Annotated in this window: 52 protein-coding genes and 1 pseudogene (2 of these 53 running past the window's edge); 38 read left to right on the top strand and 15 right to left on the bottom strand. The window is 72.5% G+C overall.

Annotation, left to right across the window (positions count from 1 at the left end):
* The 7 genes from O5O46_RS01720 to moeZ form a co-directional block, all read left to right on the top strand.
* On the top strand, positions 1-245 hold the 3' end of the coding sequence (locus O5O46_RS01720; protein ID WP_269853374.1) for an ABC transporter ATP-binding protein. The gene continues 1,414 nt to the left of window position 1, outside the view; the window shows 245 of its 1,659 coding nt (coding positions 1,415-1,659); its start codon lies beyond the left edge, outside the window; the stop codon is at positions 243-245.
* Positions 246-479: 234 nt separating this feature from the next.
* Positions 480-2,180 (top strand): glycosyltransferase, encoded by a 1,701-nt coding sequence (locus O5O46_RS01715; protein WP_269853373.1) that lies wholly within the window; start codon positions 480-482, stop codon positions 2,178-2,180.
* Complete coding sequence (locus tag O5O46_RS01710; protein WP_269853372.1) at positions 2,177-3,319, top strand: hypothetical protein; 1,143 nt, start codon at positions 2,177-2,179, stop codon at positions 3,317-3,319. Before O5O46_RS01715 ends, O5O46_RS01710 begins: the two co-directional genes overlap by 4 nt.
* A gap of 42 nt (positions 3,320-3,361) precedes the next feature.
* Positions 3,362-3,496, top strand: coding sequence for a hypothetical protein (locus O5O46_RS01705; RefSeq protein ID WP_269853371.1), 135 nt, complete (start codon positions 3,362-3,364; stop codon positions 3,494-3,496).
* Complete coding sequence (locus tag O5O46_RS01700; RefSeq protein WP_269853370.1) at positions 3,493-4,410, top strand: NAD-dependent epimerase/dehydratase family protein; 918 nt, start codon at positions 3,493-3,495, stop codon at positions 4,408-4,410. Before O5O46_RS01705 ends, O5O46_RS01700 begins: the two co-directional genes overlap by 4 nt.
* Positions 4,398-5,129, top strand: a complete 732-nt coding sequence (locus O5O46_RS01695; RefSeq protein ID WP_443072344.1) for a spherulation-specific family 4 protein — start codon at positions 4,398-4,400, stop codon at positions 5,127-5,129. The genes O5O46_RS01700 and O5O46_RS01695 overlap by 13 nt, the downstream gene beginning before the upstream one ends.
* Positions 5,130-5,308: 179 nt before the next feature.
* Complete coding sequence (gene moeZ, locus O5O46_RS01690) at positions 5,309-6,487, top strand: adenylyltransferase/sulfurtransferase MoeZ (RefSeq protein ID WP_269853369.1); 1,179 nt, start codon at positions 5,309-5,311, stop codon at positions 6,485-6,487.
* 140 nt (positions 6,488-6,627) lie between these two features.
* On the opposite strand, the gene O5O46_RS01685 is transcribed toward moeZ, so the two are convergent.
* Both O5O46_RS01685 and O5O46_RS01680 read right to left on the bottom strand, forming a co-directional pair.
* Complete coding sequence (locus tag O5O46_RS01685) at positions 6,628-7,305, bottom strand: VC0807 family protein (RefSeq protein ID WP_269853368.1); 678 nt, start codon at positions 7,303-7,305, stop codon at positions 6,628-6,630.
* Positions 7,306-7,950: 645 nt separating this feature from the next.
* Complete coding sequence (locus O5O46_RS01680) at positions 7,951-8,166, bottom strand: MbtH family NRPS accessory protein (protein WP_269853885.1); 216 nt, start codon at positions 8,164-8,166, stop codon at positions 7,951-7,953.
* 199 nt (positions 8,167-8,365) lie between these two features.
* Between O5O46_RS01680 and O5O46_RS01675 the strand changes: the two genes are divergently transcribed.
* The 4 genes from O5O46_RS01675 (at position 8,366) to O5O46_RS01660 (ending at position 12,060) form a co-directional block, all read left to right on the top strand.
* Entirely contained in the window at positions 8,366-8,665 is a 300-nt protein-coding gene (locus O5O46_RS01675) for a DUF6059 family protein (RefSeq protein ID WP_269853367.1), read from the top strand.
* Positions 8,662-10,452 (top strand): acyl-CoA dehydrogenase, encoded by a 1,791-nt coding sequence (locus tag O5O46_RS01670; RefSeq protein ID WP_269853366.1) that lies wholly within the window; start codon positions 8,662-8,664, stop codon positions 10,450-10,452. The genes O5O46_RS01675 and O5O46_RS01670 overlap by 4 nt, the downstream gene beginning before the upstream one ends.
* On the top strand, positions 10,452-11,306 hold the full coding sequence (locus tag O5O46_RS01665; RefSeq protein WP_269853365.1) for a 4'-phosphopantetheinyl transferase family protein: 855 nt from the start codon (positions 10,452-10,454) through the stop codon (positions 11,304-11,306). Before O5O46_RS01670 ends, O5O46_RS01665 begins: the two co-directional genes overlap by 1 nt.
* Before the next feature lie 148 nt (positions 11,307-11,454).
* A complete protein-coding gene (locus O5O46_RS01660; RefSeq protein ID WP_269853364.1) occupies positions 11,455-12,060 on the top strand; it encodes a response regulator transcription factor in 606 nt (201 codons plus the stop codon).
* A 15-nt stretch (positions 12,061-12,075) separates the two neighbouring features.
* On the opposite strand, the gene O5O46_RS01655 is transcribed toward O5O46_RS01660, so the two are convergent.
* From O5O46_RS01655 to O5O46_RS01640, 4 genes are all read right to left on the bottom strand, one after another.
* A complete protein-coding gene (locus tag O5O46_RS01655; protein WP_269853363.1) occupies positions 12,076-13,257 on the bottom strand; it encodes a sensor histidine kinase in 1,182 nt (393 codons plus the stop codon).
* Between the two features lie 239 nt (positions 13,258-13,496).
* The gene (locus O5O46_RS01650; protein ID WP_269853362.1) at positions 13,497-15,053 is read right to left on the bottom strand and encodes a SagB family peptide dehydrogenase; all 1,557 of its coding nucleotides are present in this window, start codon (positions 15,051-15,053) and stop codon (positions 13,497-13,499) included.
* Positions 15,054-15,084: 31 nt separating this feature from the next.
* Complete coding sequence (locus O5O46_RS01645) at positions 15,085-17,376, bottom strand: TOMM precursor leader peptide-binding protein (RefSeq protein ID WP_269853361.1); 2,292 nt, start codon at positions 17,374-17,376, stop codon at positions 15,085-15,087.
* The gene (locus O5O46_RS01640; protein ID WP_269853360.1) at positions 17,376-17,540 is read right to left on the bottom strand and encodes a hypothetical protein; all 165 of its coding nucleotides are present in this window, start codon (positions 17,538-17,540) and stop codon (positions 17,376-17,378) included. Before O5O46_RS01640 ends, O5O46_RS01645 begins: the two co-directional genes overlap by 1 nt.
* 308 nt (positions 17,541-17,848) lie before the next feature.
* Between O5O46_RS01640 and O5O46_RS01635 the strand changes: the two genes are divergently transcribed.
* From O5O46_RS01635 to O5O46_RS01610, 6 genes are all read left to right on the top strand, one after another.
* Positions 17,849-18,667 (top strand): AfsR/SARP family transcriptional regulator, encoded by an 819-nt coding sequence (locus tag O5O46_RS01635; RefSeq protein ID WP_269853359.1) that lies wholly within the window; start codon positions 17,849-17,851, stop codon positions 18,665-18,667.
* Between the two features lie 184 nt (positions 18,668-18,851).
* Complete coding sequence (locus O5O46_RS01630) at positions 18,852-19,625, top strand: cyclase family protein (RefSeq protein WP_269853358.1); 774 nt, start codon at positions 18,852-18,854, stop codon at positions 19,623-19,625.
* Positions 19,622-20,380, top strand: coding sequence for a thioesterase II family protein (locus O5O46_RS01625; RefSeq protein WP_269853357.1), 759 nt, complete (start codon positions 19,622-19,624; stop codon positions 20,378-20,380). Before O5O46_RS01630 ends, O5O46_RS01625 begins: the two co-directional genes overlap by 4 nt.
* 164 nt (positions 20,381-20,544) lie before the next feature.
* Positions 20,545-21,819, top strand: a complete 1,275-nt coding sequence (locus tag O5O46_RS01620) for a beta-ketoacyl-[acyl-carrier-protein] synthase family protein (protein ID WP_269853356.1) — start codon at positions 20,545-20,547, stop codon at positions 21,817-21,819.
* Complete coding sequence (locus O5O46_RS01615) at positions 21,816-23,090, top strand: ketosynthase chain-length factor (RefSeq protein ID WP_269853355.1); 1,275 nt, start codon at positions 21,816-21,818, stop codon at positions 23,088-23,090. Before O5O46_RS01620 ends, O5O46_RS01615 begins: the two co-directional genes overlap by 4 nt.
* 95 nt (positions 23,091-23,185) lie before the next feature.
* On the top strand, positions 23,186-23,449 hold the full coding sequence (locus O5O46_RS01610; RefSeq protein WP_269853354.1) for an acyl carrier protein: 264 nt from the start codon (positions 23,186-23,188) through the stop codon (positions 23,447-23,449).
* Between the two features lie 182 nt (positions 23,450-23,631).
* Here the strand turns inward: O5O46_RS01610 and O5O46_RS01605 are convergent, their stop codons facing one another.
* Positions 23,632-24,069 (bottom strand): nuclear transport factor 2 family protein, encoded by a 438-nt coding sequence (locus O5O46_RS01605; RefSeq protein WP_269853353.1) that lies wholly within the window; start codon positions 24,067-24,069, stop codon positions 23,632-23,634.
* Between the two features lie 199 nt (positions 24,070-24,268).
* Here O5O46_RS01605 and fabG point away from each other — a divergent pair, with 199 nt between their 5' ends.
* The 10 genes from fabG (at position 24,269) to O5O46_RS01555 (ending at position 35,298) form a co-directional block, all read left to right on the top strand.
* Positions 24,269-25,054, top strand: coding sequence for a 3-oxoacyl-ACP reductase FabG (gene fabG, locus O5O46_RS01600; RefSeq protein ID WP_269853352.1), 786 nt, complete (start codon positions 24,269-24,271; stop codon positions 25,052-25,054).
* A gap of 72 nt (positions 25,055-25,126) precedes the next feature.
* On the top strand, positions 25,127-26,101 hold the full coding sequence (locus tag O5O46_RS01595) for an aromatase/cyclase (RefSeq protein WP_269853351.1): 975 nt from the start codon (positions 25,127-25,129) through the stop codon (positions 26,099-26,101).
* Entirely contained in the window at positions 26,094-27,701 is a 1,608-nt protein-coding gene (locus tag O5O46_RS01590; protein ID WP_269853350.1) for a class I adenylate-forming enzyme family protein, read from the top strand. Before O5O46_RS01595 ends, O5O46_RS01590 begins: the two co-directional genes overlap by 8 nt.
* Before the next feature lie 90 nt (positions 27,702-27,791).
* Complete coding sequence (locus O5O46_RS01585) at positions 27,792-28,424, top strand: antibiotic biosynthesis monooxygenase family protein (protein WP_269853349.1); 633 nt, start codon at positions 27,792-27,794, stop codon at positions 28,422-28,424.
* Positions 28,417-29,169, top strand: a complete 753-nt coding sequence (locus O5O46_RS01580; RefSeq protein ID WP_269853348.1) for an SDR family oxidoreductase — start codon at positions 28,417-28,419, stop codon at positions 29,167-29,169. The genes O5O46_RS01585 and O5O46_RS01580 overlap by 8 nt, the downstream gene beginning before the upstream one ends.
* A 14-nt stretch (positions 29,170-29,183) precedes the next feature.
* Entirely contained in the window at positions 29,184-30,524 is a 1,341-nt protein-coding gene (locus tag O5O46_RS01575) for an FAD-dependent monooxygenase (RefSeq protein WP_269853347.1), read from the top strand.
* Positions 30,521-31,588 (top strand): glucose-1-phosphate thymidylyltransferase, encoded by a 1,068-nt coding sequence (locus O5O46_RS01570; RefSeq protein WP_269853346.1) that lies wholly within the window; start codon positions 30,521-30,523, stop codon positions 31,586-31,588. Before O5O46_RS01575 ends, O5O46_RS01570 begins: the two co-directional genes overlap by 4 nt.
* A complete protein-coding gene (gene rfbB / locus O5O46_RS01565) occupies positions 31,585-32,568 on the top strand; it encodes a dTDP-glucose 4,6-dehydratase (protein WP_269853345.1) in 984 nt (327 codons plus the stop codon). Before O5O46_RS01570 ends, rfbB begins: the two co-directional genes overlap by 4 nt.
* Positions 32,565-34,295 (top strand): FAD-dependent oxidoreductase, encoded by a 1,731-nt coding sequence (locus O5O46_RS01560; protein WP_269853344.1) that lies wholly within the window; start codon positions 32,565-32,567, stop codon positions 34,293-34,295. Before rfbB ends, O5O46_RS01560 begins: the two co-directional genes overlap by 4 nt.
* Positions 34,273-35,298 carry an aldo/keto reductase gene (locus O5O46_RS01555; RefSeq protein ID WP_269853343.1) on the top strand — a complete coding sequence of 342 codons (1,026 nt, stop codon included), beginning with the start codon at positions 34,273-34,275 and terminating at the stop codon, positions 35,296-35,298. Before O5O46_RS01560 ends, O5O46_RS01555 begins: the two co-directional genes overlap by 23 nt.
* An 86-nt stretch (positions 35,299-35,384) precedes the next feature.
* Here O5O46_RS01555 and O5O46_RS01550 read toward each other — a convergent pair whose 3' ends face one another.
* The 3 genes from O5O46_RS01550 to O5O46_RS01540 all read right to left on the bottom strand — a co-directional run bounded on the left by O5O46_RS01550 (position 35,385) and on the right by O5O46_RS01540 (position 38,600).
* Complete coding sequence (locus O5O46_RS01550; protein WP_269853342.1) at positions 35,385-36,851, bottom strand: MFS transporter; 1,467 nt, start codon at positions 36,849-36,851, stop codon at positions 35,385-35,387.
* Between the two features lie 219 nt (positions 36,852-37,070).
* Positions 37,071-37,853 carry an SDR family NAD(P)-dependent oxidoreductase gene (locus O5O46_RS01545; protein ID WP_269853341.1) on the bottom strand — a complete coding sequence of 261 codons (783 nt, stop codon included), beginning with the start codon at positions 37,851-37,853 and terminating at the stop codon, positions 37,071-37,073.
* A 66-nt stretch (positions 37,854-37,919) separates the two neighbouring features.
* Positions 37,920-38,600: a PadR family transcriptional regulator gene (locus O5O46_RS01540; protein ID WP_269853340.1), complete on the bottom strand. Its 681-nt coding sequence runs from the start codon at positions 38,598-38,600 to the stop codon at positions 37,920-37,922.
* 245 nt (positions 38,601-38,845) lie between these two features.
* Between O5O46_RS01540 and O5O46_RS01535 the strand changes: the two genes are divergently transcribed.
* Positions 38,846-40,483 carry an FAD-dependent monooxygenase gene (locus O5O46_RS01535; RefSeq protein WP_269853339.1) on the top strand — a complete coding sequence of 546 codons (1,638 nt, stop codon included), beginning with the start codon at positions 38,846-38,848 and terminating at the stop codon, positions 40,481-40,483.
* Positions 40,484-40,582: 99 nt separating this feature from the next.
* Here the strand turns inward: O5O46_RS01535 and O5O46_RS01530 are convergent, their stop codons facing one another.
* The 3 genes from O5O46_RS01530 to O5O46_RS01520 all read right to left on the bottom strand — a co-directional run bounded on the left by O5O46_RS01530 (position 40,583) and on the right by O5O46_RS01520 (position 43,141).
* Positions 40,583-41,605, bottom strand: a complete 1,023-nt coding sequence (locus tag O5O46_RS01530) for an NAD-dependent epimerase/dehydratase family protein (RefSeq protein WP_269853338.1) — start codon at positions 41,603-41,605, stop codon at positions 40,583-40,585.
* Between the two features lie 54 nt (positions 41,606-41,659).
* Positions 41,660-42,388 carry a hemerythrin domain-containing protein gene (locus O5O46_RS01525; protein WP_269853337.1) on the bottom strand — a complete coding sequence of 243 codons (729 nt, stop codon included), beginning with the start codon at positions 42,386-42,388 and terminating at the stop codon, positions 41,660-41,662.
* A gap of 87 nt (positions 42,389-42,475) precedes the next feature.
* The gene (locus O5O46_RS01520) at positions 42,476-43,141 is read right to left on the bottom strand and encodes a TetR/AcrR family transcriptional regulator (protein ID WP_269853336.1); all 666 of its coding nucleotides are present in this window, start codon (positions 43,139-43,141) and stop codon (positions 42,476-42,478) included.
* A 120-nt stretch (positions 43,142-43,261) separates the two neighbouring features.
* Between O5O46_RS01520 and O5O46_RS01515 the strand changes: the two genes are divergently transcribed.
* The 7 genes from O5O46_RS01515 (at position 43,262) to O5O46_RS01485 (ending at position 51,841) form a co-directional block, all read left to right on the top strand.
* Positions 43,262-44,701, top strand: a complete 1,440-nt coding sequence (locus tag O5O46_RS01515) for an MDR family MFS transporter (RefSeq protein ID WP_269853335.1) — start codon at positions 43,262-43,264, stop codon at positions 44,699-44,701.
* 75 nt (positions 44,702-44,776) lie between these two features.
* Positions 44,777-45,661, top strand: coding sequence for a mycothiol conjugate amidase Mca (mca, locus tag O5O46_RS01510; RefSeq protein ID WP_269853334.1), 885 nt, complete (start codon positions 44,777-44,779; stop codon positions 45,659-45,661).
* Between the two features lie 208 nt (positions 45,662-45,869).
* Positions 45,870-46,847, top strand: a complete 978-nt coding sequence (locus O5O46_RS01505; RefSeq protein WP_269853333.1) for a quinone oxidoreductase family protein — start codon at positions 45,870-45,872, stop codon at positions 46,845-46,847.
* A 107-nt stretch (positions 46,848-46,954) separates the two neighbouring features.
* Complete coding sequence (locus tag O5O46_RS01500) at positions 46,955-48,367, top strand: DHA2 family efflux MFS transporter permease subunit (RefSeq protein ID WP_269853332.1); 1,413 nt, start codon at positions 46,955-46,957, stop codon at positions 48,365-48,367.
* Between the two features lie 76 nt (positions 48,368-48,443).
* Positions 48,444-49,619: a nucleotide disphospho-sugar-binding domain-containing protein gene (locus O5O46_RS01495; protein WP_269853331.1), complete on the top strand. Its 1,176-nt coding sequence runs from the start codon at positions 48,444-48,446 to the stop codon at positions 49,617-49,619.
* Between the two features lie 37 nt (positions 49,620-49,656).
* Complete coding sequence (locus tag O5O46_RS01490) at positions 49,657-50,583, top strand: SRPBCC family protein (protein ID WP_269853330.1); 927 nt, start codon at positions 49,657-49,659, stop codon at positions 50,581-50,583.
* A gap of 34 nt (positions 50,584-50,617) precedes the next feature.
* The gene (locus O5O46_RS01485; RefSeq protein ID WP_269853329.1) at positions 50,618-51,841 is read left to right on the top strand and encodes a nucleotide disphospho-sugar-binding domain-containing protein; all 1,224 of its coding nucleotides are present in this window, start codon (positions 50,618-50,620) and stop codon (positions 51,839-51,841) included.
* A gap of 105 nt (positions 51,842-51,946) precedes the next feature.
* Here the strand turns inward: O5O46_RS01485 and O5O46_RS01480 are convergent.
* A pseudogene (locus O5O46_RS01480) lies at positions 51,947-52,233 on the bottom strand (transposase); the annotation flags it as partial.
* A 99-nt stretch (positions 52,234-52,332) separates the two neighbouring features.
* Positions 52,333-52,947, bottom strand: a complete 615-nt coding sequence (locus tag O5O46_RS01475; RefSeq protein ID WP_269853328.1) for a dTDP-4-dehydrorhamnose 3,5-epimerase family protein — start codon at positions 52,945-52,947, stop codon at positions 52,333-52,335.
* Positions 52,948-53,175: 228 nt separating this feature from the next.
* Between O5O46_RS01475 and rfbH the strand changes: the two genes are divergently transcribed.
* From rfbH to O5O46_RS01460, 3 genes are all read left to right on the top strand, one after another.
* Positions 53,176-54,480 (top strand): lipopolysaccharide biosynthesis protein RfbH, encoded by a 1,305-nt coding sequence (gene rfbH / locus O5O46_RS01470; RefSeq protein WP_269853327.1) that lies wholly within the window; start codon positions 53,176-53,178, stop codon positions 54,478-54,480.
* A 50-nt stretch (positions 54,481-54,530) separates the two neighbouring features.
* Positions 54,531-55,292, top strand: coding sequence for an SDR family NAD(P)-dependent oxidoreductase (locus tag O5O46_RS01465; protein ID WP_269853326.1), 762 nt, complete (start codon positions 54,531-54,533; stop codon positions 55,290-55,292).
* Positions 55,293-55,557: 265 nt separating this feature from the next.
* A protein-coding gene (locus O5O46_RS01460) for an NDP-hexose 2,3-dehydratase family protein (RefSeq protein ID WP_269853325.1) crosses the window boundary here: on the top strand, positions 55,558-56,844 show its 5' portion. 114 nt of this gene lie beyond the right edge of the window; only the first 1,287 of its 1,401 coding nucleotides appear in the window; it begins with the start codon at positions 55,558-55,560; its stop codon lies off the right edge, out of view.

The raw sequence follows: 56,844 nt of genomic DNA, 5'->3' as shown, positions 1-56,844 counted from the left end.
AGTTGCAGCGCGATCTGGGCCTGTCCCTGGTCTTCATCGCCCACGACCTGGCCGTCGTACGGCAGGTGAGCGACCGGGTCGCGGTCATGCGGAGCGGTGCCGTGGTGGAGCACGGCACCGCCGACGAGGTGTACGACTCGCCGCAGCACCCCTACACCAAGGGCCTGCTGTCCGCCGTACCGGTCCTCGACCCCACGGAGGCGGCAGCCCGCAGGGACGCCCGCCGGGCGGTGGTTCCGGGGTAAGGCGGTTCGCCGGCGCGGTCCGGCGGTGTCGAACCCGTCGCGACTCCCGGATGGCCCCCCGAACGCGTGCGCGCACACATGGCGCGCGTTAGCGCGCGGAACGGTGGGGCGGGGGGAAAGTTACGGCCGTTCACCCCTTTCGGTGGCGCGGCGGACAACCGTCCGCCGCGCCACCGTCATGTCGGCATAGCGTCAATCCCGTCGTCTTGTCCCAGGTCACGAAGGGGTGCGCGAATGCGCATAGCGTTGCTGACGGAGGGTGCCAAGCGGCGCCCCAAGGGCGACCCTCTGGCATGGTGCGACCGCCTGGTCCGCGGCCTGACCGACCAGGACTTCGAACTGTACGCGCTGTGCCGCGACCCCCTGGACACCCCCGAAGGATGGGCGGAACGCCACCCGGGCGTACGGGCGGTACACACCCACCCGCTGTGGGGGCCGCCCCCCGGCAGCGACCGTACCCCCCCGCGCGGACGCGCGATGCGCCGGCGCTTCCTGGACTGCTACCAGGAGTTGGCCGCCGCCCTCACCGCACGTCCCGACCCGCCCGGCTCCGCCGATCTGGCGGACCGTTTCGCCAACGGCCTCTACGGCCTCGCGGACCTGGCCCGTGAGCACGCCGGCCTGCCCGCCGCCCTCCGCTCGGAAGCCGCGGTACGGGCCCTGGAAGCCGCCTGCCGGACGCCCGGCGCAGACCCGCTCCTCGGCTGCGCCACCGTCCACGACCTCCTGACCGCGACCGAGGCGCTGGAGCGCGTCCTGCGCCCGCTGTCCGCCCCCTGGTACGACGAGCACACCCTGGGCGCCGCCGACCTCTGCCACGCCACGTCGGGCGGACCGGCCACCCTGCCGGGACTGCTCGCCGCCCGCTACGGCGGTACGCCCCTGCTGGTCACCGAGTACGCCGTCCGGCTCCGCGAGCACTACCTTGACCGCGAGCACGACCAACTCCCCGTCCGGGCGAGGGCGTTGCTCGCGGCGCTGCACCGGCGGCTGGCCGCCGAGTCCTACCGTACGGCCGCCCTGCTCACCCCCGGCAACGGCCACATCCGCCGCTGGCAGGAGCGCTGCGGCGCGCCCCGTACGAAGATCAGGACCGTCCATCCGGGCATCGACGCCGGACGGCTCGCCGCGATCGGCGAGGCCGCCGAGGCCGGGGCGCCGGAGGAGGACGACCCGACGCTGGTGTGGGTGGGCCGCGTGGAGCCCGCGAAGGACCTGGTGGCGCTGCTGCACGCGTTCGCCCGGGTCCGCACGGCGGTGCCGGCCGCCCGGCTGCGGATCGTCTCGGGCGGCGGCCGGGCCGACTACCTGGCGCAGTGCCGTGCGCTCGCCACCCAACTCTTCCCCGACGAGGCCGTGGACAGCCGCACCCCCGGCGAGAACCCGGTCACCTTCGACGAGATCGGCTCGCCCTACGTGCCCACACCCGTCGACGCCTACACGGCCGGTGGCGTCGTGGTGCTCTCCAGCGTCGTGGAAGGCTTCCCCACCACCCTGGTCGAGGCGATGTTCTGCGCACGGGCCACCGTCTCCACCGATGTGGGCGCGGTCCGCGAAGTCATCGGCGGCACCGGACTGATCGTTCCCCCGCGCAATCCGAGCGCCCTCGCCGAGGCGTGCGCGGAACTGCTGCGCGACCCGCGCCGCCGCGCGCTCCTCGGTGCCGCAGCCCGCGCCCGCGCACTGGAACTGTTCACCGCCGAGCAGAACACCACCGCCTTCCGCGAGATCTACCTCGACCTCGTGGCCCACCGCCGTCCCGCCGCCCAGCACACCGCCTCCGCGCCCTTCGCACAGCCTCCCGAGGCGCATGTGCCCGGCAGTTGGCGCCCCGCGCCCGGCGTCCCGGGGCGCGCCAAGCGCGCCCCGGCCTGGGCGGTCCGTGAGCCGCGCCGCCGACCGGCCGCCGTGGGCGCGCTCGGGGAGGACGCATGACCGGCCCCCATACCGCGCCGGAACCGGTCGAGCCGTCGGCGCGCCGCCGCGGACCGGCAGATCCGGTGCTGCTCCTGATACGACGGCACTACGAGCTGTGTGCCACCGCGGTCGACCCGCTGGAGATCGCCGCCGGTCTTGAGGCGCACGGTGTCACCGACCGCACCGCCGCCCAGTTCCGGCACCGGGACGTCTTCTCCCTCGCGGAGGAGTTGTACGCACGCGTACCACGGGCGACCCCCGCCGACGCACCGCACCAGGAGCCCGACGCAACGCAGTTGACGCCAGGTCAGCTTGGCTGGCATCTGCTGCCCGGGGCCGTGTGCGCGGCCGGGATCGCCGCCGCCCACGCCCTCCCGGCCCGGGCCGCCGTCATCGCAGGCGGCACCCTGCTGCTCGTCCTCCTCGCCGCCCGTACCGCGCTGCGACGCGGGCCGCTGCGGGCCGCACCCGCTTCCGGCGCCGGGCGGTGCGCCTGCTGGCTGCTCGCCTTCGCGCTCTACGGACCGTGGTCACTGACCACCCACGCCGCCCCCCTTGATCCCGGTACCAGCGCGGGGCTCCTGGCCTGCGCCCTCGCGCTGCCGCCCGCTGCCTGGTGTGCCCGCCGGTTCGCGCGACGAGCCCGGTCGGTGCTCGCCCAAAGCCATGGGCTGGCCGAGTTCGCCGCCGGGACGCGGCCGCCCCTGCTGGCCGAGCTCGGCCTGTTCGCCCTGGTGCTCTCCGCGCTGTTCGCCACCGGCTACCTGGTGCTGACCCATGGCGTACGGCCCGATCCGGTGGCGCTGGGCGGTTGCGTGGCGCTCGGTCTGCTGCTGTTCACCGCCCGACTCCTGGCCGTACACGGCCTTCCCTCCGCCGCGGTGGCGGGTACCGGTGGCGCCTGCGCCATCGAGGCGGCCGCCCTCGGCGCACAACTGCTCGGCCGCGTACCGGCGTTACGGGCCTGCGGCACGCCTGTGCGCGCCCTGATCGCCACCGCGGGACCCGGATCCGTCCAGGCCGTGGCGTGCGCCATCGCCGCCGTCGCCGTGACCGGGTACGCGATCTCCGCCCTCGGCCGTGCCAGCGCGCACATCGGCGACCGCGCCATCACCCTCGTCCGCCCTGCCCTCGCCGACCGGGCAGTGGTCCGGTGAGCCATCCAGCGGATTACGCAAGTCCCTTGAGGAGCAAGAGAAATGATGTTGTATCAGCGGCCTGCCGGAACGAGCGGTCCCGGCGGCCGAACGGTCGGTGACCAGGCGCTCGCGGCCTCCCGGGCCGTCGGCGACCGCGCGGTGGTCTCCCTCGGCGAACAGGGCGGCGCCCGATGAGAGTGCTACTGCTTGGCGCCGACGGGTTTCTCGGCCGCCATGTGGCGGAGCGCCTGCTCGCCGACCCCGCCGTCCAACTCACCGCGCTCGGCCGCCGCGACGACTCCGACGTGCGCTTCGACCTGTCCACCGGCAGCCCCGGCGCGCTCGCCCGGTTCCTCGACGCGGTGCACCCCGGCGTCGTCGTCAACTGCGCGGGCGCCACCCGTGGCGGGGCCCGCGAGCTGACCCGGCAGAACACGGTGGCCGTCGCCACGGTCTGCGAGGCGCTGCGCCGCAGCTGCTGCGGCGCCCGTCTGGTGCACCTCGGCTGCGCCTCGGAGTACGGCCCCTCGCCCACCGGCTCCTCGACCGGTGAGGACGCGGTGCCGCGCCCCGGCGGACCGTACGGGGTGAGCAAGCTGGCCGCCACCGAGCTCGTCCTCGGCTCCGGACTGGACGCCATCGTGCTACGGGTCTTCTCGCCGGTCGGCCCCGGCACCCCGGCCGCCTCCCCGCTGGGGCGGCTGGCCGAGGCGCTGCGCCGGGCGATGCAGAGCGGCGACGGCGATCTGAAGCTGGGCGGCCTCGGCATGCAGCGGGACTTCGTGGACGTGCGGGACATCGCGCGCGCCGTGCACGCCGCCTCGCTGTCCGCCGCGCAGGGCGTGGTCAACATCGGCACCGGCCGGGCGGTCCGGCTGCGGGACGCCGTCGCCCATCTGGCGCGAGCCGCGGGGTTCGGTGGCGCGTTGCACGAACTCGACGAGGCCGCGGTGGCGCCGAGCGCGGGCTCCGCCCCCTACCCGGACGGTTGCGGGGCCTGGCAGCAGGCCGATGTGCGCACCGCGCGGGACCGGCTGGGCTGGCGGCCGCGGATCGGGCTCGACGAGTCGCTGGCGGACATCTGGATGGAGGCGGCATGCCGCATCTGACGTCGGGCGCCATGCTGGCGGGCTTCGGTGTTCCGATGCGGGCCACCGCGGCCACCGCGGAGTGGGTCGAGCTGGCCCAGACCGGGGCGCCGCTGCACTGGGTGGTGGTGGATCTGGTGGACGGCCCGGGGCGGCGGCGCGATCCCCGGTACGCGGAGGTGGTGACCCGGCTGCGGGACGCCGGGGTGCGGGTGCTGGGGCGGCTCAACACCGCGTACGGCGGGCGGACCTTCGCGCAACTGGTCGGTGACGCACACCACTTCATGGACTGGTACGGGATCACCGGCTTCTACCTCGACCGGGCGCCCACTGACCGCGACTGGCTGCCGGAGTGCCGCCGGGTGGCGGCCACGCTGCACGCCATGGCGGACGGCGCGGACAGCCATCTGGTGCTGGGACATGGCATACACCCCTATCCCGGTTATGCGGAGGCGGCCGACCAGCTGGTGACCTATCTCGGACCGTGGACGCGGTACCGCTGGTCGCAGGCGCCGCCATGGACGGCCGAGCACCCGCCGGAGCGGTTCTGCCATCTGGTGCACAGCGTGCCGCGACCGCATCTTGAGACGGCGATGCGGATCGCCCGCTGGCAGGGCGCGGCGACGGTGCACTTCACCGACCAGGACGGCGCGGGTGGTGTGGATCCCTGGCGCGAGCCGCCCAGCTATTGGGACGAAGCGGTGGAAATACTGCGCAACCAGTCGCCGCCCAGTCGGTGAGGCAGGGGATTTCGCCCGCGTATCCGGCTCTGCCCGGCATATGAGCGTGAATCGTCTCGCACATCGGAACGGGTGTCTCGGAATGTCGACGGACGTGGCAGTGTTACGAGGAAGGCGCCCTCCCTCGCACGCGCGGGGGTGAGCCCTACCGTATCGACAAACCGACCAACGGAGTCCCCGTGTCGCTGCCACCCCTGGTTGAGCCCGCTGCCGAGCTCACCGTTGACGAGGTCCGCAGGTACTCCCGTCACCTGATCATCCCCGACGTGGGGATGGACGGGCAGAAGCGGCTGAAGAACGCGAAGGTGCTGTGTGTCGGCGCCGGCGGCCTTGGCTCCCCGGCGCTGATGTACCTCGCCGCGGCGGGCGTCGGCACGCTCGGCATCGTCGAGTTCGACGAGGTCGATGAGTCGAACCTGCAACGTCAGATCATCCACAGCCAGTCCGACATCGGGCGCTCCAAGGCCGAGTCGGCGCGGGACTCGGTGCTGGGCATCAACCCGTATGTGAACGTCGTCCTCCACCAGGAACGGCTGGACTCCTCCAACGTGCTGGAGATCTTCGCCCAGTACGACCTGATCGTCGACGGTACGGACAACTTCGCCACCCGGTACCTGGTCAACGACGCATGCGTGCTGCTGAACAAGCCGTATGTGTGGGGCTCCATCTACCGCTTCGACGGCCAGGCGTCGGTCTTCTGGAGCGAGTACGGGCCGTGCTACCGCTGCCTGTACCCCGAGCCCCCGCCGCCCGGCATGGTTCCGAGCTGCGCCGAGGGCGGCGTGCTGGGCGTGCTGTGCGCGTCGATCGGCTCGATCCAGGTGACCGAGGCGATCAAGGTGCTCACCGGGATCGGTGACCCGCTTGTCGGGCGGCTGACGATCTACGACGCCCTGGAGATGCGGTACCGCCAGGTCAAGGTTCGCAAGGACCCCGAGTGCGCGGTCTGCGGCAAGAACCCGACGGTCACCGAGCTGATCGACTACGAGGCCTTCTGCGGTGTGGTCTCCGAGGAGGCCCAGGAGGCCGCCGCCGGTTCCACGATCACTCCTCGGCAGCTCAAGGAGTGGATCGACGCGGGCGAGAAGATCGACATCATCGATGTCCGCGAGCCCAACGAGTACGAGATCGTGTCGATCCCCGGCGCCCGGCTGATCCCGAAGAACGAGTTCCTGATGGGCAACGCCCTCCAGGACCTGCCCCAGGACAAGCGCATCGTCCTGCACTGCAAGACTGGCGTGCGCTCCGCGGAGGTCCTGGCGGTCCTGAAGAACGCGGGCTTCGCGGACGCGGTCCATGTGGGCGGCGGCGTGATCGGGTGGGTGAACCAGATCGAGCCCGAAAAGCCGGTGTACTGACATACGGTCCGTTATCACGGCGACGGCTCCGGGGGCCCAGCCCCCGGAGCCCCTCTCTTTCTGAGGGCTTCGTCCCCGGCCGCTGGCTGGGTGGGTTTCTCGGGGCTGCGTTCCCGGCGCCGCTTTGGGGACGGCGCGCATCAGGCGGGCTGGGGAGTGAGGGTGGGCGCCAGCTCGGCGTCGATCATCTTCTCCATGGGGTCGGCGGCGACGGCGCCGCCGACCACGCTGGCCAGGACGATGGCGGCAATCAGCAGCACGTTCGAGAGCCAGACCATGGTCGCCACCGGCAGGGTGAACGCCCCGATCACCCGCGCCACGCACTCCACGAGCAGCGTCGCGCCCCATATGAGGGTGAACTTCCGATCCATCCGCCGGAACCGTGCCGAGGTGGCGGTGAGCCGGTCCAAGGCGGTGGCCCGGTCGGCGTTGCCCTTGACCAGCCAGGGCCGCAGACCTGCCGACATCAACGGCTTGCCCGAGAACGCCGAGACGATGAGGACGATCGCGAAGACGCTGCTGGTACCGGAGTCCTTCGCCACCATGATCCGGGGGCTGCCGCTGGTGAAGGACAAGGCGATGCCCACGATGTTCATCACCAGCATCAGTGCGGCCAGGCCGTTGAGCGAGCGGTCCCGTAGCCACCCGTACAACGTGCGCACCGCCGGGGGAACGCTGCTCAGGGCGAGCGACAGCAACAGGTCGACACCGAAGGCGTCGTGCAGCAGGTAGTAGGAGCCCAGCGGCAAGCCGATGTCGAGGACAAGGGGCTTGAAGTTGTTGAGCATTTCCTTACGAGGGGAGTAGTTCTCGGTCATCTCCGCCGCCTTCGCGTCGCCGTACCAGCTCGATTTCGTGGCCTCAGCTTCGCGAAGACGCGGGTGCCACCGGCAGTGTCACCGCTCAACAATCCGACAGGACAAATGTCATGGTCGGCGGGCAGCGGAACGCACGCTTCCCGCCGACGACGTTCCGTCCGCCAGGTGATGCGGGTTATCGCTATTGCCCGTAAGGTCCGCCCGCCGGTCGGCTGGACACAATCCGAGGGACTGCGACGCCTCGCGTTCGCGCTCCGCCCGCTGAGCGACCAGGGCATGGGGGCACACGACATTGCTGTGCAATTTCGCGGGAGGAGATCATCGACCTGCGGTCCGCCGCGCTCGCGGACCCAGCTCTCGTGACCACTGCCATCGAAACGATGGGGGGATGCCATGTCCGCCGCCTCTACACCAGCGTGCTTGGGGACCATGCACTCCTCCAACGGCGAGCGGCCTGGTAGACGAAGACGGACGAGCAGGTTCCAAGGGGTCATGTCGGCAGCGTCGCAGCCGCCACTGACAATGTGATCCGAGGAGCACCACACGAAAGTGACCTACGGGACACGCATTTCGGTGGAACGGCTGCGTGGCGGCGCGCGATGAGGTCGCCGTGCCAGAGCAGCACCCTCTCCGGTCGTACCACCATCACCTCCAGGGGCAGGCGGTGCAGCAGCGCCGCCGGGAACACGCGATCACTTGGAAAGAACCGGGCTCCAGGCTGAGCGGGCGCAGGTCGGTCCAGTTCTGCTCCACGTACTCCAGGCACGCGGTCCCCGTGTCCTCGCCGCGCCCCGCCATCCAACTGGCCGGGATCTTCGCGAACGCCAGCCACAGCGAGTGCTGACCTTCGCGCTCGTGAATGACGACGCGTCATTCACGAACGCGTCCCTCACAAACGCGTACCGGAACTGCTATCCGGACGATCCAGGCGAGCCGCTCCACAGGTTTCCTACGGCGGTCTCCATGTAGTCGGCGCGTGGACCGAGGAACGAGTGGGCCGGGTCCCGTGGTCGAGCGGGGGTCTAGCGCGTGAAGGCAGGGTGACGGGGTCTGTAGGTGGATGGGGGTGAGCCGGTTGGTTTTCCGATGTGTCGGGCGATGGTTGGCGCTGTGGACCGTACTTGGGGCGAAGGGTGTGTGGCGGGTGCTGGTGGAGTTCGGCGAGGTGGTGCTGGGCGGATTTCCCCAAGGCGGTGCGCGGGAGTTTCCCCACGGTGGTGCGCGGGAGCCGCTCGCCGGGCCGCCGCCCGGGCATCCGGAGCGATTGCTGCCTGATGCCCCGCTGAGCGCAGTGGAGCGGGAACTCGCGAGGGAATTGGCGAAGCTGTGCGACTGGCTTCCGACGAGGAGTTTCCGATGAACAAGGCAGTGACGGAAGCCGAGGCCGGGGTGCGGCGCCGGATCGCGGAAGTGGAGAACGCCCTCGGGGACCCTGACGACGCCGAGAATCCGGTCGGGTTCGCGGCCCTGCTGGCGGCGGACGAGAGGTTCGAGCTGTCGGCGGAGGCCGAACGGCGACTGGACGCGGTCGGGTTCGGTGCCGAGTTCGTCCCCGTGGCGCTTGGCGGGCGGTTGGCGCGGGCAGATGTGCTCGCCCGCGTCCTGCGTCCGGTGTTCCGCCGCGATGTGGCGCTGGGATTCGGATACGGGATCACCTCGCTGTTCGCCGCGTCGGCGGTCTGGGCCGCCGGTTCGCCAGAGCAGCGGGCGCGGCTCGCCGCACTGATGTGCGGTGGCGGCAGGACGGGGATCGTGCACCACAGCCTCGCGCACGGCAACACCATGTGGCAGGGCGAACTGGTCGCCCGTCCCGGCGCGCACGGATTCTTGCTCAGTGGCCGCAAGGACGGCGTGGTCAACGCCGAACGGGCCGGGGCCTTGGTGGTGTACGCCCGGACCGGGCAGGGGCGGGGACCGACCAGTCATTCCGTGCTGCTGCTGGAGCCCAACGCGGTGACCGGGGGCGGACTACGCGTCCTGCCCAGGAAGCTGAGCACCGGGATGCGCGGCTGCCGGTTCGCCGGACTGGAGTTCGCCGACTGCCCCGTGTCGGCCGACGCCCTGGTGGGGGAGCCGGGCCAGGGGATGCAGCTGGCGCTGCGCACCTTCCAGCTCAACCGCTCGCTGGTCTCCTCCGTGCTGCTCGGCGCCGCCGACACCGTACTGAGGGCGGCTGTCCGCACCGTGCTGAGCGGCCGCGAGGGCGGTGCGGGCAGGCGCCAACGGGCCGTGCTGGCCGCGGTGTTCGCCGATGTGCTGCTGTGCGACGCGATGGCGACCGCGGTGCTGCGCTCCCTGCACGTGTTCCCGGACAGCGCTCACCTGGGAGCCGCCGCGGTCAAGTACCTGGTGCCCGATCTCGTCCGGGAGGACCTGGAGGAACTGGGCACCGTGCTAGGCGCCTCAGGCTACCGCCGGGACAGCGTGCACGGATTCCTGCAGAAGCTGCTGCGCGATCTGCCCGCCGCCGGGCTCGGGCACATGGGCACGGCGGCCTGCCAGGCGGTGCTCATCCCGCAGCTTCCGCTCCTCGCGCGCCGGTCGTGGGGGGTGACGCAGGACCCGCCGGACCTGCTGTTCGCCACCCGGCAGCCGTTGGCGCCGCTCGCGCTGGAGTCGCTGGCGGTGGCCGGGGGCGAGGACCGGCTCGTCGCGGCGCTGCTCGGCGCGGTGCGCCGGCTGGGGGACGGCGGCGGTCCGCACTCGGGCCACGGGGACGACGGGACCCGGGCGTTGCTGTGCACCATCGCCGAGGCGTTCGTGGCCGAACTGGCCGAGCTGCGCGACCGGTTCCGTGCGGTGGTCCTGGACAGCCGCACGCTCGCGGCCAGTGCGCAGTGGGCCGCGCTGACGGACCGCTATGTCATGGTGGCGGCCGCCGGGGCCGCGCTGGGCCACTGGGTGCGCCTGGAGGAGGGCACGGACCCCTTTCTCGCCGACCCGGCGTGGCTGGTCCTCGCCCTCGGCAGGCTCGCCGGACGCCTGGGCATCAGGCTCCCCGACGCACCGCCTGACTGTGTGGAGCGGGTGTACGGCGAGGCGGTGGCCCGTCTGCGCACCGGGCGTGGCTACGACCTGCACGGCGCGGCACTCGACGGGTCCGGCGGGGCGCCGGGCGGGCACGCACGGACAGGAAGGGCCGCCTGATGGCGGGGCGCGGCTCGGTCACCGCACCAATCCTGATGGAGGGTCCGCACGGCCCCTGGCTGCGCGTCCGCGAATCCGTGGCGTTCTTCGGCAACGCGGTGGTGTACGCGAACTGGCAGCAGTGGCGGTCCGTGGTGGCCGCCGGGCCCGAACTGCGCTCGCTGCTGGGCAACCGCGACTGGCAGCGCTTCAACACCCTGACCAAACCCGAGGTCAGATACCGCTTCGCCGTCTCCCGGATGCTCGTACGGCATGCCGCGAGCGCCGCGCTGGACGTGCTGCCGGACGCGGTGGAACTGGCGTACAAGCCCGGCGGGAGGCCGTACCTGCGCGGCTGTGACCAGATCGACGTCAGCCTCAGCCACACCCTCGACCTGGTCGTGGTGGGCCTCAACCGGCTCGGCCGGATCGGGGTGGACACCGAGCTGGCGGGGCGCAGGCTGCGGTACTCCGAGGTGTACCGGCAGATGTGCACGTCGGCCGAGCGCGCGCGGCTCACCGATCTGGCCGGACCCGAGCAGGAAGCGGAGCTGCTGCGGACGTGGACGTTGAAGGAGGCTTACACCAAGGCGCTGGGGCAGGGCATGCGGCTGGGATTCACCCAGTTCGGCTTCGGCCCCGGGGGGCGGGAGCTGCAGACGCCGGACGGGGGGGCGGCCTCGCACGGGGAGTGGTCCTTCGGCACCTTCAGGCTGGAGCTGAACGGCGGGCGCACCTCCAAAGACCGCTATCTGGTGAGCATCGCGTGCCAGGACGCGGGCCACGGAGGGGAGGAGGACACCTCGGTCGGGACAATGCTGGACGCGGGTTTCCTGGGGCAGGTGGTGGATCTGCTGGGCCGGCAAGGCGCCTGACTTGTACGGCCCGTTGAGCGGTATGCACCGGTGGAGGGGGCGCTGCACGGGTGAATACGGCGGCTCGCCTTTCCGTGGATGTTCGGGACTGCATAATGACGAACACACGTGCCCTGCACGTGCCATATGTGGTCCACGGGGGAGACGAATGATCAGGGTCCTGATTGCCGAAGATCTGCACATGCTCCGGAGAGCCCTGGTGGCTCTTATCGAACTGGAGTACGATATCGCTGTTGTTGCGGAACTCTCCAACGGCAGCGACATCGTTTCCCGGGCGAAGAGTGAACGGCCTGACGTCGCCGTGCTGGACATCGATCTGCCGGGTACGGACGGCATCACCGCGGCGGGCGAGCTGCACACCGCGGTCCCCGGCTGCCGCACCCTCATCCTCACCAGCCTGGGCCGCCCCGGCAACCTGCGCCGGGCGGTGGCCGCGCACGCCTCCGGCTTCCTGCTCAAGGACACCGAACCGGACCGGCTCATCGCTGCGATCCGCTCGGTGGCGGCCGGTGAGCGTGTGGTGGACCCGTCGCTGGCGCTGGCCGCCCTGGAGCCGGAGGCGACCACGCTGACCGGAAGGGAGCTGGAGGTGCTGCGGCTCGCGGCGCAGGGCGAGGAGGCGCGGCAGATAGCGGCCAGACTGTTCCTGTCGGCGGGCACGGTACGCAACTACCTGACGGCCGCGGTCAACAAGCTCAACGCCCGCAACCGCGTGGACGCCATCCGCATCGCCCGCGAGGCCGGCTGGCTGTGAGACCCGGGGCGCCGGTCAGCCCTCGCGCGCGTCGGCGCCCACCCTTTCCAGCCGCGGGTCACCGGCCTCGACACCCTCGGGGCCGGTCTCTTCCACGGTCGTCTCGGTGAGGTGGATGACGGCTTCCAGGACGAACCAGCCGTCGGATCGGCTTCCCGCGGTCAGCGTGCCGCCGATCGCCTCGATGCGCGTAGCGAGGTTGCGGATCCCGCTGTTGCCGTTGCCCTCCTCGCACGCCAGCGGATGAAGGTGCCCCCTGGACCCGTCGACGCCGTCGTTGGCCAGCCGGAACGTGACGGTGCGGCCCCGGCGCAGTGCGGTGATCCTGCAGCGCGCGGCCTTGCTGTGCCGGAGCATGTTGGTCAGGCCCTCGCGCAGGACCGTGGCCAAGGTGGTGTCCACCTCGCGGGGCAGTGTCCCGCACGTGACGTGCGTGGTGGTGGTGATGTCCAGCGCGTCGAGCATGGACTCGGCGCCGGCGACCTCGGTGGACAGCTTCATGTCCCGGTAGCCGCTGGCCACCGCGCGTACGTCGGACAACGCCTGGCGCGAGGTGCGCAGGATCTCGGTGAGCTCCTGCTGCACGCGGCCGGCCTGCCCTGGCAGCAGGCGGTAGGCCAGCTCGCACTTGAGGGTGATGGTCGACAGGCTGTAGCCGAGCAGATCGTGCAGATCCCGGGCGAAGCGCAGCCGCTCCTGGTCCACGGCCAGCCGGGCCAGATCCGCGCGGGACCGGTGGACCTCGGTGACCATGTCGGTCAGCCGGGACAGGCCGAAGACCACCAGGCCGGTCAGGAGGGTGGAGACGGTGGTGTACGACACGTCGCGCCAGCCGAGCCCGACGAAGAACTGGAGCACATCGGTGCTGGCCACAATCAGAGCGAAGGCCGGCCAGGCGAGGACGTCGGGCAGCACCAGCAGCGCGGACCCGGCCAGCAGCCCCGGCAGCGGCAGCCATGCCTGCCCGTAGGAAAGGAAGGGCACATACGTCAGCAGGGACTGCACGAGCAGCAGGATCAGCCGGTGCTGGCCGAGGACCGGCACGAACCGGGGGAAGGAGATCTGCAGCTGGACCACGAATATCACCAGCAGCAGCACCATGGCCTCGGTGAAGGCGTCCACGGAGGGCCGGGAGCTCAATTCGTAGGTGACCGCGACGAAACAGAAGGCGCACAGCACCACGGTCGTGATAGTCATGGCGAGTCTGGGCGCCATGCGCTTCGAGTCGCCGACCTGGGACGCGTTCGGTTTGGCCTGTGGCGGACAGCCGGAAACCATGTAGTGATCCTCCCCCGTGACATGTCCGGCGGGCGCGGTCGCGACGGCGGCCACCGGGTGTTCCTGACTCGTGAGGCAGCCTAACCACACACGGCTCCGGCTCGCCATGCCCTGACGACCGGTTGATGTGATGGTCCGGGTACGGCGGAGGGCAGCTGCTAGGCGGCGCTCGGATCGGCGCCGGCCCCGGCCGGCGCGGGTGCGCCGATCAGGAACTCGCCCACGCTCGACTCCGTGCGCCAGTCGAGTCGCAGCGCCCGCGCCGCGACGTCGGCATCCCCGAGGGCCAGGGGGCACGAGCCGAGGCCCAGGGCGGTGGCGACCAGGGAAAGAGCTTGCTGCAGCGCGCCGACGTCCTTGAGGACGTTGGCGTAGGCGATGCCGCTGAACTTGACGGACGCACGGCGGAAGCGCGCGGTGATGGTGATCAGCAGTTCGGGCGGGTCGGCCAGCTGTGCCTCGGCCTGGGCGATGACCGCGAGTTCGGCCAGCGCCTCGGGCACCTCGTCCATCTTCTCCAGGGCGTGGGCCGCCGGGTCGTAGTGGTAGGCACCGGGCGCGGGCCAGACGTTCTTCCGCTCCGAGGGGAACAGCAGATACAACTCCAGCGCGTAGGTGTCGCCCAGGCTGGAGTAGGGGCGCTCGCTGTGCAGGTAGCCGTCGGGGGCTCCGCGGCCGGAAGCGAACACCGAACGCACCCGTGCCGCCTGGTAAAGCAGCGACCCGATCTGATCCCGGGTCAGCTCTCCGGCGCCGACCGACAGTGACGGGCCGCGCTCCATGACGGCGCTGAACGCCGGTCCGGTGCGGGCCAGTTCGGCCAGCTCGGGGCGGGGGAGCGGGATGGCCGGCGCGCCGTGTGCCGCCTTGACGACGGGCTCGGCGGGCAGCCGGGCGGCGTGCTCGAAGGTGGCACCGACATCGCCGTCGTGCCGGCCGAGCCTGCTGCGCGAGTGCAGCAGCAGATCGTCGGGGGACCAGGCCAGCAGCGCCGGATCGTGATCCTCGCCGAACCGGGGCGGTGTGCCCGGACCGCCGCCGTGGCCGGTCTCGGAGAGGACGGCCAGGCCGGCCGCGATTAAGTAGGACAGGGCGCTGTCCACGACGGCGTCGGGCAGGGCGGGCGGGCCCCACTCCTTGGGCGGCGCGGCCCCCGCGGCGTCCGCGGGCGTGCCGCAGAGCCGGGCCAGCAGCACCGACGCCTCGGGGCGCAGCAGTTCGGCGCGATGGTGGGACAGCGGGGACTCCAGGCGCAGCGCGCCCTGGGCGTAGCGCAGCACGGTGAACCGGGACAGCCGCGTGGGCAGGTGCCGGGGCAGGGGCTGCGGGGCGAACTCGGCCTGCGGGGACAGCGGGACGACGGACAGCAGCGGAACCGAGCCCACGGCGAGGGTGCGCACCACCACGTGCTGGATCCGGTGCAGCACCGCCAGCAGTTCGGTCGTCTCGGGGCTGAGCGCCCGGCCCGGTTCGGCGACCCCGCTCTCGGGGAAGTCCGCGACGACATTGCGCAGCGACACGGGGCCGGTGCGCATCCGCCGCAGGGCTTCCCGCACGGCCGGGCCCGGCGCGTCGAGCCGTAGCTCTCCCCAGCGCGTGTCGAGCACGACGGGGCACGGCGGATCGGACGGGTCGCAGTCGAGGTGCAGGAAGGTGTCGTCGCGCAGGGACCACAGCTCGGTGAGCTGGAGTCCCGCAAGGTGGCCGATCAGCAAGGGGTCGATTCCAGGTCGGCGGCGGGCGGGTTCAGAGGAACAGCGGTACGGGGTTCAGGTTCTCGTACGGGGTCGGGGCGGCGGCCCTGCCGAGCCGCACGGGGACGTCGAAGAGCCGTCCGGGCGCGAAACGGGCCCAGTGCGGGCGCAGGCCGGGCACGATCACCCGGACCACGGGCAGCCCCACGTCGGGACGGGTCTGGTCGAGGACGAGCAGTTCCAGGCCCGCGCGGGCGACGACCGCCTCGGCGGCCGCGATGTCCTCCAGCAGGTCGGCGCGCGGCACATACGGGTGGTCTGTGGGGCGTACGGGGCGCGCGGCGGGATCGGGCAGCAGGTAAGGCTGGTTGTCCGCGCGGGCGGTGCGCATCCAGCCGAGGGTCTCGGGGTCGCTGAGGGCGTAGCCGGTGCCGTCCGGGCGGGCGCCGAGCACCGGCGGCAGCAGCTGGTTGGTCTCGGCCAGGGCGCGGCGCAGGGCGACACGGGGGTCGAAGTGGGCGCCGAAGCCCAGCACGATGTCCTCGGCGGGTTTGTCGGTGCGCCGGGACAGCGCGGCGAAGACCGGGATGCCGAGGTCCGAGGTGAGGTCCAGAGCCCAGACCTCGCGGTGCAACGAGGCGTGCACGCCGCGCAGTTCGGCGATCCAGGGGTCGGCGAAGGAGTCCAGTTCCAGGCCGGGCTGGCGGGTGCGGTTGTACCACCACAGGGCCACCGCGTCCCGCTCGACGAGTTCCAGGAATCCCTGGAGCACCGCGTCCTCCAGGCTTCCGCCGGCGGCGGTGCCGTTGGAGTGCGCGTGGCAGTAGCGGCTCGCGGCCAACTGCGCGGTGCCGTAGTACAGCAGGGAGGTGGGCAGCAGTCTGTGGCGCCGGGCGGTGAGCGACCAGACGGGCGTCCACTCGACCTCGGCGTTCTCGTCGAACGGGTCGGCGACGTGGTGGAAGTGGCTGTGCTCGGCGTTCCAGCGGCGCCGATCCCGGTACTGGCGCGGGTCGTACAGCTGCACGCTGTCCGGGTGTACGGCGTCCTCGCCCAGCTCCCGCAGGGCCGCCCGGCGGATCGGCTCGTCGCCCTGGAGATGGCCGCAGTGCCGCTCCATGGCCTCGCCGAGCGCACCCACCCGGGCCTGGAGGGGGGTCGTCCCCTTGCCGGAACTGGTGCTGCGCAGTCCGGAGCGCAGGGCGCTCAGGCCGTGCGTGCCGGCCGCGGGGTTGTGGCCCGCGTGGAAGGAGTTGAGGAAGGCGGGGCCCCGCGGGTCCCGCCGGATCTCCTTCACCAGGCCGGTGAGCGGGTTGACCAGGTGCCCGTACCGCTCCAGCATCTGCTCCGGGGTGAGCGCCCGGTGGCCTCCTCCACCGACGTCCTGCTTGGGGCGCGGGACGAGGACGACAGGGGAGTTCACCTGACGGCGCATCAAGTCGGGGTCGCCGCAGGCGAAGCACTGCGGGCGGCGCTGCACGGGGTGGCGCTCGCCGACGAGGTCCAGGCCGTCCAGGGTCCACAGCTGCTGCTGGCCCGCATGACGGTGGCCGCCCAGCCACTTGACGGCCTCCAGGACCGCCAGGTGCAGTCCGGCCAGCCGGCTGGCGGGCAGCGCGCACGAGGGCCGGGGCAGCGGCCCCGAGCGGTGCAGCATGCGCTGTACGTGTGCCTCGACCGGGCGGCCCCGCCACAGCCGGTCGGCCAAGCAGGACCAGCAGGGCCCGTCCGCGGCACCGAAGAACGGGCCGATCCAGGTCTGTGTGCCGCCGGTCTTCACCGGCAGCCAGCGCCGGCCCGCCGCCCGGTGCTCGGCGTCGAGGGCCTTCAGGGCCGGGTCCAGGTAGTCCTCGCAGTGCACGAGGGTGAGGTCCGCGTCGGTGGCGCGGGCGGCGGACAGGGTGTGCACCCCCGCGGCCTCGGCGGCCCGCAGCAACTCGCCGGCGTCGGCGCGGCCCACGGCGGTCACGTGCACCGCCGCGGCCCGCAGCCGGTCCGCAGCGGTGGGCCCGGCCAGGCCCGCAGCCTCCCAGTAGGCGTGCTCGGCGGCCGCCCCGGGGGCCGGACAGGCGGGGCGCTCGGCCAGCAGACCGGCTCCGGAGAGCCGGGCCACCAGCCGGTCGGCTTGTTCGGTGGGCATGATGTCCGCAGCCTTCCGCAGCACCGACTCCCGGCGACGGGTGCCGTCCAGCAGCTCGGCCAGTCGCGTAACCTGCTCGCCGCGCAAGGCGGTCACACGCTGGTCCGAGATCAGATACACCGCCTCACCCGGCACCGCCTCGACCCGCAGATGCGGCTTGAAGCCCAGGTAGGTGCCGGAGGCGAAAGGTACGGGCACCGTCATCAGGCGGCGTCGTGCGCGAGGGGCTGGCCGGCGAGGGCGGTGAACTGCGCCTCGGCCCAGCAGACGAAGACGTCGGTGGGCGGGGCCCAGTGGGAGCCGTGGATCAGGTCCTCGATCACCAGGTCGTCGAACTCGTCCATCGCGCACAGGGTCTGCATAGCCATTCGTCTCTTCCTCGAATGCGGTCGGTGAAGGGCCAACCGGGGCCGTAGCGGGCCGCTTTGGGCCGTGGAGCCGCGGTGACAGCCAGAATTCTGCTGGCGCCGGGAGGGCCGAGCCAGTGCCGGCGTCATGCGCCGGGGATGAAAAGTTCATGGGTGCCGGGTGCGCTATGCGCGGCGGGTTCAGGACAGGGGCACTGGGAATCGGCCAAGTCCCCGCGACATGCTCGAGTGGTCACGAAGTCCGGCTGGAACCGGCCATTTACGACGTCGGCGGATTCACCCCGCGGACCGCATCTCGGAGGATCCCTGTGCACATCGAACTTCTGGGCCCACTGAGCGCGGAGCTGAACTCAGTCTCCATCGCCCCCAACGCTGGCAAGCCCCGCCAGTTGCTGTGCCTGCTGGCGCTCAACGCCAACCAGGTGCTGCCCGTACCGACGCTGATGGAGGAGATCTGGGGCACCGAGATGCCCCGCAGCGCGCTCACCACGCTGCAGACCTACGTCCTCCAGCTGCGCCGGCTGATCACCGCGGCGCTGGGCCCCGACGCGCCGCAGGACGCCAAGGACGTCCTGGTGACCCGGCACGGGGGCTACCTGCTACAGGTCCCGAAGGGCTCGGTCGACGTGCACCGCTACGAGCGACTCGTCGCCGCGGGCCAGCAGGCGCTCGACAACGGTGAGGACGAGACCGCCTCGGCCGCCTACGACGAGGCCCTGTCGCTGTGGCGCGGTCCCGCCCTGGTCGACGTGCGCATCGGCCCGCTGCTGGAGATCGAGCTGGCGCGGCTGGAGGAGAGCCGGCTCGGCGTCCTGGAGCGGCGCATCGAGGCCGACCTGCGGCTGGGCCGGCACGGCCAGCTGCTGGCCGAGCTGACCACACTGATCGGCCGGCACCCGCTGCACGAGAACCTGCACGCGCACTGCATGACCGCCCTGTACCGCTCGGGCCGCCGCTGGCGGGCCCTGGAGGTCTACCAGGGGCTGCGCGGCCGTCTGGTGGAGGAACTGGGGCTGGAGCCCTCCCCGCACGTGCGGGGCCTGCACCAGGCGATCCTGGCCGCCGACCCGTCCCTGGACGCGCCGGGCAGCGAGCGCAGTTGCCAGGTCGGCCTGTACGCCGCCTGACCAGGTACGGCCCCGACGGGGCGGGTGCCGCACCAGGCCGGCGGACAGGCATGCCGTTCCCCGCTCGCCCGGGACGGGGCCGCAGCCGGGCCTCGATCAGTAATCCAGCCGTGGCCCCCACAGTGCACGCGACATGTTCCGCCGTATCCCGTGGCCGGAACCCGACGCACGATGTGGGGGCACCTTGCGCATCATCGACCTTTCGCAGCCGATCGACGCCTTCGGCTGGGAGCCGGACCCGATCACCCACGAGATCATGACACCCGCCGAAGGCGCCCGCCACATGAGCGAGGAGATGCGGGAGCACTTCGGCCTGGTGTTCGACCCGGCCGAGCTGCCCGGCGGTGAGCTGCTGTCCCTGGACACGCTGACGCTCACCAGCCACACCGGCACACACGTGGACGCGCCCTCGCACTACGGATCGGCCGGCGACTACGGCGTACCGCGCCACATCGACCAGATGCCGCTGGACTGGTTCCTGCGCCCCGCGGTCGTCCTGGACCTGAGCGACGCAGGCACCGGCGTGATCGGCGTGGACCGGATCAAGGCGGAGCTGGAGCGGATCGGATACCGGCCGCGCCCCCTGGACATCGTGCTGCTGCGCACTGGCGCCGACCGGCATGCCGGCACCCCCCGCTACTTCACTGACTTCGCCGGGCTGGACGGACCGGCCGTCGACCACCTCCTCGACCTTGGGGTGCGCGTCATCGGCACCGACGCCTGGAGCTTGGACGCGCCCTTCACCGACATGATCGAGCGGTACCAGAAGACCGGCGACGCGTCGGTACTGTGGCCCGCGCACTTCGCCGGGCGCCGCCGCGAGTACTGCCAGATCGAGCGGCTGACCCGACTGGGCGACCTCGAGCAGCCGTTCGGCTTCCAGGTCGCCTGTTTCCCCGTGAAGATCGCCGGTGCCGGGGCCGGCTGGACGCGGGCCGTGGCCCTGGTGGAGGAGTGAGCGGCCACCCGCGCCCGCGCCTGTTCTGCTTCCATCACGCGGGCGCCGGTGGCAGCTCCTTCGCGCGCTGGCAGCGGGTGTTCGGCGAGCGCCGCGAGGTGGTGCCCGTGCTGCTGCCCGGGCGCGACGCCCGCGCCGCCGAGCCGAGGATCACCGACCCCGGCCGGCTGACGGCCGAACTGCTGGGCACCCTGGGAACGTTGCTGGACCGGCCGTACGCGCTGTACGGGCACAGCCTGGGCGCCCTCGTCGCCCACACCCTCGCCCGCGCCGTGGCCGGGAGGGGCCTGCGCGAGCCCGACCTCGTGGTGCTGGGCGCCGCCCTGCCCCCGCACCTGCCCTCCCCGCTGCTGCCCGTCACCTTCCCACCCGACCACGAGCTGCTGCGCCGGCTGGTGGCCCAGGGCCAGCTACCCCGGGCGGCCATGGAGGAGGACGAGGACGGCGTCTGGCACCGTCGGGCACTGCCGGTGATCCGCGACGACCTGAAGCTCGCCGCCGCCCTGCGAGCGGCCGGGGGCGGGCTGCTGCACGTACCCGTGCTCGCCGTCGCGGGACGCGAGGACGCCGTCGCGCCCGCCCACCAGGTCGAGCAATGGCGCGCCTACACCACCGCCGGCTTCGCGCTGCGCACGGTCGCCGGCGGCCACTTCTTCGTACGCGACGGGCGGCTGCCCCGGCTGCTCGGCGAGGAGCTGGACGCGTGGCCGTATGCCTCCCCAGCGGCCGTCCGTCCCAAGTCGAGCAGCGTTTGAGGGCCGTGCCGCACCGTCGAAAGCACCTGCGGAACAGAACTCATCCGGGACACCCGCACACCGTCGGGAACCCCCGGGACACCAAGCAGAGAGGACGCGGTCGTGAAGACAGAGCGCACCCGTCACCACATCCGGGCCGAGCGGCCCCGGGAGGGTGGGCAGCGATGAACCGTCGAGTGGTCATCACCGGAATCGGTGTGGTCGCCCCCGGCGGGAGCGGGGGAAAGCAGCAGTTCTGGTCGCTGCTGACCGAGGGGCGCACGGCGACCCGCCCGATCTCCCTGTTCGACGCGTCCTCCTTCCGCTCCCGGATCGCTGCGGAGGCCGACTTCGATCCGGCCCGGTCGGGGCTCACCCCCCGCGAGATCCGCTGTATGGACAGGGCCGCGCAGTTCGCTGTGGTCAGCGCCCGCGAGGCGGTCACGGACAGCGGTCTCGACCTGGACGCACAGGACCCGTTCCGGATGGGCGTGACCATCGGCAGCGCGGTGGGCGCGACCACCGGCCTGGACACCGAGTACGCGGTGGTCAGCGACAGCGGCTCGAAGTGGCACGTCGACCACGAATACGCCGTGTCCCACCTGTTCAACCACTTCGTGCCCAGCTCCTTCGCCACCGAGGTGGCCTGGGCCGTGGGCGCGCAGGGCCCGGCCGGGGTGGTCTCCACCGGCTGCACCTCGGGACTGGACTCCGTCGGCCACGCCGTCGAGCTGATCCGGGAGGGCAGCGCCGACGTGATGATCGCCGGTGCCACCGACGCCCCGATCTCCCCGATCTCGGTGGCGTGCTTCGACGCGATCAAGGCCACCACGGCCCGAAACGACGACCCCGAGCACGCCTCGCGGCCCTTCGACCGCACCCGCAACGGCTTCGTGCTGGGCGAGGGCGCCGCCGTCTTCGTCCTGGAGGAACTCCAGGCGGCGCGCGCCCGCGGCGCGCACATCTACGCCGAGATCGCCGGCTTCGCCTCCCGCTCCAACGCGTACCACATGACGGGTCTGCGGGCGGACGGCAAGGAGATGGCCGAGGCCATCCGCGTCTCCCTGGACGAGGCCCGGCTCGATGCGACCGCGGTCGACTACGTCAACGCCCACGGCTCGGGCACCAAGCAGAACGACCGGCACGAGACCACCGCCTTCAAGCGGAGCCTCGGACAGCACGCCTACGACATCCCGGTCAGTTCCATCAAGTCGATGATCGGCCACTCGCTGGGCGCCATCGGCTCCCTGGAGATCGCCGCCTCGGCGCTGGCCATCGAGCACGGCGTCGTCCCGCCGACGGCCAACCTGCGCGAGCCGGACCCCGAGTGCGACCTGGACTACACCCCGATCACGGCCCGCGAGGCACGGATCGACACGGTGCTCAGCGTCGGCAGCGGCTTCGGCGGATTCCAGAGCGCCATGGTTCTCACCCGGCCGGAGAAGAGGGAGGCGGCATGAGCGTCGCACAGACAGAGCGGACCGCGGCCGGCATCGCGGCGCCCGGCGGACAGCACAGTACGGCTGCCCCGGTGTTCACCGGCATCGGCGTCACCGCGCCCAACGGCCTCGGCACCAGGGACTGGTGGAGCGCCACGCTCGCCGGCGAGAGCGGCATCCGCCCGGTCAGCCGCTTCGACGCCTCCCGGTACCCGGTCACGCTCGCCGGGGAGGTGCCCGGCTTCGATGTCAAGGAGCACATCCCCAGCCGGTTGATCCCGCAGACCGACCACATGACGCGGCTCGCCCTGACCGCGGCGGCCGAGGCCCTCGAGGACAGCGGGCTGGACCTGAAGGAGCTGCCGGAGTACGCGGCGGGCGTGGTAACCGCAGCCTCCGCGGGCGGCTTCGAGTTCGGCCAGCGCGAGCTGGAGGCACTGTGGAGCAAGGGCGGTCAGCACGTCAGCGCCTACCAGTCCTTCGCCTGGTTCTACGCCGTCAACACCGGGCAGATCTCCATCCGGCACGGGCTGCGCGGCCCCAGCGGCGTCCTGGTCACCGAGCAGGCCGGCGGCCTGGACGCGGTCGCCCAGGCCCGCCGCCAGCTGCGCAAGGGCAGCCGCATGATGGTCACCGGCGGCGTGGACGGCGCGATCTGCCCGTGGGGCTGGACCGCACAGCTCACCAGCGGGCGCCTGAGCACCCGGGACGACCCCCGGCAGGCGTATCTGCCCTTCGACGCTCGGGCGGCCGGCCATGTGCCCGGCGAGGGCGGCGCGATCCTGATCCTGGAGGACGCCGAGACAGCCCGCGCACGCGGCGCCCGCTGCTATGGCACCCTCGCGGGCTACGCGGCCACCTTCGACCCGGGGCCGGGCCGCGAGGGCGAGCCCGGACTGCGCCGTGCCGTCGAACTCGCCCTCGACGAGGCAAGGTTGTCGCCCGCCGACGTGGACGTGGTGTTCGCCGACGCCTCCGGAGTGCCCGAGCTGGACCGGCTGGAGGCCGAGGCCGTCACCCGCCTCTTCGGGCCCGGCAAGGTGCCCGTCACCGCACCCAAGACCATGACCGGCAGGCTCGCCGCGGGTGGCGCCTCGCTCGATCTCGCGGCGGCGCTGCTGTCCATCCGGGACTCGGTGATCCCGCCCACGGTCAATGTCACCGAGCCCGCCGAGGGGCTCCGCCTCGACCTGGTGACCGCCCTGCGCCGGGGCCCGGTGCGCACCGCGCTGGTGCTCGCCCGCGGCTTCAGCGGCTTCAACGCCGCCGCTGTGGTGACCGCCGCGGAGTGACCCGACGGCCAACTCCGCCTCAAGACAGCCCTCCGGGCTGGACGTTTGTACCACCGGTTCCACGAACCGGGATCCGTACCGAAAGGTGTTTCTTCATGGCTGAGATGTCGCTCAACGAACTCACCAAGCGGCTGCGCGAGTGCGCCGGCGAGGAGGAAGGCGTGGACCTGGACGGTGACGTCATGGACGTCCCGTTCGACGAGCTGGGCTACGACTCGCTCGCGGTGCTCCAGACCACGGGCCGCATCGAGCAGGACTACGGCGTCCGGATCTCCGACGACGCCGCCGCCGAGGCGCACACGCCGCGGATGCTGCTGGCCTTCATCAACGAGAGCCTGTCCCAGGCCGCCGCGGCCTGATCCCGCTGCCGCACTGGCAGCACACCTGCCGTCCGCCCTGGGCACCGCGCTCCGGGCGGACGGCGTTGCAGTGTTCCCCGGATCCCCCGAGCCGCACTCACCGGCCGCTTCCCGGTGCGCAGGCGAAGGCGCCGCGCCCCGGCCGTGGGACACGGTCCGGGGCGCGGCGCGCGAGGGGAGGGTCAGGACAGGTCGTCGCGGTACACCTGGCGGTGCCGGACCTGCCAGCGGCCCCCCGTGCGCACCAGCAAGTCGTCGCAGCGGGTGCTGACGTGCAGCTTGGCCTGGCCGCCGCGCGGGGTCTCGATGACGAGGGCGTAGCACTGGGCGAACACCCCGTCGGCACCGCGCTGTTCGACGTTGATCATGCCGAGCCAGTGGCGGCGCTGGATGCCCTTGGCCGCGTACTCGTCGGTGGCCTTGCGGGCCGCGGCGGCGATGACGGCGCGCCCCTCGGCCGGCTCCGGGTGCGCGTTCGCGGCGAACACGCCGTCCTCGGTGAAGGTCTCGGCCCAGTCCTCGGCCTTCCCGCTGTCCAGCAGCTGCATCTGGGCGGCGTAGAACTGCTGGATCTGCAGGTGCAGAACGGCCTCGGCGACGGCCGTGTCCGTGGTGGTCATGCTGGTCCCTTCCGGTGGACGCGCGGTGATGTCGCCCGCGAGTCTGCGCGGCCGGGCTCCAACCGCGCTGGAAGGCCGCTGGAGTACGGGCCGCCCGGCCCCGTCCAGCTCCGCTCGACCTCCCTTCGAGACCAGCCCGGCACGTTGGTCCCCAGCCGGAACGAACGTACGGCGAGAACGAGTGAAGGGAGCGTGCGCCATGGCGAACGAGGAGCGGCGGGTCGCACTGGTCACCGGAGGTACCAGCGGCATCGGCCTGGCGACGGCCAGGGACCTCGCGGCCAAGGGCTTCGCGGTCTTCATCTGCGCCCGCGGCGAGGAAGCGGTGCGGCTGACCGTAAAGGAACTGCGCGCCGAGGGGCTCGAGGCCGACGGCGCCACCGCGGACGTGCGCCGCCCCGAGTCGGTCCGGGCGCTGGTCGCCGCCGCGATCGAGCGGTACGGCCGGATCGACGTCCTGGTCAACAACGCGGGCCGCAACGGCGGCGGCGTCACCGCCGACCTGACCGACGAGCTCTGGTACGACGTCATCGACACCAACCTCAACAGCGTCTTCCTGACCACCCGTGAGGTCCTGAAGCAGGGCGGTCTGCAGGAGCGCGGCTGGGGCCGGATCATCAACATCGCCTCCACCGGTGGCAAGCAGGGCGTCGTCCTGGCCGCCCCCTACTCCGCGTCCAAGCACGGCGTGATCGGCTTCAGCAAGGCGCTCGGCAAGGAGCTGGCCCCCACCGGCATCACCGTCAACGCCGTCTGCCCCGGCTACGTCGAGACGCCGATGGCCCAGCGGGTCCGCGAGGGCTACGCGGCCGCGTTCGACACCACCGTCGACGACATCCAGAAGCAGTTCGAGGCGAAGATCCCGCTCGGCCGCTACTCCACCCCCGAAGAGGTCGCCGGCCTGGTCGGCTACCTGACCACCGACACCGCCGCCTCCATCACCGCGCAGGCGCTCAACGTCTGCGGCGGTCTCGGCAACTACTGAGATCCCCCGGGTTCCGCCCGAAGCCCGGTGGACCCGCTCCAGACACCACGCTCGAAGAGAGGTAGAAACCCCGTGTCCGTTGACGTGTCCGCCCCGGCTGCAGCGCCCCAGGAGCACCGGACCCTGCACAGCGCCGCCATCGAGGCGCCGGCCGAGGTCGTGTACGACATCATCGCCGACGTCACCCGCTGGCCGCAGTTCTTCGCCCCGAACGTCCATGTCGAGCACCTGGAGCGGGACGAGACGAGCGAGCGCATCCAGATCTGGGCCACCGCCAACGGCGAGGTCAAGCACTGGATCTCGCGCCGCGAGCTGGACCGTGCCAACCTGTCCGTGGTCTTCCGCCAGGAGGTCTCCCAGCCGCCGGTCGCCTCCATGGGCGGCAAGTGGGTGGTCACCCCGATCTCCCCGGCCTGCTGCCTGCTGGAGCTGTACCACGACTTCACCGCCGTGGACGGGTCGGCCGAAGGTGAGGGGTGGATCCGCGCCGCGCTCGACCGCAACAGCGCCGCTGAGCTCGACGGCATCAAGCGCATCGCGGAACTCGCCGACCAGCTGGACGAGTTGATGTTCACCTTCGACGACACGGTGCACATCGACGGCGCCAGCAAGGACGTCTTCGACTTCCTCAACCGCGCCGACCTGTGGCCCCAGCGCCTGCCGCACGTCGCCCGCCTGGAGCTGACCGAGGAGTCCCCCGGCCTGCAGGTCATGGCCATGGACACGCGGACCGCCGACGGCTCCACGCACACCACCGAGTCGGTCCGGGTGGTCTTCGGTGAGGACCGCATCGTCTACAAGCAGACGACCGTGCCCGCGCTGATGACGGCCCACACCGGCCGCTGGACGATCGTGCCAGCCGAGCGCGGCGGCGTGGACGTCACCTCGCGCCACACCGTCATCATCAAGGCGGCGGCGGTCGAAAAGGTGCTCGGCGAGGGGAAGACCGTCGCCGACGCCCGCGCCTACATCCACCGGGCCCTGAGCACCAACAGCACCAACACCCTCAAGCACGCCCGCGCCTACGCGGAGGCCCGCCGTGGCTAACCGCCCCGAGGGCTGCGCGCCCCAGGCCCACGCGCCCGAGGCCTACGCGCCCGAGGTGCCCCGGCGGCTGGACGGCCTGGTGGCCGAGGCCGCCGCCGGGGCCCCGGGCCGTACCGCCCTGGTGTGCGGCGCGGAGCGGATCACCTACGGCGAGCTGGACCGGCGGGTCACGGTGGCGGCCGTGGCACTGGGCACGCTGCTACCCGGGACCGGCGCCACCGTCGCGGTCGCCTCGGTGCTGCACCCGGACTTCGCCGTGGCGTACTACGCCGCCTCCCGCGCCGGTCACGTCGCCGCGGTGGTCAACCCGCTGCTGCGCGAAGAGGACCTGCTGCACGTCCTCACCCTCAGCCGGGCCCGGCTGGCGTTCGTGGACGCCGCGCTGTACGAGCGGCTGGCCGGGGTCCGGGACCGGCTGCCCGGCCTGGAGCAGGTGGTCCTCATCGGCGACCGCCTGCCCGAAGGGCTGCCCGCTCTGCGGGAACTGACGGACACGGCACCGGGCGGCCGCGTACCGGCCGAAGTGCCGACGGGCCCCGACGACGTGGCCTGCGTCCAGTTCACCAGCGGCACCACCGGGCGGCCCAAGGCGGTCCGGCTCACCCACCGCAACCTGACCGTCAACGCCGACCAGATCACCCTGGCGCACCGCCTCGACGGGACATCGGTGACCGTCAACCACCTGCCGACCTTTCACCCGATGCACCTCAACTCCGCGGTGCGGGCCGCGGCCACGCAGGTGCTGTGCACCGGTTCCCAGCCGGTCCACGCGGTCACCGCCGCCAACGAGCACGGTGCGACGCACCTGTACAGCCTGCCCGTACGGCTGGCCATGCTGGCCGCCGATCCGGCCCTGGACGAGTTGGGGCTGCGCACGGTCACCCGGATCGCCTCCGGCGGCTCGGGCCTGCCGGTCGCCGCGGCCGCCCGGCTCACCGAGCGCTTCGGCATCCCCGTCTTCCAGGGGTACGGGCTGGCCGAGACCTCGCCGTTGACCCACAGCGACGACCCCGACCACCCGGTGCACGGCTCGGTCGGCAGGCCGGTCCCGGGCACGGAGTGCCGGGTGGTGGACGTCGAGAGCCGCGCGGTGCTGCCCGCCAGCTCGGTGGGGGAGGTGCAGCTGCGCGGGCCGCAGGTGATGAAGGGCTACCTCGGCGGCCCCGAGGGAACCGGTCTTGAGCCGGACGGCTGGCTGACCACCGGGGACGTCGGACGGATCGACGACGAAGGGCGGCTGTTCCTCATCGACCGCCTGAAGGACGTCTTCAAGTGCGACAACTTCCTCGTCGCGCCCTCCGAGGTCGAGCTGGTCCTCGGCCGGCACCCCTTTGTGCGCGAGTCGGTGGTCGTCGACCTCCCGGACGCGTTCAGCGGCGCGGTGGCCGGCGCCCTGATCGTGCTCGACCCGTCGGCCACCGCGGACGGCACCGCCGAGCAGGCTGTCGCCGAGGCCGTGGCCTTCGTCAACGACCGGCTCCCGTACTACCAGCACATCCGGCAGGCCCGAGCCGTCGAGGCCATCCCCCGCTCGGGCAACGGCAAGATCCAGCGCCGGCTACTGCGGGAGCAGCTGATCGGCCTCCTGGCCGCCGCCTGATCCGTCCTTCCCGGCCTGGGCGGCCTTCCAGCCCGGGCGGCCCTCGCTCGCCCACCAGCCTTCCATCCACGCACCAGAGAGGCGGCACCTATGCCCGCTCCGCTGTTCACCGTGATCAACACCTTCACCCTCAAGGACCCCGCAGGCGCCGAGGAGTTCGAGCGCCGCTTCCTCGACCACGTCCAGTGGATGCGGGCACAGGAGGGGTTTCGGGCCCACCAGGCGGTCCGCGTCACCGAGCGGCCCGAGGTCTATGTGAACCTCGGCTGGTGGGCGGCGCCCGACCTGTTCAAGCAGGTCATGGCGAGCGAGACGTTCCAGCAGCACGCCAAGGAGTTCCACCGCATCGTCGACGTCGAGGCCGACCCGTCGTTGGGCGTGCTGCGCATCGACGCCGAGGGCGGGCAGCTGGCGGGCGGCGACCCGGTCGACCTGATCGAACGGTTCACCGTCACCGGCGACGCGGAGGCCTTCGAGGCGGCCTACCGCTCCTACGCCGAGGCGGCCGCCCGCCGGGACGGCTTCGGCCACACGGATCTCGCCAAGTCCGTCGTGCGGCCCGGTGGATACACCGCCGCCACCCGCTGGAGCGGACCGGCCGCCTACCGCGCCGCACAGGACACACCCGAGTACGCGGCCGTGCTGCGGCTCGCCGAGGTCGAGACGGTCGCCGCCACGCCGGTCGCGGGCAACCGCGCGCTCGAGGTGACACGCCATGGCTGATCTCGGCCTGGAGGCGAAGGTCGCCTTGGTCACCGGGGCGACCCGCGGCGTGGGCCTGGCCGTCGCCCGCAAGCTGTGCGGGGCGGGCGCCACCGTCATACTGAACTACGCGCGTTCCGAGGACGACGCGCGCCGCGCTGTCGAGGAGCTCGCCTCGCTCAAGGGCGAGGCGGTGGCCCTGCGGGCCGATGTGACCCGCCCCGCGGAACTGGACCGGCTGCTCGGGCAGGTGCGCGAGCGGTACGGGCGGCTCGACGTGTTGGTGCACAACGCGGCCTCCTGGAACCCGGCGCCCGCCGTCGGCGCGGACCCGGCCAAAGTGCGCGCCGACCTCTCGGCAGCCCTCGATCCGCTGCTGTATGGCGCACCCGCGATCGCCGACCTGATGGTCGGCGGCCCCGGCCGGATCGTCGCGGTCTCCAGCAGCGGCGCGCACTCGGTCATCCCGCGCTATGTGGGCCTCGGCGTGGCCAAGGCGGCGCTGGAAAGCCTGGTGCGCTATCTCGCGGTGGAGCTGGCAGGGCGAGACATCGCCGTCAACGCCGTCTCCACCTCGAAGATCGACAAGGGGCCCGGCACACCCCAGCCGGAGGTGGCCGCCGCCCTCGCAGCACGCACCCCGGCCGGACGCCTCACCACGCCCGAGGACATCGCGGACACGGTGGCCCTGCTGTGCACGGCGGAGGCCGGCTGGATCCACGGCCAGGTGATCAGGGCCGACGGCGGCCTCGGCCTGCGGGGCTAGGGAGGAACGCGACGATGGAGAGCCCACGGACCGAAGCAACCGAACAGACCGAACGGACCGAACAGGCCCCCCGATCCCGACCGGCCCTGGCCGACGAGGAGTTCACGGCCGACATCTGTGTCGTCGGCGCCGGACCCGCCGGCCTGGTGCTGGCGCTGCTGCTGCTGAAGTCCGGGCTGCGGGTCGCGGTCGTCGAACGCGCCCGTGCCCACCAGCGGGAGTTCCGCGGCGAGATCCTGCAGCCGGGCGCGCTCAGGCTGCTGGACCACCTCGGTGTGCTCGGCGGCGCCCGGGCCCGCGGCGCCCACGAGCACACCCGCTTCCGGCTGGTGGAGGGCGGCCGCGCGCTGCTCGACATCGACTACCGGGCGCTGCCCGCGCCCCACGACTACCTGCTGAGCATCCCGCAGGCGCACGTCCTGGACGAACTGCTGCTGCACTGCGAGAAGTACGAGGGCTTCACCTACCTCGACGGGCGGCGGGTCGGCGCACTACTGCGCACGGACGGCCGGATCACCGGCGTGGCCGCCGACGGGCCTGGCGGGGCCTGCACGGTGCAGGCGCACGTCGTGGTCGGCGCGGACGGCCGCTTCTCCAAGGTGCGCCGCCTGGCCGGCATCGAAGCGGGCCGCACCGAGGCGTTCGACCTGGACGTGCTGTGGTTCAAGCTGACCGACGATGGGCCCGGCAGCCGCGACCGCGAGGCCGTCAGGGACGTCCAGGTGTTCCGGGCGGGCCAGAGCCCCGTCCTGGTCTACGACTCCTGGCCCGACCGCGTCCAGATCGGCTGGACCTTGCCCCACAAGGGGTTCAGGGACGTGGCCGCCAAGGGGCTCGACCACGTCAAGGAACAGCTGGCGCTGGCGGTCCCGCCCTACGCGGGCCTGATACGCGAGCAGATACGCTCGATGCGCGACCTCAGCCTGCTGGACGTCTTCTCCGGGCGGGCCGAGCGCTGGGCGGACGACGGCCTGGTCCTGATCGGCGACGCCGCCCACACCCACAGCCCCATCGGCGCGCAGGGCATCAACCTGGCCATCCAGGACGCGGTGCTGCTGCACCCGCTGCTGGTCGCCTCGCACCGTGCGAGGGACGCGAGCGGGCGCTTCCTGTCGGCGTTCGAACGAACCCGTTCCGCAGACATAGAGCAGGTCATGCGGCTGCAGCGGCTGCAGAGCCGGGCGATGCTCTCGCACGGCACCTTCGCCACCCGCGTACGGCCGAAGCTGGCCGCGCTGCTCCGGCGCACACCGGCCTACCGCAAGGTGCTCGACCGCATCGCCTTCGGCAACCCCTCAATCCGCGTCGCCGAGGAGTGCTTCGTACCCGACGTTCCCGAGAGGAGGAATCGGTGAAGGCCCTGGTGCTGTCAGGCGGGTCGGGCACCCGACTGCGCCCGTTCACCTATTCCATGCCCAAGCAGCTCATGCCCGTGGCCAACCGGCCGGTGCTCGAGCACGTCCTGGAGAACATCCGGGAGCTGGGCGTCAGCGAGGTCGCCGTCGTCGTCGGCGACCGTGCCCCGGAGATCGCCGCCGTGCTGGGCGACGGTGCCCGCCTCGGTCTGCGCCTCACCTACATCCGGCAGGAGCAGCCGCTCGGGCTGGCCCACTGCGTCAAGATCGCCCGGGAGTTCCTGGGCGAGGAAGACTTCGTGATGTACCTCGGCGACAACATGCTGCCGCAGGGCGTCAAGGAGATGGCGCGGGAGTTCACCGAGCACCGCCCCACCGCGCAGGTCGTCGTGCAGCGCGTCGCCGACCCGCGGGCATTCGGCGTGGTCGAGGTCGCGCCGGACGGCCGGGTGACGCGGCTGGTGGAGAAGCCCGAGCAGCCGCGCAGCGATCTCGCGCTGACCGGCGTCTACTTCTTCACCCCCGTCATCCACCAGGCCATCGACAAGATCACTCCCAGTGCGCGCGGCGAACTGGAGATCACCGACGCCCTCCAGTGGCTGGTCTCGTACGGTGCCACCGTCCGGGCCCGGGAGTACACCGGGTACTGGAAGGACACCGGACGCGCCGAGGACGTGCTGGACTGCAACCGCGAGCTCCTGCGCGGTGTCGAGCGGTCGGTGGCCGGCCTAGTGGACGACGACAGCGAGCTCACCGGCCCAGTCGTGGTCGAGCCCGGCGCGCGCGTGGTGCGCTCGCGGATCGTCGGCCCGGCCATCGTGGGCGCCGGCAGTCAGGTGGTCGACTCCCGCGTCGGCCCGTACACCTCCATCGGACGGGACTGCCGACTGCGCGACACCGCCGTGGAGGACTCCATCGTGCTGGACGGCGCCTCCGTCTCCCGGGTGCCCGCGCTGCGCGGCTCCCTCATCGGCCGCTCCGCCGCTGTCTCCTCCGCGGGCGGCGGCACGGTGCACCACCGCCTCGTGGTCGGCGACCACACCCAGGTGGAGGTGGCCGCGTGAAGATCCTGGTCACCGGCGGGGCGGGGTTCATCGGCTCGCACTACGCACGCGGACTGCTCGACGGACGCCACCCCGGCTACGAGGACGCCGACGTCACCGTCCTGGACAAACTCACCTACGCCGGCAACCGCGACAACCTGCCCGAGCGGCACCCCCGGCTGACCTTCGTGTACGGCGACGTGTGCGATCTGCCGCTGCTGCTGGACCTGCTGCCCGGCCATGACGCGGTGGTGCACTTCGCCGCCGAGTCGCACGTCGACCGCTCGCTGCACGCGGCCGCGGAGTTCGTCCGAACCAACGCCGGCGGCACCCAGACCCTGCTGGAGGCCGTGCTGCGCACGGGCGTCGAGCGGGTGGTGCACGTCTCCACCGACGAGGTGTACGGCTCCCTCGACGAAGGCTCCTGGACCGAGCACAGCCCGCTGCTGCCCAACTCGCCCTACGCGGCGTCCAAGGCCGCGTCCGACCTGATCGCCCGCGCCTACTTCCAGACGCACGGCATCGACCTGTCGATCACCCGCTGCTCGAACAACTACGGCCCCTACCAGCACCCCGAGAAGCTCATCCCGCGCTTCGTCACCCACCTCCTGGAAGGCCGCCGGGTGCCGCTGTACGGGGACGGGCTGAACGTCCGTGAGTGGCTGCATGTGGACGACCACTGCCGTGCCCTCCAACTGGTGCTCACCGGCGGCCGGGCGGGCGAAATCTACAACATCGGCGGCGGCGACGACCGCACCAACGCCGCCCTGACCGAGGAACTGCTGAGGCTGTGCGGCGCGGGACCCGGGATGGTCGAGCGGGTCGCCGACCGCAAGGGCCACGACCGCCGCTACGCCATCGACGACACCAAGATCCGCGGGGAACTGGGTTACGCGCCGCGCATCCCCTTCGAGCGCGGCCTCGCGGACACCGCCGCCTGGTACCGCGACAACCCCGGCTGGTGGAAGCCCCTGAAAAAAACCGAGGAGGAGAACCGATGACCGCCGAAGGACGCCCGCAGCCGACCGGTGCGCCGGTGCTGGTGGTGGGCGCGGGTCCGGTCGGGCTGACCGCGGCCCACGAACTCGCCCGCCGCGGCGTGCGCGTGAGGCTGGTGGACGCGGCGCCGGGACCGGCCACCACCAGCCGCGCGCTGGCCACCCACGCCCGCACCCTGGAGACCTACGACCAGATGGGCGTGCTCGACGACGTGCTGCCGCGCGGCCAGCGGGTGGAGCACTTCACGCTGCACCAGAACGGCCGCCGGCTGATCCGCTTCGACACCGACTACCGCAAGCTGCCCACCCGCTATCCCTTCACGCTGATGGTCGACCAGGTCATCACCGAGGGGGCGCTGCGCGCCGCGGCCGCCCGCCAGGGCGTCGAGGTGGAGTGGGGGGTGCGCCTGACCGGCTTCACCGACCACGGCGCGGGCGTACGCGCCGAGTTGGAGCACGCGGACGGCCGCACCGAGACCTTCGAGGCGGGCTGGCTGGTGGGCTGCGACGGCGGGCACAGCACCGTACGCAAGCAGCTCGGCCTCAAGCTGGTCGGCGAGAGCAGCGAGACCTGGCTGATCGCGGACGCGGTCGTGCACTGCGACCTGCCCCGGGACAGCATCCACTGGATGCGCACCCCGACCGGCACCGTGATGATGGTGCCCTTCCCGGACCCGGGCAAGTGGCGGCTGCTGGACACCGCCGAGGTGTCCTACGGCGGCGACGACGCGGCCGTGGCACGCCGGTTCGAGCGCAAGATCCGCACCGGTACGGGCCGCGAGGTGCGGGTGGAGAACCCCACGTGGGTGTCCGTCTTCACCATTCAGCAGCGCATGATCCCGTGCATGCGCAAGGGCCGCTGCCTGCTGGCCGGCGACGCCGCCCATGTCCACAGCCCCGCCTCCGGGCAGGGCATGAACACCGGTGTCCAGGACGCCGTCAACCTCTCCTGGAAGCTGGCGTCCGTCATCCACGGCTCGGCCGACGAGAGCCTGCTGGACAGCTACAGCGCCGAGCGCGTCCCGGTGGGCGCCGCCCTGCTGAAGTCCACCAAGTTCGCCACGCTGCTGGTGCAGCTGCGCAGCCGTTACGCGGCCGCGGCACTGCGCGCGCTGTTCACCTTCGTCCGGTCGGTGCCGCCGCTGAAGTCTCGCATCGAGCAGAAGATCATGGGCGGGATGTCGGCGCTCGACCTCGGGTACGGCGACGGGCCGCTGGCCCTTGCGGCCGACGAGGGCGCCGGCACGAGCGACGCGCTGAGCGCGGGGGCCGCGCTCCCGGCCGGCGACCGGGCGAGCCGGGTCACCGCCTGCCGCGCCGCCGAGTCGGCCGGCTGGCGCGAACTGATCGAGGAACTGCGCCGCCCCGGCTGGACGCTGCTGACCCGGCCGGACACCGACCGGGCGGGCGGAGCCGGGGAGTTCACCCCGCTCGCCGGACTGACGCGTACCTACCAGGGAGTCGTCCACGTCCGCAGCTTCGTACCACGGCCGCGGAGCGCGGAGGGGTCGGTCACCCCGCTGGTCGACCCGGACGGGCGGCTCGCCGCCGACCTGGGGCTGGAGCCAGGCGGCTGGCTGCTGATCCGCCCGGACGGCTACGCGGCCGCGAGCGGTGGCCGGGCGGACGCCCCCGAGCGGGCGCTGGCCACGCTCGGCATCCATCCGGCGGGTCGACTGGACACACAGGCGGAGGAAGGGGAGAACCATGCAGTACCGGCGACTGGGTGACCACGGGCCTGTCGTGAGCCGGGTCGCCTTCGGCAACTCGCTGACCGCGGGCAACCAGCTCGATGACAGCGCGGCCGTGGCCTGCGTCCGCGCGGCGCTGGACGCGGGCATCACCACCTTCGACACCGCGGACGTCTACGCCGGAGGCCGGGCCGAGGAAGTCCTCGGCCGGGCCCTGGCGGCCGTCCCCCGCGACCAGGTGGTCCTCTGCACCAAGGTCGGCCGGGGCGCTGGCGGCGACTCCAACGGGCCCGGCGGCCTGAGCCGCGCCCGGATCCGCGCCTGCCTGGACGCCTCACTGCGGCGGCTGGGCACCGACCACATCGACGTGTACCAGGCGCACCTCTACGACGACGCCACCCCGCTGGAGGAGACCATGGCGGCCTTCGCCGACGCGGTCGAGGCGGGCAAGGTGCGCTACGTGGGCGTCTCGGAGTGGGCCGCCCCCGAACTGGCCGAGGCCGGCCGGCTGGCCCGGGAGGCAGGGGCCCCGCTGGTGTCCAACCAGCCGCAGTACAACCTGCTGTGGCGGGTCATCGAGGACGAGGTGATCCCCGCCTGCGTGCCGCTGGGCATCGGGCAGATGGTGTGGTCACCGCTGGCCGGCGGCGTCCTGACCGGAAAGTACCGGCCGGGCGCCGAACTCCCCGAGGGCTCGCGGGCAGTGGCCGCCCAGGGCGGCGACGTCTCGCTGCGTCGCTGGCGCTTCCTGGAGGACCGGGTCCTGGAACGGGTGCAGGCGCTCCAACCGCTCGCCGAGGAGGCGGGGTTGACGCTTCCTCAGCTCGCGCTGGCCTGGGTGCTGCACCAGCCGCAGGTCGTCTCGGCCGTCATCGGCGCCTCCGCGCCGGAGCAGATCGAGCGGAACCTGCGCGCCGTGGACGCCGTACTGGATCCGGGTCTGACGGCCCGCATCGACGAGGTGCTGGGCGATGCGGTGGTCCGGGATCCGCAGCTCACGCTGAGCCGGATGCTGCGGGCCAAGCGGACAGCCGCGGCCTGATCCGGTACGCGACGTGCGAGGGTCTCCCCTCCCGCCGGGAGAGGAGACCCTCGCACCTCAGAGGCGCGGCCGCCGCGGGACGCGGATCACTCGGCCGGCTCGGCGGCCACCGGCGCCGGGCGCTGCCCGGGCTCCTTCCCGCCCACCGCGGGCGGGGCGGCAGCGGCGGCGGGGCGCGGCATGAACAGCGCCAGCGCGCCCGCCACCAGCGCCAGCACGGTCGCCATGAGAAGGGCCTTGGCGTAGCCGTGGGTGAGTGCGGCCGCTCCCGCCGCGGTCCCGGCGACCGCGCTGAGCACGGCGAGACCGAGGCCGCCGCCCATCTGGCGCGCGGTGTTCATCAGGGCGGAGGCCAGCCCCGCGTCCTGGGCCGCGACCCCGGAGGTCGCGGCGGCCGTCATCGGCAGTACGACCGCACCGAGGCCCAGGCCCAGCAGAACGCCGGGGCCGAGGACATCGACGGTGAACGAGCCGTCGGGCGAGAAACGCGACTGCCACAGCAGCCCGCCCGCCGTCAGCAACCAGCCCAGCGCCAGCGGCACCCGCGGCCCCATGGCCTGCACCAAGCGCCGCACCAGTAGCGAGGCCACGGCGATCGCGAGGGTCAGCGGCAGCATGGCCAGGCCCGCCTGGAGCGGCGTGTAGCCGAGCACGCGCTGGAGGTAGAGCGTGACGAAGAACATCACCGAGGTGGTCACGGCACCGATTACCAGCGCGGCCACGTTTCCCAGCGTCAGGGCGCGGCTGCGGAAGATCCGCAGCGGCATCAGCGGCTGCGCGGTGCGCGCCTCCACGAGGACGAAGGCCACCAGCAGCACCACGGCGACCGCGAGGACCCCGCCGGTCAGCGGGGCGGCGAACGGGTGGGTCTCCAGCTCGGAGAGGCCGTACGACGCACAGGCCAGGGCCGCGGTGACCAGGACGGCACCCGTAACGTCCAGGGCCCGGCCGCGTGCGTGCCCGGGGAAGGCCGGCAGCGCGCGCAGCGCGACCACCACCAGCACCGCGCCTATGGGCACGTTGACGAACAGCACCCAACGCCAGCCCAGCGCGTCTGTCAGCACTCCGCCGAGCAGGATGCCGCAGCTGCCGGCCGCGGTCGCGGTGGCGCCCCAGGCCGCGATCGCCTTGGTGCGCGCCTGCAGGTCCTCGTAGGTGGCGTTGATCAGGGCCAGCGGGGCCGGGGCGAGGAACGCCGCACCCAGGCCCTGCAGGGTACGGGCGGCGATCAGCAGCCCGCCGCCGGGGGCCAGGCCGCCCAGCAGGCTGGCGGCGGTGAACAGGACGAGTCCGGCGGTGAACATCCGGCGCCGCCCGAAGAGATCGGCGGCGCGCCCGCCCAGCATCAGGAAGCCAGCGAAGGCCAGCAGGTAGGCGTTGACGACCCACTGCTGGCCCCCGGCGCCGAGCCCGAGGTCCTCGCGCATCGACGGCAGGGCGACGTTCACGATGGTGGTGTCCAGCACCACCATGAACTGGGCGGCACAGGCCACCACCGCCACGGCCCACCCGGGCGCCGGCCCGGAGCGGTCGGCGGACGGCACAGCATTCATTGGTGTTCCTTCGTTCAGGTCCCATGGGCCCATGGCCTGCCGGGCCACGGGTCTCATGGGCCAGGTGTTCTTGTCGTGGTCCGAGGGATGGTCTGACGGGCGCCGCGCGGCGCCCCGCAACGGGCGTGCCGTCAGGCGGTCCGCAGACGGGTGCGGGCGGCCTGACGGCACGGGAAGGCGATCGGCGGCCCGCCGGAAGGAGACGGGGACACCCTAAGGTCAGATGATGAGGTGGCCGCCGCTGACCGGCAGAAACGCGCCAGTCACATACGACAGTTCGTCGCCCGCGAGGACGGCGACGGCACGGGCCACGTCCTCCGGCTCGCCGATGCGGCGCAGCGGGGTCTGGTCGATGACGGAGGCGAGGGTGCGGCCCCACTCGTCCTTGGCGTTCCACTTCTTCATCAGGTTCTCGCTGCGGGTAGCGCCCGGGATGACCGTGTTGAAGCGGATGTTCTTCGGGCCCAGCTCGATCGCCAGGTGCTTCATCGCGGCCTCCATCGGGGCCTTGGCCACCGCGTGGCCGATGGCGCCGGCCGCGGCCTGGCGCGAGAAGCTGTCCGAGATCAGGATGACGGTGCCCTGCTCCCGCTCGATCATGCCGGGCAGCACCGCGTAGGCCGGGCCGAGGGTGGCGCGGGCCTGGGTGGCCATCTTGTCGACCAGCGCCTCGACCGGGTGGTTGAGGGCCGGGCCACGCAGCACGTCGCGGTATCCGCTGGAGTTGAGGACGAGGATGTCGATCGGGCCGAGCTGCTGCTCGACCCGCTCGACCATGGCTTTGGTGCTCTCGCCGTCGGAGATGTCGGCCTGTGCGGTGACGGCGCGGCCGCCCTGCTCCTCGATGCCCGCGACGACCTTCTGCGCGGCCTCCTCGGAGCTGAGGTAGTTCACCGCGACCGCGGCGCCCCGTCGGCCCAGCTCGGCGGCGATGGCCGCGCCGATGCCCCGGCTGGCGCCGGTCACCAGCGCGGTCCTGCCCTTGAGAGAGAGTTCAATCATGCCGCCGAGGCTAGAAATGCGCGCCTGAACGCCACTTGAGCGATTCAGGAGCGGGTGGCGGTGGGGTCAGCGGGCACCGGCGCCTTCCTCCGGCGCCCACTCCCAGCCGTTCTCCGTGACCCGGACCCGTGGCCAGGCCAGCGTTCCGGCGCCGATCTCGGCCAGCACCTCCTCGGTCCAGCCCAGTTCGGCCCGGCACATGCGCAGCGCGTACTCGTTCTCGATCACGAACAGCCGGGGAATGCTGCCGCTCGCGGCCAGCGCCTGCTCGATCCGCGCGGCCCGCTCGCGCAGCCGTCCCGAGCGCTCCCGCAGCGCCCCCGTCGCACGGTCCTCATCGAGCGCTCCCAGGTAGCCGACCGCCGTAAGGAAGGCGGGCGGCTGCCGGTCCGGAGTGGCCAGCTGGGCGACGACGTGCCGGGCGAACTCGCTCCTGCCGCGGTCGGTTAGTGCGTACGCCGGGCCGTCGGCGTGCGCCACGGTCTCGGTCAGGCCCGCCTCGCCGAGCGCACGCGCCACCGCCGCGAACTCCTGCGGCCCCGGCGTGGGCGGCCCCTCCACAGGGCTGTCCGCGGCCCGCTCGGCCACGGTCCGGGCGAACTCCCGCGGGGTCATCGGCCGCTCCAGCAGCAGGCCGAGGGACAGCAAGGCGAGGGGCGAGGCCGCGGCGGGCGCCGTCCCGGCTGTCCCCCCTGCCGGCGCGCTCGATGTGTCCACGTCTACCGTCTCCGTCTCCGACTTCTCCACGTACGTCTCCTCCACCTTCCGTATCGGGCCCGGCTCCGTATCGAGCCCGAGGCGCGAGCCTGACCCACCGCGCTGTAGTGCCGCCGGAGCACCGCCCGTTGCGGGCTCGGCGGTGCCCGTGCTCCGGCCGCCTTCGAGCGCCACCCGATACCCCGGCCGCATGCTGGCCGCCCCCCCCCGGGCACGCGGCCCGGGGCCGGAGAAGCCAGCACAACCGGCAGGCCCCGTACGAGGGAAGGAAGTTGATGAGCGAGGAGAACACCGCGGTGCTGATCGCGGGTGGCGGCATCGTCGGCCTGTCGGCGGCGGTGTTCCTGCGCCGCCACCACGTGCCCGTACTGCTGGTGGAGCGCCACCCCGGCACGTCGATGCTCGCCAAGGCGCGGGTGCTCAGCCCGCGCACGATGGAGCTGTACCGCGGGCACGGCCTGGAGGAGGCGGTGCGCGCCGCACCGCCCTCGGTCTTCCTGGCCGCCACCGACGTCGTGCGGGCCACCACCCTGGCCGGGCCCGAGGAGTACCGCGGCAGCAGGCCGCCGGGCGAGTCGGTCGGCTGGGCCAGCCCCTGCCCGCCGGCCCTGGTCGAGCAGAGCACCGTGGAGCCGCTGGTGCGGGCCCGCGCCGAGGAACTGGGCGCCGACGTCAGGTTCCACACCGAGCTCGGCGAGGTCGCCCAGGACGCCGACGGCGTCACCGCGGGCGTCACCGACCGCGCGAGCGGGCGCCGGTACACGGTACGGGCGCGCTATCTGATCGCCGCGGACGGCCATCGCTCCCCGCTGCGCGGCGCGCTGGGCATCCGCACCCGGGGCAGGCGGCTGGCTCACGTAGTCAACATCGCATTCGAGGCCGACCTCGGTGCCGCGCTGCGCGGCCGCCCCGTCGGCCTGGCCTACTTGGCCCGTCCGGTGCCCGGCACGCTGCTGGCCCGGCTGGACGGCGCCGACCGCTGGGTGCTGATGGTGCCGTACGACCCCGAACGCGGTGAGGGACCCGCGGACTTCACCCCCGAGCGCTGTGCGGCGGACGTACGGGCGGCGGTCGGTGCTCCCGACCTTCCGGTGCGGGTGCTGCCCGCAGTGCCGGGCACCGGGCGCGCCGTGCACACCTGGGAGCTGGCCTCCTGGGTCGCCGAGGAGTACCGCCGCGGCCGCATCCTGCTGGCCGGGGACGCGGTCCATGTGATGCCGCCATCCGGCGGGCTCGGCGCCAACACCGGCATCCAGGACGTGCACAACCTTGCCTGGAAGCTGGCCGCGGTCCTCCAGGGCCGCGCCGGCGCCGGACTCCTGGACACCTACGAGCCCGAACGCCGCCCCGTGGCCGAGCTGACCTGCGCCCTGTCCACCCGGCTCCAGGAGGAGCGGGCCGGGGCTGGCGGGGAGGACGCGGCCGCCCGGGCCGGCCGCATCGCCCTGGGACTGGGCTACCGGTACGACTCCGAGGCGGTGGTGGCGGCGGACGGCGAGGACGGGCTCGGCGAGTCGGGGCGACCGGGCACCCGGGCCCCGCATCTGGACCTGGTGCGGGACGGCCGCGCGTGTTCCAGCATCGATCTGTACGGGCCGGACTTCACCCTCGTCCTCGGCCCTGACACGGCAGATGACGCCCCCTCGGCGCCGGACGCCCTTCCGGCACCGGACGGGTGCGTGGCGGGGGACGGGCGCCTGGAAGTGCTGCGGATCGGCCGGGAGTTGGCCGACCCGTCCGGGCGCTGGGCCGCCGCGCACGGCGTTGGCAGCGGCGGGGCGGTGCTCGTACGGCCGGACGGCTTCGTCGCGTGGCGCGCGCCCGTCTGGGACGCGGGGGCCGCGCGGGAGCTGCCCGGGGTGCTGGCCCGAGTCCTCGCGCTGCCCCGGCTGTTCGTGGCCGCCGGCCGCTGAGCCAGCCGAACGCCGTGGGGCGCCGGGCAGGGGTCTCCCTGCCCGGCGCCCCACGGCATTATCCGGGCGTTCTCGCAACAGATGGGTCCCCGCCTGCGGTCAGCCCGACTCGCGCGCGTCCCAGGCCGCCAGGATCTGCGCCTCCCGCTCGCGGGTCAGCGTCTGGTCCGGGTAGCGGTACTCCGCGAACGCCTCCTCCATACCGCCCTGTTCCGTCATCCAGGTCCAGGTGTCGCGCACGGACTCGGCGAAGGGGCGGCAGCGCAGCCCGTCCTCCAGCGCCTTCTTCGAGGAGAAGTCCCAGACACTGGCGAGCTGTTCCGTGGGCGGCGCCCAGAACGGCACGGTCACGAACGGCGGGATCTGCTGGGCGGAGAGGAACGCGTCCTCCACCCACACCGGCTCAGTGCCTGCGTCCGTCAACGACACCACCTGCTCGATGAGTTCACCCCACGTGGCGTTGCCGGGCTCACCGGTGGTCAGATAGGTGCCGGAGCCGCACGCCGCGATGCGGTCCAGGCCGAAGGCCGCGATGTCCCGGGCGTCGATCAGCTGCATCGTGCGGCCGGGGGAGCCCGCGGCGAGCATCCGCCCGCCCTGCGCGGCCCGCCGCAGCCAGTAGGGGATGCGCCGCATGCGGTCGCCGGGGCCGATGACCACACCGGGGCGCAGCACCAGCACCCGGCCGTCGAAGTCCCGTTCGACGGCGCGCTCGCAGCCGGCCTTCAGCGCGGGGTACTGGCCGTCGTCTGGGCCGGCCTCGGGGGAGCACGCGAAGCGCGGCGAGGACTCGTCGACGGGGGCCGCGGGCCAGGGCTGCAGGGCGTTGATGGAGGAGACGTACAGGTAGGTGCCGGCCTGACGGCTCAGCTCGCGGGCCGAGGCGCCGACCACGCGGGGCACATAGCCGCACACGTCGACCACCGCGTCCCAGGGTCCCGCTGCGGCCAGCCGCGCGAGATCGGCCTCGTTCTCGCGGTCGCCCGTGATCGTCTCGACGCCGGGCAGGTCGGCGCCGGAGCGGCCGCGGTGGAAGGTGGTGACCTCCCAGCCGCGGGCGAGGGCGTCGGCCACGAAGGCCTTGCCCAGGAAGACCGTTCCACCGATGACCAGAAGTCTCATGCCAGATACACCGTTTCTGTCGGAGAGCTGTGAGGAAAGCTGTGCCGGGCGGGTTCAGCCGGAGGGCAAAGACGCCACCAGCGCCCGGTAGGCGGGCTCGAACTCGGCGTCATAACGGGCGCGGAGCGCGGGCGGCATGCCGCCGAGCATGAACTCCCTGGCCTCGGGGGCCGCCTTCTCCAGCAGCAGCGGCATCGTCGGCACGAAGTCCATGGGGTCGTGGCCCAGGGCGAGGGAGGCGAGCATCGCCCGGTACCCCTCGGCGGTCACCTTCTCCCGCAGGACCGGCACCATGGTGCGCTCCTCGAGCCTGAGGTGGTCGTGCATCAGGGCGTCGAACTCGGCGACGCGGGCCAGCAGACCGGTGAGCACCACCTCGCGCTCGCCCGTGCCGGCGGCGAGCCTGCGCAGGCCCTCGTCGATGCCGGCGAGGTGGTCGTCCAGCGACGCGTGCTGTTCCTCCAGCGTGCGCGCGACCCCGGCCAGGTCCGGCTCGGTATCCAGGACGACCGGCCAGACGTGCGAGTCCTCGCTGGTGTGGTGTCCCTCGAGGATGGTGGTGAACATCTGCCACCAGCTGGTCAGCCGCCGTACCGTGGCAGCGTCCAGACAGCCGGCCGCCGCGGCGCCGGCCAGCCGCCGATGCAGCTCCGGGATCACCCGGCGGATCAGGTCGTGCGTGATGGTGAACCCGGTGAGGTTGTTGCCCGGGCCGGGGGCGGGGGCCCCGGCCCGGGGAGCTGGCGTGCTGCTGGGCTGTGTCGTGTCGGTCGTCGCGGACAACGCCCACTCCTCTCGTGCCGGCCGCCGGTACGCCCGGCAGGCGCTCGTGTGGGGGAGCCTGCCGCGGAGCGGTGGAGGCCGACTCGACTACCGGTCCCGTACGCAGTAGTCGCCGAGGATGGGCTCCAGCATGCCGAAGGCCGTGCCGGCCAGCTCGGTGACCTCCTCGCGCAGCTGCGCCGCCGGGGTCGCGGCGCGGCACAGGGCCCGTACGCGGCGGCACAGCACACGGTGGACACCCGCGAGTTGAGCCGCGCTCAGGTGCGGCACGGGATCCTCTGGGCCGGTCTGTGTCGCGTCGGCCAGGGCCGCGGCGAGCGCCGCCTCGCGCTGCTCGTCCATCTCCCGCTCGCGGTCGCGCAGCCGCGGGCTGTCGTACACGAGCCAGGCGAAGCCGGGCGTGCAGCGCCCGTTGACCGGGTGCGGCCGGTCGAGGGAGGAGACGAAGACACGGTGCAGGGCGTTTAGCGCGGACTCTCCCACGGCGCGTTCGCGCACCACCTGAGCGAGGCTATCCACGACGCCCTCGTGGGCGTCGAAGACGAGGTCTTCCTTGAGCGGGAAGTAGTTGCTGACCGTCATCTTCGAGACGTCGGCGGCTTCGGCGATCTCGGTGATTGTCACGTTCTCGAAGCCGCGCTCGATGAACATCAGCGTCGCGACATGGGCCAGCCGTTCGCGGGTCTCGCGCTTTTTGCGCCCTCGCCGGCCCTCCTTCGGGGGGGCCGCCTGGGTCGTTCTCACCTCGGTCATGTGCCCCATCCTACCGGTTTAATTTGGCCATCATAGATATTGGATTGACAAAATATTTGGCGCTACCTAAGTTTGTGTTCGTCCGCAAGAACACCCCACCGGCACCGCACAGGAGGCCTCTTGGACCCCACGGTCGCACGCCGCGACACCGCATCCCGTCCGCAGCCGGAGCGCCTCGACCCGGCCCTGATCCGGCTCGGCTCGGTGCTGGTCCTGGGCGCCGTGCTCGCCCAGCTCGACGCGACGATCGTCAACGTCGGCCTCGGCCCGATCGCCGACGGCCTGGACACCTCCATGGCGACCGTGCAGTGGGTGAGCGCCGGATACCTGCTCACCGTCGCCTTCGTGGCCCCGCTCTCGGGCTGGCTGCAGAAGAGGTATGGCGGCAAGCGCGTCTGGCTCGCCTCGGTCGCCCTGTTCATCGCCGCCTCCGCGCTCAGCGGCCTGGCCTGGTCCGGCGGCTCGCTCGTCGCCTTCCGGCTGCTGCAGGGGGTCGGTGGCGGGCTGATGCAGCCGGTCGGCCAGTCCCTGGTCGCCCGGCACGCGGGCCCGAAGCGCATCGGACGCCTGGTCGGCATCATCACCGTGCCGGTCTCCGTCGCGCCGATCCTCGGCCCCGTCCTCGGCGGCGTCCTCGTCCAGTGGGCGGGCTGGCGCTGGCTGTTCCTCGTCAACGTCCCCGTCGGGCTGATCGCGCTAGCCCTCGCGGCGCGCATCGTCCCGTCCGACACCGGCGAACGCGACACCTCCGTACGCCCCGACGGCATCGGCCTGACCCTGCTGCCCACCGGACTCGCCGCCCTCGTCTACGGACTGGCCCAGTACGGGCAGGGCGATGGCTCCGGTCTCACCCAGGGCGTGGCCCTCGCCGTAGGCGCCGCCTTCCTTACCGGATACGTCGTGCACGCGCTGCGCACCAGCCGTACCCCGCTGCTCGACCTAAGGCTGTTCGCGGGCCGCGGCTTCACGCTGGCCGGCATCAACACCTTCCTGCTGGGCGCCGCCCTGTACTCGTCGATGATGCTGCTGCCGCTGTACTTCATGCAGGTCGAGGGCGTGAGCGCGCTCCAGGCCGGCCTGATGCTCGCCCCCCAGGCGCTCGGCAGCGCGCTGATCACCCCGCTCGCCGGCAGGCTTACCGACCGCCACGGGCCGCGCACCGTCGTCCTCGCGGGCATTGCGCTCACCGTCCTCGGCACCCTGCCCTTCGCCCTGGACGGCGGCGCACCCGGCGAACTCCTGCTGGCAGCGGCCCTGTTCGTGCGCGGCGTCGGACTCGGGGCCGTGGTTCCACCCAACGTGGCCGCGACCTACACCTCCGTCGACCGCAGCCAGGCGCCGGCCGCCACCAGTGCCCGTACCGTCCTCAACCGCGTCGGAGGATCGGTGGGCACCGCCCTGCTCGCCGTCATCCTGCAGAGCGCCCTCGCCGACGCCGCGGCACACGGCGCCGGTGCGGCGAGCGCCTACGCCCACACGTTCCGCTGGGTCCTGTTCTTCGGCGCGCTGACCCTCCTGCCCGCGGCCCTGTACCCCCGCCGAGCGCCCGGCAAGGAGTGACACTCGCCCCGCCACCCGACACCTACCACCACCCCTCAGTCCCCTGTTACCAACCAGCCGTCGAGGAGATGTCCCATGATCAAGTCCACCTCACTCCCGCGCACCGGGCTGCGCCTGATGGCCGTGCACGCCCACCCGGACGACGAGTCGAGCAAGGGGGCGGCCACCCTCGCCCGCTACCAGGCCGAGGGCGCGGACGTCCTGGTCGCCACTATGACCGGCGGTGAGCGCGGCGATGTCCTGAACCCGGCTATGGACCGCCCCGAGGTGTGGGCCGACCTGCCCCGGCTGCGTCGCCTTGAGATGGAGCGGGCCCGCGAGATCCTGGGCGTGGGGCAGGAGTTCCTCGGCTTCACCGACTCCGGACTGCCCAAGAACGGCGAGCCGCTGCCCGAGGACTGCTTCGCCGTGCAGCCGCTTCAGACCGCCGCCCGCCCGCTGGTCGCCGCGATGCGCGCCTTCCGACCGCACGTCGTCGTTACCTACGACGAGAACGGCGGCTACCCGCACCCCGACCACATCAAGGTCCACCAGGTCTCGGTTGATGCGTTCGACGCGGCCGGCGACCCCGACCGCTACCCCGGTACCGGTGAGCCCTGGCAGCCGCTGAAGCTCTACTACACGCGCGCTTTCAGCAAGGCCTACTTCAAGGCCATCTACGAGGCCATGACGGCCGCCGGGCTCGACTCGCCGCACGGTGAGGTGCTCAAGGAGCTCGAAGGGATGGAGGAGAAGTGGGAGATCACAACGCGGGTGCAGTGCGCCGAGTGGTTCCCGACCCGGCTGCGGGCGCTGCTCGCCCACGAGACCCAGGTCAACCCCAACGGTCCCGAGCGGTCCTGCCCGCTGGAGATCGAGCAGCAGGCATGGCCCACCGAGGACTACCACCTCGCGCGCAGCCTGGTGGACACCGACCTGCCGGAGGACGACCTGTTCGCGGGCATCACCCGCGAAGCCTGAGCCCGGCGGCGAGCCCCGAAGGGTCCACCGGCGCTCCGAGCCGACTCCAGCGGCGGGAGCGAGGCTGGGCACACCGACACCGCGACGAGCGGCGCGGTTTCCCTCACCGGCCGCGGGCCGACTCCACCGTGCCCGCGGCCGGGCCCGGGAACCCCACCCCCGCGGGAGCCGGCAGCCGCGGTCCCTGCAGCTACAGAAAGAGAGACCCATGCGCATCGTCCGCTACCACCAGCACGGAACGCCGGAGGTACTGCAGGTCGACGAGGTCGCCAAGCCCGAGCCGGGCCCAGGTCAGGTACGGATCCGCGCCGAGGCCATCGGCGTCAACTTCGCCGGGATCCAGGAGCGGGCCGGAGAGTTCTACTACGGTGAACGCCTGCAGCTGCCCGCCTGCCCCGGTGGCGACGCCGTCGGCTTCATCGACGCCCTCGGCCCCGGCGTCGAGGGCTGGCAGGTCGGCGAGCGGGTGGCCAGCGTCATCTTCAAGGACGCCTTCGCCGAGTACTCCCTGGCCCGCGTCAAGGACCTGGTCCGCGTCCCCGCGGAGATGGACGCAGCCCAGGCCACCATGCTCAGCTCGCCCGCCCAGGTCGGCCTCGAGGTCATCCAGGCCGCCCACCTGAAGAAGGGGGAGAGCGTCCTGGTGCACGCTGCGGCAGGGGCCATCGGCCACCTCGTGGTCCAGATGGTCAAGGCACTGGGCGCCGGCACCGTCATCGCCACCGCCAAGGACCCCGCCAAGCTGGCGTTCGCCAAGGAGCTGGGCGCGGACCACGCTGTCGACTACAGCCAGGAGGGTTGGGAGGAGCAGGTCCGCGCGCTCACCGGCGGCGCCGGGGTCGACGTCGTACTCGACAGCGTCGGTGCCGACATCACCCCCAAGAGCATCGTCCTGCTCAAGCCGTTCGGCCGGCTGGTCTTCTATGGCTCGGCCGGCGGCGGTCTCGAGCTGCCCAGGATCCCGCTGGAGGACCTGGCGGGCAAGTACGTCACCCACTTCTCCATGGGCGTCATGGACAGCCAGGTCGACAACTTCGACAAGATCGTCGAGGAGGTGTGCGAGATGGTGCTCAGCGGCAAGGTGCGCCCCGTCGTCCACACCGAACTGCCGCTGGAGGAGGCCGCCAAGGCCCACCAGCTGATGGAGGACCGCGTGCAGCTGGGCCGGGTCGTCCTCGTCCCCTGACCCCTGCGCCCCCCGGCGGCCCCGCCTCGGCCGCCCCCCGAGCCGCTGCGGCCCGTTCCCCCGCGGGCCGCAGCTCCCTTTTCCCACCTACCCAAGGGAACACAGTCATGTCCACGACCGTGCGGGCCACGGCGGCACAACCGAGCGACCGGATCGAACCCGCAGTACTCAAACTCGGCATCGTCCTCGTGCTCGGCACGATCCTCGCCGTGCTCGACTCCACCATCGTCAACGTCGGCATCGAGGCCATCCGCAGCGACTTCGGCAGCTCCCTGGCCACGGTGCAGTGGATCAGCACCGGCTACCTGCTCGCCTTCGCGCTGGTCGCCCCGATCAGCGGCTGGGCCACCAACCGCTTCGGCGCCCGGCGCGTCTGGATGGCCTCGGTGGCCTGCTTCGTCCTCGGCTCCGCGCTGTGCGGCCTGGCCTGGTCGGCCGCCTCACTGATCGTCTTCCGGGTGCTCCAGGGCCTCGGCGGCGGACTCATCCAGCCCATCGGCCAGTCGATGATCGCCCAGGCCGCCGGTCCGCAGCGCATCGGCCGGGTGATGAGCCTGCTGATCATCCCGCTGACCTTCGCGCCCGCGCTCGGCCCGGTCGTCGGCGGCGTCCTCATCGGACTGCTCAGCTGGCAGTGGATCTTCTACATCAACGTGCCGCTCGGCGCGCTCACCCTGCTACTGGCCGCCCGCGTACTGCCCCGGAGCACACCCGAGGGCGGCCAGCGGCTCGACGTTCTCGGGCTGCTGCTGATCTCACCCGGACTCGCCGCGCTCATCTACGGCTTCTCCGAGACAGGCAACGGCCACGGCTTCGCCGACACCATCGTGCACGCCCCCATCGCCGTCGGCGCGCTCCTGCTGATCGCCTACGCGGTGCACGCCCTGCGCCCCGGCGCCAGGCCCGTACTGGATCTGCGGCTGTTCGGCCGCCGCGCCTTCTCCAACGCGATTCTCACCTCGTTCCTGGTCGGCGCCGCCCTGTTCAGCGCGATGTTCATGCTGCCGCTGTACTACCAGCAGGCCCGCGGCCAGGACGCCCTGCACGCGGGTTTGCTGCTGATCCCGCAGGACCTCGGCATCGCGGTCGCCATGTTCTTCGCGGGCAAGCTCACCGGCCGCCTCGGTCTGCGCACCGTCATCCTGGTGGGCATCGCGCTGTCCATGGCCGGCACCCTCGCCTACACCCAGGTCGGCGAGGCACCCGGTGAACTCCTGCTCAGCGCTGCCCTGTTCGTGCGCGGCATGGGCCTGGGCGGGGCCATGTCCCCGATGATCACCGCCGTCTTCCAGAGCGTCGAACCGCACCAGATGCCGCAGGCCGCAGGCATCAACAACGTCGTACACCGCATCGGCGGCTCGCTGGGCACCGCCACCCTCGTCATCGTCCTGCAGCACCAGATCGCCCAGCACGGCGGCAGCCTGGCCGACTCCTTCGGTACGGCCTTCTGGTGGGCCCTGGCCATCAGTGCGCTGACCCTCGTCCCGGCGCTCGCGCTGCCCGGACGTCCCCGCGACTGACCGGCGATCGCCGGCGCCCTCTTCCCGGGACGGCAGCACGTCCTACGTCACTCAACCTCAGGCAGGTGAAGACAGCATGCGTGTCCTCTTTGTCGCCCACGGGGCCAGCCATGTCCCCTGGGCCGTACCCCTGGCCTGGGCCACCCAACTGGCGGGCCACGAGGTGCGGGTCGCGGCCCGGCCGCAGTCCGTCGACCACGTCAAGGCCGCCGGCCTGATCGCCGTGCCCATCGGCGACCGCGCGGCCGGTGACGCCTTCGCCGCATGGCGCATCCCCGACAGCGCCGAGCGCCCCGAACGGGTCCCCGCGGACTGGCCGATGGGGCCGCTGCCCTGGCCCGAGAAGCGCCGCCTGAGCTGGGCGTCGCAGCTCATCGGACTCGCCGACTCGCTCGCCGACGACCTCGTCGCCTTCGCCCGCGCCTGGCGCCCCGACCTCGTCGTGTACGACATCGGCGCGGTCGTCGGCCTGGTCACCGCCGCGGCGGTCGGCGTCCCGGCCGTGGGCTACAACTGGTGCCAGCCCATTGGCATCTACTTCCTCGACGAGAAGGAAGTGCCGCCCGCCTACGTCCGAATGTTCGAGCGCTTCGGCGTCGAGCCCCGGATCGGCACCGACACCTGGATCGACACCTGCCCTCCCGCGCTGCGCCGCCCCTCCCGCGTCCCGCGCGTCCCCGTGCGCTACATCCCCTACAACGGCCCGGGCACGGTCCCCGACTGGCTGCTCGACCGCCCCGGCCGGCCGCGGGTGTGCCTGTCCGGCGGCATCACCACCAGCAACTTCGCCGACCGCCGCCGCCAGCTCCTCGATGAGGTGGCCGGCGTGGACGCCGAGGTCGTGCTGGCCGTGGCTGGCGCCGAGGACGCCGCCGGCCCGCTGCCCGCCAACGTACGCACCACCGGCTGGCTGCCGCTGGGCGCCCTGCTGCCCACCTGCGACCTTCTCGTGCACCACGGTGGCGCGGGCACCGGCATGACGGGCTTCGCCCACGGCGTCCCGCAGGTCACGGTGCCCGACAACACCGAGTCCACGCAGTGGCTGTGGGGCGAACTCGTCGAGCAGGCGCAGGCCGGGACCATCGTCGAGCCCGACCGCCAGTCCACACCCGGCGCGCTGCGCACCGCTATCGAGGACGTCCTGGGCGAGCCCCGCTACGCCGAGCGCGCCCGGCAGGTCCGCCAGGAGATCGAGGCCATGCCGCTACCCGGTGAACTGGTCGGCTACCTGGAAGCCCGCGCCACCTCCTGAACCCGCTGCCCGATCCCCTGCGAGGAGCACCCTGACCATGACCCAGACCACCACCGAGGCCGCGCGGCGGACGGGCCCCGCGACGGAGGAGATCCACCGCACCAAGGCCGAGATCACCGTCGACGCGCCCGCCGAGCTTGTCTACCGCACGCTCACGGACGTGGGCGGCTGGCCGCTGCTCTACCCGTGGATCGTGCACACCGAGATCGTCGAGCAGCGCGGCAGCGAGGACCTGTCGAAGTTCTGGGCGGTGCGCCCGGGACCCGAGGGCGGGCTGCGGATCTGGCAGTCCCGGCGCCGCCTCCACGACGACACGCTGCGCATGGTCTTCGAGCAGCAGGGCACCGTGGGCGCGATCCGCAGGCTCGGCGGCGAGTGGCTGTTCATCGCCCTGGAGGGCGGCGGCTGCCGCGTCGAGTCGCACCACTGGTTCACCACCGACCAGGACCCGGCGACCACCGCCGGGGAGCTGGACCGGCACGGCGCCCTGCAGATGCGTACCCTCAAGGCCGCCGTCGAGGGCCGTGAGCAGGACGGGCCGCTACTGCTGCGCGCCGAGCGCCGGGCGCTGCTGCCCGGCACGGTCGGGGACGTCCACGCGCGCCTGTCCGCCGCCCTCGGCCAGGATGGAACCGCCGAGGAGACCGCTGTGTTCGGCACCGCGGACACACCGCACCTCGACGGATCCACCGGCAGCGGCCGCACCGTGCACATCGGCCGCGCCCCGCACACCATCGTCGTCAAGCACCTCGATCCGCCCCGCGAGTTCGCCCTGTACCGGCGCTCGTGGCGGCTGGCCCAGGAGGCGGACGGCGTCCGCGTCACCGCCGAGCGGCTCGCCGTCGCCCGTCCCGAGACCCTTGCCGAGGGCGTCGGGGACGAGCGCCGCGCCGAGCTGCTGGCCTGGCTCGGCGAGGGCGCGGAGCAGGACTTGCCCGAGGGCGCCGGCCACCTCGTGGGCTGATACGCGCACCACTTCGACCCTCTGGAGGAGCACCGTGCGCATTCTCTTCACCACCTGGTCCGCGTCCGCGCATCTCTTCCCGATGGTGCCGCTCGCCTGGGCCTGCCGGGCAGCGGGGCACGAGGTGCTCGTCGCCGTACCGTCCGACTGCGCTCCCGCGGTGGGCGCCGCCGGGCTGACCGCGGTGGCCGTCGGCGTCACCGCGCCGCCTGCCGCGCCCCCCGCGATGGGCGGTCCGCGGGCCGCCGCCGTCCTGCGGGACTGGCCCGCGGACTGGCCGCTGCGGCTCGCGGAACTGGGCGCGGAACGGCGACGGATGCTCGGCTCCCTGGTGGACCGGCAGTTGCGGATCGCGGGCGACATGGTGCCCGGCCTACTGGAATTCGCCCGCACCTGGCGTCCCGATCTGATCGTCGCCGACGGCTCCACCTACGCGGGCACGGTCGTGTCGCAGCTGCTGGATGTGCCGCTGGCCGCCCACCTGTGGGGCGGCGCGGCCGTGCTCAGACTGGAGCACAGCGGTCCGGGAGGCAGCCCGCTGCCCGGCTACCGCCACCTGTTCGAGCACTACGGCGCGGACCCCGTGCACACCCCCCTCGGCTGGCTGGACCCCTGCCCGCCGATGCTCCAACTTCCTACTGAAGAGCGCCGGTTGTCGGTGCGGCACGTTCCGTACAGCGGCCCCGCCGAGTTGCCGGCCGGGCTGCTCGGGAAGCCGGCGCGACCCCGGGTGTGCGTCACCTGGGAGGCTGGCGCCCGCCCGGCCGGCCCGCCCGGAGACGGCCCCGACCCGCTGCTGGCCGCGGCCGGGCTGCTGGCCGCCGACGGTCTGGAGGTGTTCCTGGCCCTCGGCCCCGCCCAGCGCGCCGCGCTCACCCGGCTGCCCGACGGAGTGCGGGCGATGGACACCTCCGCGCTGCATCTGCTCCTCGCCACCTGCGAGGCCGTCGCCCACCAGGGCAGCGGCGGTACGGCCATGACCGCGGCGGCCGTCGGAACGCCGCAGCTCGTGGTGTCCCCCCGCCCCGAGCAGATGCTCACCGGGGAGCGGCTGCGCGCCGTCGGCGCGGGCCGGCACCTGTCCGGCGGTGACCTGACGGGCGACGAGAAGGCCGCGGCCCGGGTGCGGGACGCGGTCCTGGACCTGCTGGCCGGGCCCGCGCGGGACGCGGCGCTGGCGCTGCGGGACGAGGTCCGCTCCCTGCCCGCCCCGTCCCGCGTGGCCAGCGACCTCACCGAACTCGCTGCCCGCGGCTAGCCTTTGTCTTTCATGTTCGTCCGTCCCGGCTGGCCAAAGGACCACGGCCAGGCCTGGGCCAGCCTGTCACACACGATTTTCCGGACACGCTCTACTTCAGATGGCTTCCTCGATCAGGTCCGCAGCAAGGCGCCACTCCTCCCGGTGCCCGATCTTGTCGGTCACGCCGGTCTTCGCCCGGCGCTCGATGTCGCCATCCCGCTCCTGAGGCACGAACAGCCGCCCGGAGGTCGGTACCGACTGGTTCACGAACTGCTGCAAGGACTGCATGTCGCCGTCCGGCAGCCGATCGCCATCGGCTGGATCGACTTCCTGCGGCCGTCCAGCATCAACCCGCGCAGGTAGCACTCGCCCCACCCGCGAGTGTCCTTGCGTCGCACCGAAGCGAACAGTCTTCGACGCGGACGCCTGCGAGCAGTGCAGCACCGTCCGCCGGATCACGCCGGCGTCGCCCCATCCGTCGTCAACGGGCGCGCACGCGGCGGACATCCCTACCGTGCCGCTCGCCGCCGGGCCGCGTAGTGGGCCAGACATGCGTCGTACGGAGCGAGCAGACCCAGGTCGGCGGCGCGGGCCAGCGAGGGGGCCGCCGCGTCCTTCTCCGACAGCAGCGGCTCCCCGGCGACCCCCAGATGCCAGGGCACGCCGAGTTCCGGGTCGAAGGGGAAGATGTCGACCTGGGTGCCGGGCACGTACTCGGTGGAGCACAGGTAACTCACACACGCGTCGTCGGTCAGCGCCACGAACCCATGGGCGAGCCCCTCGGCCACGTACATGCCGGTGCCCTCGCGGGGGTCGAGCACCGCCGTGGTGTACGCGCCGAAGGCGGGCGAGCCCAGGCGTACGTCGACGACGAAGTCCCGTACCGCGCCGCGCACACAGGTGACGTACTTCGCCTGGCCGGGTGGCAGCAGCACCGAGTGCAGACCGCGCACCGTGCCGCGCCGGGACGAGGAGTAGTTGACCTGCCGCGGAAGCAGCCAGTGTCCGGTGGCGCGCGCCAGCTCCTCGTGGCGGAACGACTCGTGGAAGCTGCCGCGGGCGTCGGTGAGCACACGCGGCACGATCCGGTAGGCATCGGGCACGGCCGTGTCATGGATGTCCATCACCGCGGACGCTAGACGGCCCCGCTCGAATGCCGCTCGCGCAGTCGGCCCACGCGGTCCGCTCCGGCTGGGCGCCGTGCCGGGCGCCTTGGGAGCGTGGCCGGTCCATTCGGTGTCCATCCCCTGTCGAGCCGGGTTCGAGGTCGGCGGATCAGCCTCGAAGCGTACTGACCGGTGTCCACCACAGGTGCGGGGATGCGCCGAGGCCCAAGAACGAAGGAGGCAGGGATGCGCGGCGACAAGGCGCTCATTCTCGACCAGGTCCGCAGGTACCACGAGGACGTCACGGACAACCGGCCGTTCGAGCCGGGGGTGACCGAGATCTGGCCGTCCGGGGCGACCCTGAACGCCGATGACCGGGTCGCGCTGGTGGAAGCCGCCCTCGACCTGCGCATCGCGGCCGGGGCCAGCTCCCGCAGCTTCGAATCACGCTTCGCCAAGGCCCTCAGGCGCCGCAAGGCCCATCTGACCAACTCCGGGTCATCCGCCAACCTCCTCGCCCTTACCGCCCTGACCTCCCACACCCTGGGGGACCGGCGCCTCAAGCCGGGCGACGAGGTCATCACCGTGGCGGCAGGCTTCCCCACCACCGTCAACCCCATCGTCCAGAACGGCCTCGTGCCCGTCTTCGTCGACGTGGAACTGGGGACGTACAACACCACCGCGGACCGCGTCGCCCAGGCCATCGGCCCCAAGACCCGGGCCATCATGATCGCCCACGCCCTCGGCAACCCCTTCGAGGCCGCAGAGATCGCCGAGCTGGCCCGCGCCCACGACCTCTACTTCGTCGAGGACAACTGCGACGCGGTCGGCACCACCTACCAGGGCCAGGTCACCGGCACGTTCGGCGACGTGACCACCGTCAGTTTCTACCCCGCCCACCACCTCACCATGGGCGAGGGCGGCTGCGTGCTGACGTCCAACCTCCAGCTGGCCCGGATCGTGGAGTCCCTGCGCGACTGGGGCCGGGACTGCTGGTGCGAACCTGGCAAGAACAACACCTGCTTCAAGCGGTTCGACCACCAGATGGGCGCCCTGCCCCATGGCTACGACCACAAGTACATTTTCTCCCACATCGGTTACAACCTGAAGGCGACCGACCTCCAGGCCGCCCTCGGCCTGAGCCAGCTCAACCGCCTGGAGGAGTTCACCGCCGCCCGCAAGCACAACTGGCGCCGGCTGCGCGAGGGACTGGACGGCCTGCCCCACCTGTTGCTCCCGGTGCCGACTGCGGGCAGCGACCCGAGCTGGTTCGGCTTCGTCCTCACGGTCCTCCCCGACGCTCCTTTCAGCCGCGCCGAACTCGTCGCGCACCTGGAGGAGCGCAAGATCGGCACCCGCCGCCTCTTCGCTGGCAACCTCACCCGCCAGCCCGCCTACGTCAACCAGCCCCACCGCGTCGTCGGCGACCTCACCAACAGTGACGTCATCACCGAGCACACCTTCTGGATCGGCGTCTATCCCGCCCTCACCGACGAAATGCTCGATTACGTCATCGGCACGATCAAGGAATTCGTCGCGGCCCGCGGATGACCGTCTGCCCGCCGCTCGCACCCGTACGACAAGGACGCAAAGGATCGGACATGGACCTTGGCCTGAGGGAACGCACCGTGCTGGTCACGGGGGCCACCAGTGGAATCGGCCGGGCGGTGGCCCGCGCCTTCTCCCAGGAGGGCGCCCGCGTCGCGGTGTCGTACCGCAACGACGGTGACGCGGCGGAGGAGTTGGCGCAGGAGCTGGGCGCCGCGCAGGACCGGGCCTTCCCCGTCGCCTACGCCCTGGACGACCCCGCCTCGCCCCGGCACGTGGTGGCCGCCGTCGAGGAGCGCTGGGGATCCCTGGACGTCCTGGTGGCCAACGCGGTGCGCTGGGGCGTGCGCAGGGCGCCCGGCACCCCGTTCGAGAACGTGCCCGAGGAGGACTGGCTGCCGGTCGTGGACGGCAACCTCGCGCCCGTGATCCGTACCGTCCAGCAGGCCGTGCCCGGCATGCGGCGGCGGGGCTGGGGCCGGATCGCACTGATCTCCTCGCACAACGCGCTGGGCGGCAACCGCGGCCAGGAGTTCTACGGGGCTGCCAAGGCGGGGCTGCACGGCCTTGCCCGCAGCCTCATGTGGGACCTCGGCGGTGACGGTCTGCTGGTCAACGTGGTCTGCCCGGGGCTGACGGTGACCGAGCGGATGCTCAAGGGACTGCCGGAGCCGGTCCGCGCGCGGGAGATCGCCGCGACGCCCACCGGACGGCTGAGCGACCCCGAGGACGTGGCCGCCGCCGTGGTGTTCCTGTGCTCGGGGGCCAACGGCAACATCACCGGCGAGTCCCTGACGGTGGCGGGCGGCCGCTGATCCCGGACCCGCCCGGCGGCTCGCCGACGTCGGCGCCGTCGGCCGGCCCGGGATTCGCCGGGCGGCTCGCTCGGCCACGTCCGCAACCCGCCGACCACAGCGCTGACTTCGGCCGCCTCGGCCCGTTGCACGCGGACCCCGTCCGCTGGCCCCCCGTCGGCCTGCGGCACCGAGGGCCGCCCGCGCCGCCTCGGCCGGGCCCCGCCCGTCCCGCCCTCAACCCGACCCGTTCAACCGTCCGTACGACGTCGAGGAGACCCCCGGCATGTCACCCATGCTCGCAGTGCCCACCGCGTTGCGGCCGCGGTACGACGCGGCCCCGGCCGCCCGGATCGCTCGTTCCGCCGCGGCCGCCCAGGGCGCGCACCTGGATCTCGGGCAGTTCCACCGCTGGTTCGCCTGGCGGCGCGCGGCCCACCCCTTCCGGGTCGGCACCATCCCGTTCGCCGAGTTGGAGGGCTGGTACACCGAGGAGGGCACGGGAAACCTCCGCCACCACAGCGGGCGCTTCTTCAGCGTCGAAGGGCTGCGGGTGACCGTCGACTCAGGCCCCGGCGGCTGGTACCAGCCCATCATCAGGCAGCCGGAGATCGGGGTCCTCGGCATCCTCGTCAAGGAGTTCGACGGGGTGCTGCACTGCCTGATGCAGGCCAAGATGGAGCCAGGCAATCCCAACCTGCTCCAGCTGTCGCCGACCGTCCAAGCCACCCGCTCCAACTACACGAAGGTGCACCGGGGCGCGGACGTGAAGTACCTCGAGTACTTCACCCGCACCGGACGCGCCACGGTCCTCGCCGACGTCCTCCAGTCCGAGCACGGCTCCTGGTTCCACGGCAAGCACAACCGCAACATGATCGTGGAGACGACGGACGACGTACCGCTGTACGACGACTTTTGCTGGCTCACCTTCGGGCAGATCGCGCAACTGCTCCGGCTGGACAACCTGGTGAACATGGACGCCCGTACGGTCCTGTCCTGCGTGCCCATGACGGACGCCGAGGCCGGTACCAGCGCGCTGCACTCCGACGCCGAACTCGCCTTCTGGCTGACCGAGTCGCGCTCCCGGCACGACGTCCGCACCGACCGCGTGCCGCTAGCGGGACTGCCGGGCTGGGAGCGCGACGCGCACACCATCCACCAGATCCACGGCCGCTACTTCGACGTAGTGGCCGCGTCCGTGGAGGCCGGCAGCCGTGAGGTCACCTACTGGACTCAGCCGCTGTTCCGCCCGCGCGGGCAGGGCATCGCCGCCATGCTGACCCGCCGCATCGACGGTGTGCCGCACCTGCTCGCGCACGCCAGGAGAGAGGGCGGGCTGCGGGAGACCGTCGAGCTGTCGCCGACCGTGATGTGTACGCCGGACAACTACGCGGGCCTGCCCGCTCACGAACGGCCCCCGTTCCTGGACCTAGCGCTGCGGGCCGACCCCTCCCGCATCCGCTACGAGGCGCTGCACTCCGAGGAGGGCGGGCGCTTCCTCGACGCCGTCAGCCGCTACCTGCTGATCGACGCCGACGAGACGCAGGCACCGCTGGACGAACCGCCCGGCTAC

The organism is Streptomyces sp. RPT161, from assembly GCF_027533845.1.
GTDB lineage: Bacteria > Actinomycetota > Actinomycetes > Streptomycetales > Streptomycetaceae > Streptantibioticus_A > Streptantibioticus_A silvisoli_A.
Note: the sequence above shows the minus strand (reverse complement) of the source record. Positions and strands in the feature narration are given on the sequence as shown.

Bases quoted from the DNA above. Each gene is read 5' to 3' on its own strand.
- O5O46_RS01610 (WP_269853354.1), top strand. From the start codon at position 23,186: ATGGCTGAGATGTCGCTCAACGAACTCACCAAGCGGCTGCGCGAGTGC.
- O5O46_RS01675 (WP_269853367.1), top strand. From the start codon at position 8,366: ATGGGGGTGAGCCGGTTGGTTTTCCGATGTGTCGGGCGATGGTTGGCG.
- O5O46_RS01715 (WP_269853373.1), top strand. From the start codon at position 480: ATGCGCATAGCGTTGCTGACGGAGGGTGCCAAGCGGCGCCCCAAGGGC.
- O5O46_RS01710 (WP_269853372.1), top strand. From the start codon at position 2,177: ATGACCGGCCCCCATACCGCGCCGGAACCGGTCGAGCCGTCGGCGCGC.
- O5O46_RS01465 (WP_269853326.1), top strand. From the start codon at position 54,531: ATGGACCTTGGCCTGAGGGAACGCACCGTGCTGGTCACGGGGGCCACC.
- O5O46_RS01640 (WP_269853360.1), bottom strand. From the start codon at position 17,540: ATGGCTATGCAGACCCTGTGCGCGATGGACGAGTTCGACGACCTGGTG.
- O5O46_RS01475 (WP_269853328.1), bottom strand. From the start codon at position 52,947: ATGGACATCCATGACACGGCCGTGCCCGATGCCTACCGGATCGTGCCG.
- mca (WP_269853334.1), top strand. From the start codon at position 44,777: ATGATCAAGTCCACCTCACTCCCGCGCACCGGGCTGCGCCTGATGGCC.
- O5O46_RS01695 (WP_443072344.1), top strand. From the start codon at position 4,398: ATGCCGCATCTGACGTCGGGCGCCATGCTGGCGGGCTTCGGTGTTCCG.
- O5O46_RS01670 (WP_269853366.1), top strand. From the start codon at position 8,662: ATGAACAAGGCAGTGACGGAAGCCGAGGCCGGGGTGCGGCGCCGGATC.
- O5O46_RS01530 (WP_269853338.1), bottom strand. From the start codon at position 41,605: ATGAGACTTCTGGTCATCGGTGGAACGGTCTTCCTGGGCAAGGCCTTC.
- O5O46_RS01575 (WP_269853347.1), top strand. From the start codon at position 29,184: ATGGAGAGCCCACGGACCGAAGCAACCGAACAGACCGAACGGACCGAA.
- O5O46_RS01555 (WP_269853343.1), top strand. From the start codon at position 34,273: ATGCAGTACCGGCGACTGGGTGACCACGGGCCTGTCGTGAGCCGGGTC.
- O5O46_RS01490 (WP_269853330.1), top strand. From the start codon at position 49,657: ATGACCCAGACCACCACCGAGGCCGCGCGGCGGACGGGCCCCGCGACG.
- O5O46_RS01655 (WP_269853363.1), bottom strand. From the start codon at position 13,257: ATGACTATCACGACCGTGGTGCTGTGCGCCTTCTGTTTCGTCGCGGTC.
- O5O46_RS01500 (WP_269853332.1), top strand. From the start codon at position 46,955: ATGTCCACGACCGTGCGGGCCACGGCGGCACAACCGAGCGACCGGATC.
- O5O46_RS01660 (WP_269853364.1), top strand. From the start codon at position 11,455: ATGATCAGGGTCCTGATTGCCGAAGATCTGCACATGCTCCGGAGAGCC.
- O5O46_RS01620 (WP_269853356.1), top strand. From the start codon at position 20,545: ATGAACCGTCGAGTGGTCATCACCGGAATCGGTGTGGTCGCCCCCGGC.
- rfbH (WP_269853327.1), top strand. From the start codon at position 53,176: ATGCGCGGCGACAAGGCGCTCATTCTCGACCAGGTCCGCAGGTACCAC.
- fabG (WP_269853352.1), top strand. From the start codon at position 24,269: ATGGCGAACGAGGAGCGGCGGGTCGCACTGGTCACCGGAGGTACCAGC.
- O5O46_RS01665 (WP_269853365.1), top strand. From the start codon at position 10,452: ATGGCGGGGCGCGGCTCGGTCACCGCACCAATCCTGATGGAGGGTCCG.
- O5O46_RS01605 (WP_269853353.1), bottom strand. From the start codon at position 24,069: ATGACCACCACGGACACGGCCGTCGCCGAGGCCGTTCTGCACCTGCAG.
- O5O46_RS01560 (WP_269853344.1), top strand. From the start codon at position 32,565: ATGACCGCCGAAGGACGCCCGCAGCCGACCGGTGCGCCGGTGCTGGTG.
- O5O46_RS01535 (WP_269853339.1), top strand. From the start codon at position 38,846: ATGAGCGAGGAGAACACCGCGGTGCTGATCGCGGGTGGCGGCATCGTC.
- O5O46_RS01580 (WP_269853348.1), top strand. From the start codon at position 28,417: ATGGCTGATCTCGGCCTGGAGGCGAAGGTCGCCTTGGTCACCGGGGCG.
- O5O46_RS01585 (WP_269853349.1), top strand. From the start codon at position 27,792: ATGCCCGCTCCGCTGTTCACCGTGATCAACACCTTCACCCTCAAGGAC.
- O5O46_RS01495 (WP_269853331.1), top strand. From the start codon at position 48,444: ATGCGTGTCCTCTTTGTCGCCCACGGGGCCAGCCATGTCCCCTGGGCC.
- O5O46_RS01705 (WP_269853371.1), top strand. From the start codon at position 3,362: ATGATGTTGTATCAGCGGCCTGCCGGAACGAGCGGTCCCGGCGGCCGA.
- O5O46_RS01545 (WP_269853341.1), bottom strand. From the start codon at position 37,853: ATGATTGAACTCTCTCTCAAGGGCAGGACCGCGCTGGTGACCGGCGCC.
- O5O46_RS01685 (WP_269853368.1), bottom strand. From the start codon at position 7,305: ATGACCGAGAACTACTCCCCTCGTAAGGAAATGCTCAACAACTTCAAG.
- O5O46_RS01645 (WP_269853361.1), bottom strand. From the start codon at position 17,376: ATGACGGTGCCCGTACCTTTCGCCTCCGGCACCTACCTGGGCTTCAAG.
- O5O46_RS01550 (WP_269853342.1), bottom strand. From the start codon at position 36,851: ATGAATGCTGTGCCGTCCGCCGACCGCTCCGGGCCGGCGCCCGGGTGG.
- O5O46_RS01615 (WP_269853355.1), top strand. From the start codon at position 21,816: ATGAGCGTCGCACAGACAGAGCGGACCGCGGCCGGCATCGCGGCGCCC.
- O5O46_RS01700 (WP_269853370.1), top strand. From the start codon at position 3,493: ATGAGAGTGCTACTGCTTGGCGCCGACGGGTTTCTCGGCCGCCATGTG.
- O5O46_RS01505 (WP_269853333.1), top strand. From the start codon at position 45,870: ATGCGCATCGTCCGCTACCACCAGCACGGAACGCCGGAGGTACTGCAG.
- O5O46_RS01520 (WP_269853336.1), bottom strand. From the start codon at position 43,141: ATGACCGAGGTGAGAACGACCCAGGCGGCCCCCCCGAAGGAGGGCCGG.